General features: G+C 64.1%; 45 protein-coding genes, 2 tRNA genes and 1 pseudogene (1 of these 48 running past the window's edge). 24 read left to right on the forward strand and 24 right to left on the reverse strand.

The genetic code is table 11. The features are described from left to right. Positions 1-128 (forward strand): annotated as a pseudogene (locus tag MRBLMC3_RS23110) (IS5/IS1182 family transposase); the annotation flags it as partial. On the opposite strand, the gene MRBLMC3_RS17535 reads toward MRBLMC3_RS23110, so the two are convergent. Together MRBLMC3_RS17535 and MRBLMC3_RS17540 are read right to left on the reverse strand one after the other, a co-directional pair. Continuing rightward, a complete protein-coding gene (locus MRBLMC3_RS17535; RefSeq protein WP_363830881.1) occupies positions 115-300 on the reverse strand; it encodes a DUF6538 domain-containing protein in 186 nt (61 codons plus the stop codon). The pseudogene MRBLMC3_RS23110 and the gene MRBLMC3_RS17535 overlap by 14 nt on opposite strands. Before the next feature lie 14 nt (positions 301-314). Then, positions 315-390 (reverse strand) — tRNA-Thr (locus MRBLMC3_RS17540). A gap of 182 nt (positions 391-572) precedes the next feature. On the opposite strand from MRBLMC3_RS17540, the gene MRBLMC3_RS17545 reads away from it, so the two are divergent. Together MRBLMC3_RS17545 and MRBLMC3_RS17550 are read left to right on the forward strand one after the other, a co-directional pair. After that, positions 573-1,844: a PAS domain-containing protein gene (locus MRBLMC3_RS17545; RefSeq protein WP_363830882.1), complete on the forward strand. Its 1,272-nt coding sequence runs from the start codon at positions 573-575 to the stop codon at positions 1,842-1,844. A 395-nt stretch (positions 1,845-2,239) separates the two neighbouring features. Next, the gene (locus tag MRBLMC3_RS17550) at positions 2,240-6,907 is read left to right on the forward strand and encodes an NAD-glutamate dehydrogenase (protein WP_363830885.1); all 4,668 of its coding nucleotides are present in this window, start codon (positions 2,240-2,242) and stop codon (positions 6,905-6,907) included. 60 nt (positions 6,908-6,967) lie between these two features. On the opposite strand, the gene MRBLMC3_RS17555 is transcribed toward MRBLMC3_RS17550, so the two are convergent. Further along, the gene (locus MRBLMC3_RS17555) at positions 6,968-7,960 is read right to left on the reverse strand and encodes an MlaA family lipoprotein (protein ID WP_363830888.1); all 993 of its coding nucleotides are present in this window, start codon (positions 7,958-7,960) and stop codon (positions 6,968-6,970) included. A 252-nt stretch (positions 7,961-8,212) separates the two neighbouring features. Between MRBLMC3_RS17555 and MRBLMC3_RS17560 the strand changes: the two genes are divergently transcribed. From MRBLMC3_RS17560 to MRBLMC3_RS17575, 4 genes are all read left to right on the forward strand, one after another. Continuing rightward, positions 8,213-8,857: a PepSY-associated TM helix domain-containing protein gene (locus MRBLMC3_RS17560; protein WP_363830890.1), complete on the forward strand. Its 645-nt coding sequence runs from the start codon at positions 8,213-8,215 to the stop codon at positions 8,855-8,857. A gap of 19 nt (positions 8,858-8,876) precedes the next feature. After that, on the forward strand, positions 8,877-9,401 hold the full coding sequence (locus MRBLMC3_RS17565) for a DUF2271 domain-containing protein (RefSeq protein WP_363830892.1): 525 nt from the start codon (positions 8,877-8,879) through the stop codon (positions 9,399-9,401). A 12-nt stretch (positions 9,402-9,413) separates the two neighbouring features. Further along, entirely contained in the window at positions 9,414-10,319 is a 906-nt protein-coding gene (locus tag MRBLMC3_RS17570) for a DUF4198 domain-containing protein (protein WP_363830895.1), read from the forward strand. Positions 10,320-10,420: 101 nt separating this feature from the next. Next, positions 10,421-11,293, forward strand: coding sequence for an FAD:protein FMN transferase (locus MRBLMC3_RS17575; RefSeq protein ID WP_363830897.1), 873 nt, complete (start codon positions 10,421-10,423; stop codon positions 11,291-11,293). A gap of 51 nt (positions 11,294-11,344) precedes the next feature. Here the strand turns inward: MRBLMC3_RS17575 and MRBLMC3_RS17580 are convergent, their stop codons facing one another. From MRBLMC3_RS17580 to MRBLMC3_RS17595, 4 genes are all read right to left on the reverse strand, one after another. Then, positions 11,345-11,641, reverse strand: a complete 297-nt coding sequence (locus MRBLMC3_RS17580; RefSeq protein WP_363739506.1) for a hypothetical protein — start codon at positions 11,639-11,641, stop codon at positions 11,345-11,347. Positions 11,642-11,749: 108 nt separating this feature from the next. Then, positions 11,750-12,991: a cyclopropane-fatty-acyl-phospholipid synthase family protein gene (locus MRBLMC3_RS17585; protein ID WP_363739504.1), complete on the reverse strand. Its 1,242-nt coding sequence runs from the start codon at positions 12,989-12,991 to the stop codon at positions 11,750-11,752. Between the two features lie 31 nt (positions 12,992-13,022). Continuing rightward, on the reverse strand, positions 13,023-13,775 hold the full coding sequence (locus MRBLMC3_RS17590) for a molybdopterin-binding protein (protein WP_363830900.1): 753 nt from the start codon (positions 13,773-13,775) through the stop codon (positions 13,023-13,025). Next, a complete protein-coding gene (locus tag MRBLMC3_RS17595) occupies positions 13,772-14,503 on the reverse strand; it encodes a cytochrome b/b6 domain-containing protein (RefSeq protein ID WP_363739500.1) in 732 nt (243 codons plus the stop codon). Before MRBLMC3_RS17595 ends, MRBLMC3_RS17590 begins: the two co-directional genes overlap by 4 nt. Positions 14,504-14,793: 290 nt before the next feature. On the opposite strand from MRBLMC3_RS17595, the gene MRBLMC3_RS17600 reads away from it, so the two are divergent. Then, positions 14,794-15,300 carry a porin family protein gene (locus MRBLMC3_RS17600; RefSeq protein ID WP_363739498.1) on the forward strand — a complete coding sequence of 169 codons (507 nt, stop codon included), beginning with the start codon at positions 14,794-14,796 and terminating at the stop codon, positions 15,298-15,300. A gap of 364 nt (positions 15,301-15,664) precedes the next feature. Further along, complete coding sequence (locus MRBLMC3_RS17605) at positions 15,665-16,174, forward strand: outer membrane protein (protein WP_363739496.1); 510 nt, start codon at positions 15,665-15,667, stop codon at positions 16,172-16,174. 51 nt (positions 16,175-16,225) lie between these two features. Here the strand turns inward: MRBLMC3_RS17605 and MRBLMC3_RS17610 are convergent, their stop codons facing one another. The 3 genes from MRBLMC3_RS17610 to MRBLMC3_RS17620 form a co-directional block, all read right to left on the reverse strand. Beyond that, positions 16,226-16,651: a hypothetical protein gene (locus tag MRBLMC3_RS17610; protein WP_363831230.1), complete on the reverse strand. Its 426-nt coding sequence runs from the start codon at positions 16,649-16,651 to the stop codon at positions 16,226-16,228. A gap of 111 nt (positions 16,652-16,762) precedes the next feature. Then, positions 16,763-18,022: a 23S rRNA (adenine(2503)-C(2))-methyltransferase RlmN gene (gene rlmN / locus MRBLMC3_RS17615; protein ID WP_363830903.1), complete on the reverse strand. Its 1,260-nt coding sequence runs from the start codon at positions 18,020-18,022 to the stop codon at positions 16,763-16,765. Between the two features lie 72 nt (positions 18,023-18,094). Continuing rightward, complete coding sequence (locus tag MRBLMC3_RS17620) at positions 18,095-18,607, reverse strand: hypothetical protein (protein ID WP_133653353.1); 513 nt, start codon at positions 18,605-18,607, stop codon at positions 18,095-18,097. A gap of 151 nt (positions 18,608-18,758) precedes the next feature. Between MRBLMC3_RS17620 and dnaN the strand changes: the two genes are divergently transcribed. Further along, positions 18,759-19,871, forward strand: coding sequence for a DNA polymerase III subunit beta (dnaN, locus tag MRBLMC3_RS17625; RefSeq protein ID WP_133653354.1), 1,113 nt, complete (start codon positions 18,759-18,761; stop codon positions 19,869-19,871). A gap of 97 nt (positions 19,872-19,968) precedes the next feature. Beyond that, positions 19,969-21,189: an MBL fold metallo-hydrolase gene (locus MRBLMC3_RS17630; RefSeq protein ID WP_363830905.1), complete on the forward strand. Its 1,221-nt coding sequence runs from the start codon at positions 19,969-19,971 to the stop codon at positions 21,187-21,189. A 40-nt stretch (positions 21,190-21,229) separates the two neighbouring features. On the opposite strand, the gene MRBLMC3_RS17635 is transcribed toward MRBLMC3_RS17630, so the two are convergent. The 9 genes from MRBLMC3_RS17635 to MRBLMC3_RS17675 all read right to left on the reverse strand — a co-directional run bounded on the left by MRBLMC3_RS17635 (position 21,230) and on the right by MRBLMC3_RS17675 (position 31,154). Next, positions 21,230-21,913 carry a Fe2+-dependent dioxygenase gene (locus MRBLMC3_RS17635; RefSeq protein WP_363739488.1) on the reverse strand — a complete coding sequence of 228 codons (684 nt, stop codon included), beginning with the start codon at positions 21,911-21,913 and terminating at the stop codon, positions 21,230-21,232. A 43-nt stretch (positions 21,914-21,956) separates the two neighbouring features. Then, positions 21,957-22,718, reverse strand: coding sequence for an energy transducer TonB (locus MRBLMC3_RS17640; RefSeq protein WP_363830908.1), 762 nt, complete (start codon positions 22,716-22,718; stop codon positions 21,957-21,959). Positions 22,719-22,890: 172 nt separating this feature from the next. Further along, the gene (locus MRBLMC3_RS17645; RefSeq protein ID WP_363830910.1) at positions 22,891-25,452 is read right to left on the reverse strand and encodes a TonB-dependent receptor; all 2,562 of its coding nucleotides are present in this window, start codon (positions 25,450-25,452) and stop codon (positions 22,891-22,893) included. Between the two features lie 86 nt (positions 25,453-25,538). Continuing rightward, positions 25,539-25,814, reverse strand: coding sequence for a ribbon-helix-helix domain-containing protein (locus MRBLMC3_RS17650; protein ID WP_363739482.1), 276 nt, complete (start codon positions 25,812-25,814; stop codon positions 25,539-25,541). Next, a complete protein-coding gene (phbB, locus tag MRBLMC3_RS17655; protein ID WP_363739480.1) occupies positions 25,814-26,536 on the reverse strand; it encodes an acetoacetyl-CoA reductase in 723 nt (240 codons plus the stop codon). Before phbB ends, MRBLMC3_RS17650 begins: the two co-directional genes overlap by 1 nt. Positions 26,537-26,567: 31 nt before the next feature. Beyond that, positions 26,568-27,539 (reverse strand): ferrochelatase, encoded by a 972-nt coding sequence (gene hemH / locus MRBLMC3_RS17660; RefSeq protein WP_363830912.1) that lies wholly within the window; start codon positions 27,537-27,539, stop codon positions 26,568-26,570. 5 nt (positions 27,540-27,544) lie between these two features. Next, positions 27,545-29,812 (reverse strand): molybdopterin cofactor-binding domain-containing protein, encoded by a 2,268-nt coding sequence (locus MRBLMC3_RS17665; RefSeq protein WP_363830915.1) that lies wholly within the window; start codon positions 29,810-29,812, stop codon positions 27,545-27,547. A gap of 39 nt (positions 29,813-29,851) precedes the next feature. Further along, entirely contained in the window at positions 29,852-30,301 is a 450-nt protein-coding gene (locus tag MRBLMC3_RS17670) for a CoA-binding protein (protein WP_363739476.1), read from the reverse strand. 79 nt (positions 30,302-30,380) lie between these two features. Then, the gene (locus tag MRBLMC3_RS17675; RefSeq protein WP_414714667.1) at positions 30,381-31,154 is read right to left on the reverse strand and encodes an Mrp/NBP35 family ATP-binding protein; all 774 of its coding nucleotides are present in this window, start codon (positions 31,152-31,154) and stop codon (positions 30,381-30,383) included. A gap of 334 nt (positions 31,155-31,488) precedes the next feature. Here MRBLMC3_RS17675 and hflK point away from each other — a divergent pair, with 334 nt between their 5' ends. From hflK to MRBLMC3_RS17720, 9 genes are all read left to right on the forward strand, one after another. After that, positions 31,489-32,616, forward strand: coding sequence for an FtsH protease activity modulator HflK (gene hflK / locus MRBLMC3_RS17680; RefSeq protein ID WP_363830918.1), 1,128 nt, complete (start codon positions 31,489-31,491; stop codon positions 32,614-32,616). Next, positions 32,616-33,461, forward strand: coding sequence for a protease modulator HflC (gene hflC, locus MRBLMC3_RS17685; RefSeq protein WP_363739470.1), 846 nt, complete (start codon positions 32,616-32,618; stop codon positions 33,459-33,461). The genes hflK and hflC overlap by 1 nt, the downstream gene beginning before the upstream one ends. A 110-nt stretch (positions 33,462-33,571) precedes the next feature. Next, complete coding sequence (locus MRBLMC3_RS17690; RefSeq protein WP_363739468.1) at positions 33,572-35,080, forward strand: Do family serine endopeptidase; 1,509 nt, start codon at positions 33,572-33,574, stop codon at positions 35,078-35,080. A gap of 143 nt (positions 35,081-35,223) precedes the next feature. Continuing rightward, a complete protein-coding gene (locus MRBLMC3_RS17695; RefSeq protein ID WP_363830921.1) occupies positions 35,224-36,849 on the forward strand; it encodes a helicase HerA-like domain-containing protein in 1,626 nt (541 codons plus the stop codon). 16 nt (positions 36,850-36,865) lie between these two features. Then, entirely contained in the window at positions 36,866-37,294 is a 429-nt protein-coding gene (locus MRBLMC3_RS17700; protein WP_363830924.1) for a hypothetical protein, read from the forward strand. 329 nt (positions 37,295-37,623) lie between these two features. Continuing rightward, complete coding sequence (locus MRBLMC3_RS17705) at positions 37,624-38,145, forward strand: hypothetical protein (RefSeq protein WP_363739462.1); 522 nt, start codon at positions 37,624-37,626, stop codon at positions 38,143-38,145. Positions 38,146-38,319: 174 nt separating this feature from the next. Then, positions 38,320-39,624, forward strand: coding sequence for an MFS transporter (locus MRBLMC3_RS17710; protein ID WP_363830928.1), 1,305 nt, complete (start codon positions 38,320-38,322; stop codon positions 39,622-39,624). Then, positions 39,621-40,538, forward strand: coding sequence for a cysteine synthase A (gene cysK, locus MRBLMC3_RS17715; RefSeq protein ID WP_363739458.1), 918 nt, complete (start codon positions 39,621-39,623; stop codon positions 40,536-40,538). The genes MRBLMC3_RS17710 and cysK overlap by 4 nt, the downstream gene beginning before the upstream one ends. A gap of 30 nt (positions 40,539-40,568) precedes the next feature. Continuing rightward, positions 40,569-41,903, forward strand: coding sequence for a cell wall hydrolase (locus tag MRBLMC3_RS17720; protein WP_363830930.1), 1,335 nt, complete (start codon positions 40,569-40,571; stop codon positions 41,901-41,903). 19 nt (positions 41,904-41,922) lie between these two features. Here MRBLMC3_RS17720 and MRBLMC3_RS17725 read toward each other — a convergent pair whose 3' ends face one another. Further along, positions 41,923-43,020 carry a helix-turn-helix transcriptional regulator gene (locus MRBLMC3_RS17725; RefSeq protein WP_363753174.1) on the reverse strand — a complete coding sequence of 366 codons (1,098 nt, stop codon included), beginning with the start codon at positions 43,018-43,020 and terminating at the stop codon, positions 41,923-41,925. Between the two features lie 125 nt (positions 43,021-43,145). Here MRBLMC3_RS17725 and MRBLMC3_RS17730 point away from each other — a divergent pair, with 125 nt between their 5' ends. Further along, a complete protein-coding gene (locus tag MRBLMC3_RS17730) occupies positions 43,146-44,345 on the forward strand; it encodes an MFS transporter (RefSeq protein ID WP_363830933.1) in 1,200 nt (399 codons plus the stop codon). Here the strand turns inward: MRBLMC3_RS17730 and MRBLMC3_RS17735 are convergent. Continuing rightward, positions 44,325-46,658 carry a TonB-dependent receptor gene (locus MRBLMC3_RS17735; protein ID WP_363830936.1) on the reverse strand — a complete coding sequence of 778 codons (2,334 nt, stop codon included), beginning with the start codon at positions 46,656-46,658 and terminating at the stop codon, positions 44,325-44,327. The two genes, MRBLMC3_RS17730 and MRBLMC3_RS17735, sit on opposite strands and share 21 nt — an antisense overlap. A gap of 361 nt (positions 46,659-47,019) precedes the next feature. On the opposite strand from MRBLMC3_RS17735, the gene rpoB reads away from it, so the two are divergent. The 3 genes from rpoB (at position 47,020) to MRBLMC3_RS17750 (ending at position 55,832) form a co-directional block, all read left to right on the forward strand. Further along, positions 47,020-51,186: a DNA-directed RNA polymerase subunit beta gene (gene rpoB, locus MRBLMC3_RS17740; RefSeq protein ID WP_363739449.1), complete on the forward strand. Its 4,167-nt coding sequence runs from the start codon at positions 47,020-47,022 to the stop codon at positions 51,184-51,186. A gap of 81 nt (positions 51,187-51,267) precedes the next feature. Next, entirely contained in the window at positions 51,268-55,524 is a 4,257-nt protein-coding gene (rpoC, locus tag MRBLMC3_RS17745) for a DNA-directed RNA polymerase subunit beta' (protein WP_363739447.1), read from the forward strand. 234 nt (positions 55,525-55,758) lie between these two features. Further along, positions 55,759-55,832, forward strand: a tRNA-Gln gene (locus MRBLMC3_RS17750). Between the two features lie 70 nt (positions 55,833-55,902). Here the strand turns inward: MRBLMC3_RS17750 and MRBLMC3_RS17755 are convergent. The 3 genes from MRBLMC3_RS17755 to MRBLMC3_RS17765 form a co-directional block, all read right to left on the reverse strand. After that, the gene (locus MRBLMC3_RS17755) at positions 55,903-56,271 is read right to left on the reverse strand and encodes a thermonuclease family protein (protein ID WP_133653376.1); all 369 of its coding nucleotides are present in this window, start codon (positions 56,269-56,271) and stop codon (positions 55,903-55,905) included. A 432-nt stretch (positions 56,272-56,703) separates the two neighbouring features. Further along, positions 56,704-57,204, reverse strand: a complete 501-nt coding sequence (locus tag MRBLMC3_RS17760) for an energy transducer TonB family protein (protein WP_363739445.1) — start codon at positions 57,202-57,204, stop codon at positions 56,704-56,706. Positions 57,205-57,606: 402 nt separating this feature from the next. Beyond that, positions 57,607-57,671: the final stretch of an NAD(P)/FAD-dependent oxidoreductase gene (locus MRBLMC3_RS17765; RefSeq protein WP_363830938.1), read on the reverse strand. 1,558 nt of this gene lie beyond the right edge of the window; the window shows 65 of its 1,623 coding nt (coding positions 1,559-1,623); the start codon falls outside the window, past its right edge; its stop codon occupies positions 57,607-57,609.

Raw genomic sequence — 57,671 nt, forward strand, 5'->3', positions numbered from 1 at the left:
TGTTCGGGGTCATGAAAAACCAGCGACGCATCGCCACCCGCTATGACAAGACCGCGCTCTCCTTCGCCAGCTTCCTTAACCTCGCCGCCGTGCGCCTATGGCTGAAATCTTTTGTCAACATCGCCTAATCCATTTCCGCCTTCCACCGATGAAAGGACGGAGATTCGCAGGGATAGCGCGCCGGAAATAGTATGAGCCGCCGTCGCGCCTAAGGAGATATGTCGACAAGAATCGCCTGCTACGTTTGCAGCAGAAAGTCGTAACAAACCCTATTTTGCGGATTTTCTCTAACAAATTCAATGTGTTAGAGTTAGTGGTGCCGCTTACGTGACTCGAACACGTGACCCTCGCATTACGAATGCGATGCTCTACCAACTGAGCTAAAGCGGCATTGGGGCGGGCAGATAACAGCGCTTGACGGGAAGGACAAGGAGGCAAATGCGATTTGCCGGTCCTGTTCGTCATCAGACCGCTTCGGATCATCATTTTGTCCCGCCTTTACGTCATCTTTACCATCCCGTGGCACCGTCGATTCTCAAGGAAAAGCTTTACCTGAACCAAGGACCGATGGAATGGACACTCTGCGGGGGCATGAAATCGCCGATGACGAGGATGATTTCGGTCCTGCCGACGACGCGGCTATCGAAACGCCGCCGCTTGTCGGCGCGGATGAGCGCCGGATGCAGGTGCGCGCCTATAATTATTGGGCGTCGCTGCTCGGCGACCGCAGCCTGCCGTCCATTGAGGATCTCGCGCCTCAGGATCTGGAGGATTTCGGCCCTTACAGCGTCCTGCTGGATTTCAGCACCGGGCTGGAGAATCCCGCCATCGTCTATCTTGGCACCGCCTTGCGCGAGGAGTGCGAGATCGAGGGCTCCATCCAGTATATCAATGATGTGCCGGCCCGATCGTTGCTGTCACGGCTGACCGATCATTATCTGCAGATCATCGCCAATGCCGCACCCATCGGGTTCGAGGCCGGCTTCATCAACCAGCGCGGCGCTGAAATCCTCTATCGCGGCATTTTGATGCCCTTCTCCTCCGACGACGAGACGATCGACTTCGTCTTCGGCGTCATCAACTGGAAGGAAGCGGCAAGCCAGGCCGTCACGGCCGAAATCGATCGGGAGGTGGAGGCCGCCCTGCTATCCAGCCCCGCCGCGCCGCCCGTCGCACCGATCTGGGCGGACGGTCCGGCGGTCGACGGGTTCGACACGCTCGACCTGGGCGGCATGGAAAGCCCGAATGAGGACGCACCCCTTGCCGACTGGCTGGCCCTCGCCCGCGACAGTGCGGAGCAGGCACGCACCAGCGAAGCGCGCAGCCATGCGGCGCTCTATCGCGCCATCGGCCTCAGCTACGACTTTGCGCTGGTCACGCTTGCCCGGCCCGACGAATATGCCGAACTGCTGGAGGATAGCGGCCTCAAGGTCCAGGCGCGCGCGCCGATGACAGCTGTCGTCAAGCTGGTCTTCGGCTCCAGCTACGACAAGACGCGCATCACCGAATATGCCACGGCCCTGGAACATGCCCGTGCCAACGATGTCGCCTTGGGCAGCTTTGGCGATTATCTCGCCAATTATGATGGCGGGCTGAAAGCACTGGTCCGCAACGAACGCGCCCAGCGCCGCACCGACGGTCCGGCCCGACCCGATCGCCAGCAGACCGCCCGCGCGGCGATGAGGACGGCGGCCGCGCTTGATCCCTTCGCGATCGCCACCGACGGCGACGGGCTGGCCGTGGTAATCGCCCGGCGGGAAAGGGACGGATCGCTCGCCATCGTCGGCGCTCTGCCGGAAGGATCGGAAATCAGCCAGCGCGCCATTACCGCCGCTGCCGGTTGAACACGCGACCCGCGACGTCATCGATCCACCCGGTTCGTTCGAAACCCGTCGCCTCCCGACGGGTTTTTGCCAGCATGGCCTTCGGGCGATCTTCCCAAGCCGCAAATGGGTTCCCATCGCGGCTCAAGCCCTGTCCATCGGCAGAAACCGCCGCGGCAGATTGACAGAACGGGATCATGCCCCGATTTCCTGACTTATCCTCACGGGCCATCCGCCCCATGCTGCACCGCACATAATATTTCAATTTTATGTAACTTTATTTCTTATTCTGGGTTGAGCCTCCGGATGCAGTGGCGCATAGTGGACGGCATCGGTTTGAGAAGTCGCGCGGCGGTTCTCCGGCGTCTTCTCCGTTGACAGAAGCGGGACTGAACCCGCGGGCAAGAGGCAGGCGCATGACGGCATTGGCTGAATCGAAGCAAGTTGATCGGGGCATAAGCGACGCGCTGGAGGCAGCGCTGGCACGAGGCACATTGCCTGGCGAAAGCGAAGGCTTCGACCAGCACGCGATGCTGTCGGCAGCCGCCTTCATCGCCGGCACTGCAGCGACCCGCCGGCCAGGCAACGTCGCCATCGCCATGGAAACGCTGGGCGAAGGGGCGAATGGCCGCTACATGCGCATCGCCATCATCAATGACGACATGCCGTTTCTGGTCGATTCCATCGCAAATGCGCTGGCAGCAGCCGACATCATCATCCACCGCCTGCTGCATCCCGTGTTGTCGGTCGAGCGGGACGGCAACGGCCATTTGAAGGCGATCCTGGACAATGACGCCGCCGGCGCGCGTCGGGAATCAATGATCTATATCGAGGCGGACCGCGCCGATGCGAAGGCTCGCCGGGCGCTTGAGAAAGCGTTGGAGGAAACGCTGGCCGATGTTCGCGCCGCGGTTATCGACTGGCCGAAGATGCGGGAGGCGATGGCCGCCGACGCCGACGCAGCGCCAGACGAGGAAGGCGCGGCGCTGCTGCGCTGGTTCCTTGCCCGTCACTTCACCCAGATCGGCCATGAAGTGCGTCATCGCGACGGGAAGGCGGGCGCACGCATCGGCGTCTGCGGCCTGCGCGACCGGCCCATGCTGGCACCCGCCACGCTGGAGGCGGCGTTCAACTGGTTCGAGGAAGGCAGGCGCGCGCCCCTCATCATCAAGTCGAACCGCCTCTCTCGGGTCCATCGGCCCGTCCTGCTGGACATGATCATCGTGCCAGTGCGGGAGGGCAAGCAGGTGACGGCGCTGTCCATCCACGCTGGCATGTGGACCAGTGCCGGGCTGGCGACGACGCCTGACAAGGTGCCTCTGCTGCGGTCGGCCCTGTCGGCGCTGATGGACAAGTTCGATTTCGATCCGCACGGCCATGCGGGCAAGGTGCTGACCCATGCGCTGACTGCCCTGCCCCACGACATCCTCATCGGCTTCGACCGCGAGACCCTGGAACGGCTGGTGCTGACCTTCATGTCGCTGACCGACCGGCCGCGCCCGAAGCTGGTGCTGGGGACGAGCGCGCTCGCCCGCCATCTCTACGCCTTCGCCTGGTTGCCGCGTGAGGAACTGACCACGGCGCGACGCGTCGCGGTGCAGGACATGTTGAGCCAGGCCTGCAACGGCCCGGTGCTGAGTTGGTCGATCGCGCTGGAGGAAAGCGGCCTGGCGCTGCTGCGCATCACGCTCGATCTGCGCGACGGTGGCGTGGTGCCCGATGAACAGCCGCTCGACCGGCAATTGAAACAGATGGTGCGGGGCTGGCTGCCCGCCGTCGAGGAGGCATTGGCCGAAAGCGAGGAGGCGGGCCGCGCCGCAACGCTGGCGCAGCGTTACGCTCCCGGTTTCCCCATGGGCTATCGCAACGGCGCCGGCCCGGCGGAGGCAGCCATAGACATCCGTCTGCTGCACAGCCTTTCGGGGCCTGGCGACAAATCGATCCGTATCTATCGCAATGAAGAGGATGGGCCCGAGCGGCTGCGGCTGAAGCTCTACAGCCATGACGCCATCGCCCTGTCCGAAGTGGTCCCCGCCTTCGAGAATTTCGGTTTCCGCGTCATCGACGAGATGCTGACGGCCGTTGATGCCAAGGGGCAGGAAGGTGCGCTTGGCCATGTCCAGCGCTTCGTCCTGGAACTGCCGGCGGGGGGCGATGCCGAAGGCGTGATCGCCCGCGCTAACGTCGTTACGGAGGCGATCGCCCAAGTCACAGAGGGCGTGGCGGAAAATGACCGCTTCAACGAGTTGATCGTCACCGCCGGGCTTGACCAGCGATCGGTCGTGCTGCTGCGCGCCCTGTTCCGCTATCTGCGGCAGACCGGCATGGCCTATGGCATGGCGACATTTGCCGAAACGCTGCGGCGGGAGCAGGGCATCGCCCGCCAGCTCATCGAACTGTTCGAAGCGCTGCACAATCCCGAGGCGAAGGATGGCCCCGCCCGGGCCGCCGCCGCGCAACGGGAGATCGAGGCGGGACTGGAGAAGGTCACCGCCATCGATGAGGATCGCGTTCTGCGCCTGCTGCGCGCCGTGATCGCCGCAACCCTGCGCACCAATTTCTACAGCGCGGTCGCGCAGGAGGCGCTAGCGTTCAAGCTCGACAGCGCGCAGATCCCCGGCCTGCCCGCGCCGCTGCCATGGCGCGAAATCTGGGTCTATTCGCCACGGGTGGAGGGCATCCATCTGCGCGCTGGCCCCGTTGCGCGCGGCGGGCTACGCTGGTCCGACCGGCGGGACGATTTCCGCACGGAGATCCTGGGTCTCATGAAAGCGCAGCGGGTGAAGAACGCCGTCATCGTGCCGACCGGCGCGAAGGGGGGCTTCTATCCCAAGCAGCTTCCCAGTCCGCAGGTCGATCGCGACGCCTGGTTCGCCGAGGGCACGGAAAGCTATCGCATCTTCATCCGCGCGCTGCTGTCGGTCACCGACAATATCGTCAAGGGCAAGGTGAAGCACCCGGCGCAGGTCGTCATCCATGACCGCGACGACCCCTATTTCGTCGTCGCCGCCGACAAGGGCACCGCCACCTTTTCCGACGTCGCCAACGCCCTGGCGCTGGAGCGGGACTTCTGGCTGGGCGATGCCTTCGCCAGCGGCGGCTCCAATGGCTATGACCACAAGGCGATGGGCATTACCGCAAAGGGCGCGTGGATCAGCGTGAAGCGTCATTTCGCGGAAATGGGCGTCGATGTGCAGAGCGAACCGGTCCGCGTCGTCGGCTGCGGCGACATGTCGGGCGACGTGTTCGGAAATGGCATGCTGCTCAGCCAGGCGATCAGGCTGGTCGCCGCCTTCGATCATCGCCACATCTTCCTCGATCCCGATCCCGATCCGGCGAAAAGCTGGGAGGAACGCAACCGCCTGTTCCAACTGCCCCGCTCAAGCTGGGACGATTATGACAAGAAGCTGATCTCCAAGGGCGGCGGCGTCTTCCCGCGCAGCTTGAAGAGCATTCCCCTTACTGCGGAAGTGCAGGCGATATTGGGCGTCACCGACACGGAAATGGAGCCTGGTGCGCTCATCTCCGCGATCCTGAAAAGCCCCAACGACCTGCTCTGGTTCGGCGGCATCGGCACGTATGTGAAGGCCGCTGCGCAAAGCCATGGCGACGTGGGCGATCCGGCCAACGACCGCCTGCGCGTCAATGCCGAGCAGCTTCGCGTGAAAGTCGTGGGCGAAGGAGCCAATCTGGGCGTTACCCAGGCGGCGCGCATCGCCTTTTCGCTGCGCGGCGGTCGGATCAACACCGACTTCATCGACAATTCGGCGGGCGTAGACTGTTCGGACAATGAGGTGAATATCAAGATCGCGCTCAACAAGGAAATGGCGGAAGGCCGCCTGACCTTCGACGACCGCAACAAGCTGCTGGTCAGCATGACCGATGCCGTGGCCGACATCGTGCTGGAGGACAATCGCCTCCAGGCACTCGGCCTGTCCATCGCGGAGGCGGGCGGCGCGGCGGAGCTGGCGAGCTATGTGCGGCTGATCGAAACCTTCGAAGAGTCAGGCCGGCTCGATCGGCAGGTGGAGGGCCTGGCCGCCAACGACCAGTTGCTGCGGCGCGGGCAGGAGGGGCTTGGCCTCACCCGGCCAGAACTGGCGGTGCTGCTCTCGACCGCCAAGCTGGCCCTGCAGGACGCGATCGAGCATGGCAACCTGGCCACCGACCGCAGCATGGACGACGAACTCGCCCAGGCCTTCCCACCCGCCATGCGCAAGAAGGAAGCGGACGCCATCGTCGCCCATGCGCTGAGGAAGGAGATCATCGCCACCAAGGTCGCGAACCGGATCGTCAACCGGCTGGGCCTTATCCATCCTTTCGAACTGGCGGAGGAAGAAGGCTGTTCGCTGGCCGACCTTGCCAGCGCCTTCCTGATCGCGGAGCGGCTCTACGACATCCGCCAGCTATGGGAGGATATCGACGCGGCGGAGATGTCCGAAGCGGCGCGCCTCGCGCTGTTCGGCGACATCGCCAATGGCATGCGGGCGCAGATCGCAGACATTCTCCGCAGCCTCCCGTCCGGCGCCTTGCCGCAGGCAGGGCATGGCGCACTGGCCAAGGGCGTGGACAAGCTGGCGAAGCGGGTGGACGACCTGCTCACCAGCGAAGCGCTGCGCCGGGTCACGGCCGTCTCCGACCGCCTGCTGTCCCTGGGCGCGCCAGAGGCCCTGACCCGCCGCACCGCCGGGCTGTTCAAGCTGGATGGCGCGGTCGGCATCGCCGCGCTGGCCGGACGCCTGTCACTCGACGAGGTCGCCCTCACCCGCGCCTTCACCCATCTGGGCGAAGCGGTCGGCATCGACTGGGTCCAGTCCACCGCCGCGCGCATGGCCCCGTCCGATCCATGGGAACGTCTGCTGATTTCCGGGGTGGCGCGCGACATGCAGCAGGTGCGGCTCGACTTCCTCGCCCAGGGGTCAGGCAAGGATATCGCCCATCATGTCGAATCCTGGCTGAAGGCAAAGGGTGCGCGGATCCAGCAGTTCCGCGCCCTTGTCCAACGCGCCAAGGGGGCAGCGACGCCCAATGTCGCGATGCTGGCGGAAATTGCCGGCCAGGCGCGCGGATTGCTGGGGCGGTAAAGCGCTTTCCCTCGATTGCCGCCCTTCCGCAAAGACAGGAAGGGCGGCAATCGAAGAGACTTATTCGGCCGCGTCCGGCTCGGCCGTCACCGACCCTTTGCCCATTCCCGGCCCATAGACCGGCGTCAGCGGCTCCACCACGCGCCCGTGCAGCGCCTCGATCTCGGCCTTGCGCTGCTTCAGATATAGTTCGCGATAATAGGCGTAGGGATTTTCCTCGTCGCGGATCTGCTGGATCGTCTCGTCAAAGGCGGCGCGTTCGCCAAGCTGGTTCAGAATCGTCGCGGGGATGACATATTTGGGTTCGTTGAACGGCTTGCCGATGGCAAAGGGCACGATCATCTTGTCGACCGTGTCGCCGATGATGTCGCGCAGGGTCGTGGGGCCGACGATCGGCAGATACATGTAAGGCCCCGGACCTACCCCATAATAGCCGAGCACATTGGCAAGGCCGTTGGGCCGATAGGGCAGGAAGAAGGGCTTGCGCTTCGCCACGTCGAACAGTCCCGCCACCCCCAGCGTGGTGTTGATGGTGAAGCGGCCGGCCGTCTCCACCGCCTTGCCCGGCTTGAATTCGAGCAGATAGGCCAGGAAGACCACAGGCTCCTGCAGGTTGGAGAAGAAATTGCGCAGTCCCTTGCGCGCAGGCTTGGGCAGACCCTTGTTATAGGCCTTGGCAACCGGCTCCACCACGGCCTTGTCGACGGACTGCACCGCCTCGAAGCTCTTTTCGTTCAGCCGCTCCAGCGGATCGCCCGGCGGCGGCCGGGTGTGGCCAGTCACCACGATCTCGCCCGGCTGCGGCGCTGCCGCCGCGGGTGCGGTGCTGCCCGGCAGGTTCGGCATGACCGGCGGAGGCGGTACGACCAGCACCGGCGACGCACCATCCTGTGCCGCCTGCGGGTCCACGGAGGCTCCGGACGCCGGTGCAGCGATCGCAGGGGGGGCGACCGCTGGGGCGGTGGACACAGGGGAGGCCGGCGCCATCGTCCCTTCCGGTCCCGCTTGTACCCCCATCATCAGCATTCCAGCGGCTATGGCCGGCGTCAGCATATCGTCATTCCTTGCAGGCAGGCCTTTGCGACTGATGACATTTTCCGTGTCACGCTCGTCATCAAAGGCGGCTAGTTGCCAAGGGGTCACGCGTCAATAGCATGACGTCGCCCCCTGCGCCGGACCGCCGTTCATCGGCAATGATCCGGTCGCATACATTTTGATACAAATTTGCCGCGCCCCCTGTTTGCAATTGCGAGTCGTTCGCGTTATGGAGGCCACCTCTTCTCTACAGGACTCGTCCCGCTTCCGATGCACGCCCCCGTCCGCACTCAGCCGAACAAGAAGAAGAGCCCCAAGGCCTTCTGGCTGAAACAGCTTCATACCTGGCATTGGATGAGTTCAGCGATCAGCCTGCTCGGACTGCTGCTGTTCGCCTTCACCGGCATCACGCTGAACCACGCCGCCGATGTGGAGGGCACGCCGCAGACGGTGAGCAAATCCGCCATCCTGCCGCCTGCCCTGCGCGGGCAGGTCGCACCCGACGATGCGCCCGACGCCAGGAAGCCGCTGCCCGCTCCGATCGCCCAATGGGTGGAGAAGACGATCGGCCAAAGCGGTGCGGGCGAAGCGGAATGGTCAGCGGACGAAGTCTATCTTGCCTTGCCGCGCCCCGGCGGCGACGGCTGGATATCGATCGACCGGCATAGCGGCGAGGTCACCAGCGAGGCGACCAGCCGCGGCTGGATCAGCTATCTCAACGACCTGCACAAGGGCCGCAATGCCGGCGATGTCTGGAAGTGGTTCATCGACATCTTCGCCATTGCCTGCTTCCTCTTCGCCCTGACCGGCCTGCTGCTGCTCTGGCTCCACGCCAGGAAGCGCCCGACCACCTGGCCGCTGGTCGCCGCGGGCCTCGCCATTCCGGCCATATTGGCCGTCATCTTCATCCATTAAAGGGGGAGTTCCTCACCGCATGCAGATCAACCACAAGATCGTCCTGACTGGCGCAGCCATGGGCGCGAGTGCAATCGCCCTGCCTGCGGCCGCGCAGACGCTGGACGTCACGCTCACCCTGCCGCGCCTGTCGGTGGCGGAATATCACCGCCCCTATGTGGCGATCTGGCTGGAGAAGGAAGGTACGCCCGCCCGCACCCTGTCCGTGCTCTACGATGTCGACAAGCGCAACAATGGCGGCGTCAAATGGCTGCGCGACATTCGCATGTGGTGGCGCGCCTCCGGTCGTTCGCTGACCCTGCCTGCCGACGGCATATCCGGCGCCACCCGCGCACCCGGCACCCATAAGCTGAGCTTCCACGCTGGCAAGGGCGGCATGCCGGCATTGTCCCCCGGCAAATACACGCTGGTGGTGGAGGCCGCGCGCGAATCCGGAGGACGCGAGGTGGTTCGCGTCCCGCTCAACGTGACGGCGGCCGGCGCCAAGGGCAGCGGCAGTGGGCAGTTCGAGCTGGGCGCGGTCAACGCCGTGCTGTCGCGCTGAGGGGAGGAAGCCATGATGAAGTTCCGCAAACCGCTGTTCCTGCTCGCCGCGACGGTCGCCATGGCTCTGCCGCAAATGGCGGGCGCGGCGCGGCCCTGGATGCTGCCCTCCGAAACCATGTTCGCCGGCTCCGGCAATGAATGGGTAACGGTGGACGCCGCCATTTCGAGCGATCTTTATTATTTCGACCATCCGGGCCAGGACTGGCAGCCGGTGGTGACCGCACCCGACGGCAGTGCAGTCCAAGTGGAAAATCGTAGCGTCGGCAAGTTGCGCCAGACCTTCGACCTGGGCATCAAGACCAAGGGCACCTACAAGATCGCCATCGTCAACGAGATGCTGATGGGCAGCTACATGCTGGATGGCGAGCGCAAGATGCTGCCCCGCGGCACCACGGCCGCGACGCTGGCGACCGCCGTGCCGCAGGGCGCGACAGACGTGCAGACGGCGACGGCGCGCACCCGGATCGAAACCTTCGTGACAGCGGGCGAACCGGACCGAAAGGTCTTCGCAACGACCGGCACGGGGCTGGAGATGGTGCCCGTCACCCATCCCAATGACCTTGCGGTGGGTGAACCCGCCACCTTCCAGTTCCTGCTGAACGGCAAGCCGGCAGCCGGCATGGATGTCGTCGCCATTCCGGGCGGCATCCGGTATCGGTCGGACCTCGGGCAGATGGACGCGAAAACCGACGCCAACGGCAAGGTCAGCTTCACCTGGCCGGAAGCAGGCATGTATTGGGTCAGCATCAGTTCCGGCGGACGGCGCGGACCTGGTCCGGGTGCGGGCGGTACAGGCAATGCGCCCGGCGCGGGGCGGCCGCAGGGTCAGGCGCAGGGTGAAGGCGGCCCCCGCCCGCTCATGGGTCCGCCCCAAGACCGCGCCACCTATGCGATGACGGTAGAGGTGCAGGGCTGATCCCCGACGCGATCCGCATCGCCATCCCGCCCGGCCTCTCGCCCGCCCTGTTCGAATCGAGCAATCGGGCGGGCAGGATCAGCGCCCTTTGCGGTCCGACCATGGGCACAAGCTGGTCCGCCCGCATCGTGGACGCACCCCCCGACAGCAGAGCTGCGATAGAGGCAGTGCTGGGCCGGGTCATTGCGCAGATGAGCAATTGGGAGGAGCATTCCGCCATCAGCCGCTTCAACGCCGCGCCGGTCGGCGATTGGATGCCGCTTCCCCCTGACATGATGACCGTGCTGCGCGCCGGGCTGGACATGGCCCGGATATCGGGCGGCGCCTTCGATCCGGCGGTGGGCCGGCTGGTGGAGAAATGGGGCTTTGGTCCCAACGGGCCGACGGGCCTTTCCGTCGTGCCCCATCACCCCTCCCCCTGGAGCGTCATCGAGATCGAAGGCGGCAGCGCCCGGCGGATGGCTGATGTGACATTGGACTTTTCAGGCATCGCCAAGGGCTTTGCCGTGGACATGGTCGCCGATACGCTACGCGAGTTGGGCGCGGCACATTTCCTCGTCGAAATCGGCGGCGAATTGCGCGGACAAGGCGTCAGGCCTGATCTTCAGCCCTGGTGGGTGGATGTGGAGGCCCCTCCCGGTCTTTCGCTGCCAAGCCTCCGCATCGCTCTTTGCGGCCTGTCCGTCGCGACATCCGGCGATTATCGCCGCTTCCGCGAGGAAGGAGGCGCTCGCCTCTCCCACAGCATGGATCCCGCCCGCGGCGCGCCGATCGCCAACGATGTCGCCTCGGTGACGGTGCTCCACGACAGCGCGATGTGGGCCGATGCCTGGGCCACGGCGATCACCGTCCTTGGCCATGACGCCGGCATGACCCTCGCCACCCGCCACGGGATCGCTGCCTGCCTGATCCGAAGGCTGCAAGGAAGGGGGCAGGAATATATGACCCCTGCCCTTGCCGCCATGCTGGAGTGAATGGCGGATGGTCGGATCCTCCTCATCGCAAGACAAGGAGGATCGCCCGGCTCAGTTGCAGACCCGCACCTTCACGCGACGGTCGCGATAATGGTTGTAGCGCCACTCCGTCCAGCAACGCTGGCGATAATGCCCGCGCCAGTAGCGCCGGTCGCCGCGCCAGTGACGGCGGTCGTCATCGCGCCAGTCGCGCCTGCCGTCCCAACGGCGGTCATCCCAACGGTCGCCGTGATATCCGTCGCGATAACCGTAGCCGCCATAATATTGCGCCTGTGCAGGGCCTGCACCGACCCCCATGGCGGTGATCGCCAGGCCCAGAGCCGCCGCACCCTTCCACAAGATATTCATGTCCGTCTCTCCTCAACATGGACACCCGTCACCGGGCCATGGTGGGAAGATGCGCCGACCTTACTGAACCGTCCGGGAACGACGTCGTCAGCCCCCGTTCATGGATTCTCAGCGGCCGCGCAGGGCGCCTTCCGCCTCCAGCATATAGTCGCGCGTGATCGGCAGGCTGCGGCGGTCCCGGACATATTGGACCTGGTAATTCACCATGCTGCCATGCTCGAACACCGTGGCGGCACCCGCCAGATAGAAGGTCCAGAGGCGGAAGAACCGCTCGTCATAAAGCGCGATGATGTCGGCCTTGTGCGCCAGGGTCCGCTTGTACCATTCGCGGATGGTGAGGCCGTAATGCATCCGCAACACCTCCACATCCGTGACCATCAGCCGCGTGCCCTCGCTGCCCTGGATCATCTCCGACAGGGCGGGGATATAGCCGCCGGGGAAGATATATTTCTGGGTGAAGGCATCGGTGATCCCCGGCCCGTCGACCCGCCCGATGGTGTGGATCAGCATGACCCCGTCGGGCGTCAGCAGGTCGCGGCATTTGTTGTAGAAGGTGCGGTAATCCTTGGTCCCGACATGCTCGAACATGCCCACCGACACGATGCGGTCAAATGGCCCCTCTATGTCGCGATAGTCGATCAGTTCGAAACGCACATGGTCGGCCACGCCCAGGTCCTGCGCCCGCTGTCGCGCGACTTTCAACTGCTCTTCCGACAAGGTGATGCCGGTCACGTCGACGCCGCAGGTGCGATGCAGGTACAGCGCCATGCCACCCCAGCCGCAGCCTATGTCCAGCACCTTCATCCCCGGCTTCAGGTGCAGCTTGGCCGCGATATGGGCCTTCTTGTCCTCCTGTGCCTGTTCCAGGCTGATGCCCGCCTCATTGTCGGCATCGGGGAAATAGGCGCAGCTATATTGCCGGTCACGGTCAAGAAAGAGCGCGTAGAGCGCGCCCGACAGATCATAGTGATGCGCGACATTGGCCTTCGCACGGGAACGGTGATTGGCCGCCCACAGCTTCCGGCGGATCGCCTTGAAACCACGCTTGACGGAACCCAGGTCGCTGATCGACTTGCCCGTTTCCCACGCATTGTTCATGCGGATGAGCGAGATCAGTTCCATGATCCCGCCGCCCTCTATGGTGACCCGCCCGTCCATGAACGCCTCGGCCATGCCCAGGCGCGGATCCTTGATGATGTCGAACGGCACCCGCGCATCATGGAATTTCAGCGCCAGCGCAGGAAAGCCGGGTTCGGCGACCCCGACCGTGATCTTCCTGCCGTCATGATAGTAAATGTCGAGCTGGCCGCGCGTGACGAGCCGTTTGATGACGCGATCGAACAATTTCATGGGACCACCCTGTCAGGTCATTTCGTTCGCGTCAAATGCCTGCATACCAATCATAGCCGGCGCGGTCCTCCCAATAGCCGCCCTTCCCTCCTGCTATGCCGTGGAGACTTGCAACCGCTTCAATCTTCATCAGATATTTCGCCTGCTTGTAGCCCAGTTGCCGCTCCACCCTCAGCCGGAGCGGCGCGCCGTTCGCCACGCGCAGGGGCCGGTCGTTCAGCGCGAAGGCCAGGATGGTCTGCGGGTGAAAGGCGTCCACCAGATCGATGCTCTCATAATAGCCGCCTCCGCCGCCCATGTCGTCGGCGCAGTGAAAGACGATGTAGCGTGCCCCATCCCGCAGCCCCGCCGCGTCCAGAATCCGCTTCAACGGCACGCCCCGCCATTTGCCGATGGCACTCCACCCCTCGACGCAGTCATGGCGCGTGATCTGCTCGCGATGGGGCAAGGCCCGGATCTGCGCCAGCGAAAGGGACAGCGGCCGTGCCACGAGTCCGGCTACATCCAGCCGCCAGTCGGCAAAATCGCGGCGCCACAGCGCCTTATATTCGGGCGTGTTCGGATTGGCGGTGCCGTTGGGCCGGAAAAAGGGCGAAATCTGGTCGGGGCGGAACTCCCGGGCCAGCGCGTCGCGCGCCATCAGGCTGCGCTGCGCCCATTTGTGGAAATTCGCGGCGGAAAACAGCGTCTCGCGGACTGTCTCGTTCTTCGCAAGCCGATCGCATCCCACAAGCGTCGCAGCGGCGCCCAGCACCAGGCTGCGCCGGTTGAGGATCAGGCTCATCGCCGCACCTCGGGCAGGCGGTATCGACCGCTGATCATCGAGCGGATTTCGTTCAGGGGGCCGGCAAGCAGCACCATCAGCATATGCACCAGGAAGAAAGCCACCAGCGTGAAGGCCGCGATGAAATGGATCGAGCGCGCCGATTGCCGACCGCCGAACAGGTCGACCAGCCAGGGCCATGCCGCGTTCATCCCCGGCGCCATCGTCAGCCCGGTCAGTATCACGAGCGGCAGCAAGACGAAGATCACGCCGATATAGCTTCCCTTTTGCAATACATTGTACCGCAGCGCCGCTTCGCCGGTCGGGAAGCGCAGCCGGGCATGGTCCCGGATGTCCTGCCAGATGTGGCGGGGCGCCAGCTCCCCCCGCCGGAAGGCGAGGTCACGCCCCAGATGCCCGCCGAACAGGCTCCAGAGCATATAGAGGAGCAGCGCAAAGGCAAAGATCGGCGCGGCGGTCAGATGCCAGTGCCGCGACATCGCCAGATCATAATGGGCGGGCAGGGTCAGCCAGCGTCCGAACCGCCCAAGTTCCAGCCAGGGCCGGTCGAAATTCGCGCCATATTGCCCCCAATAGAGCCGGGGATGCGCGTTGAAGATGCCAAGCCCGCTGGCGAACAACGTGTAGAGCAGCAACGCATTCAGCCAATGCCACAAACGCGTCGGCCACCGGTGGCGCAGCACCAGCTTCGGTTCGGCCGATCCTGCCTGGGATGAGAGACGGTCCATGGGCAACTGTTACCCCTTTGCACCAGCAGCGTCAAAAAGGATGGGCTGCCCTGCCCCATGAATCATTTTTCATGCTTCCATTCATGTGGGAGCCAGATTTCGGGTCCATAAGCACCCTGCCGGGAACAAGTCAATTTCCCGGCTTTTGAAGCTTCTATGGATCGATGCCCTGTCAATTCAAGAGGGACGAAATGGAAAATATTTTACAACTCAGTCTCTTTTAAAAACCGATTGAGAACATAAATCGATCTCACCCGGTTCAGGGTATAGAACAAGTCAAGAGGAATACCATGAAAACTGCGATTTTCGCAGCGATTGCTGCTGCCACCGTTTCTGTTCCTGCCTTTGCTCAGGATGCTACACCCTTTACTGGGCCGCGCGCTGGCGTCACCATGGGTTATGACAAGGTCCATGGCGGCGACGGCTTCAGCTACGGTGTATCCACCGGCTATGACCTGGCCGTCACCCCCCGCGTAACTTTCGGTCCGGAAGTGTCGTTCAGCGATTCCACGGCCAAGTTCGGCGGCGTCGATGCGAGCCGCGATCTCGCCGCATCGGTGCGCCTGGGCTATGTCGTGACGCCGCAGGTGCTGGCGTTCGGCAAGGTGGGCTACGCCAACAGCCGCTTCGAAATTCCCGGCGACCACCAGACGCTGGAAGGCGTCCGCTATGGCGGTGGCCTCGAATATTCGGTAACGCCGCGCACCTATATCTCGGCCGAATATCAGCGGACCGAATATGAAAATAATTTTGGCGGTCGGGACGCGGGCGTAGTGGGCGTCGGCTTCCGCTTCTAGAGCGGGTTTCCCGCGATTTCCTAACCAGCGATCGATTCCGATCGCTTGGAAATCGCTCCAGGCGAGACGCGATTCAAAAATGGGGCGGCCCCAGCGGAGCCGCCCCATTTTCATGCAAAGTCAGACTGTTGCGAAAAAGCATCATACATTTGTAAAGTTCATATCCATGTTGCAACAATGACAATCTCGTTACATATGCGCGTCGTCAGCGATCAGTTTCGCTGCATGCAGGACGGGAGGATAGGCCGGTCAATATCGGCGTTCCAGATGACGATCAAATAATGACATGTAACGTCATCCCGTAAAAAGAACAAACGACAGTCCAAATTACAGGACTATTCGTTTCTGATGATATGAGGATTTTATGAAGACTGTGATTTTCGCAGCCCTTGCTGCTGCCGCCATTTCCGCTCCCGCTTTCGCTCAGGACGCCGCGCCCTTCACTGGCCCGCGCGCGGGCGTCATCGGCGGCTATGACAAGCTCGGCGGTAACGACGGCTTCGCTTATGGCGTGTCGACCGGCTACGACCTGGCCGTCACCCCGAACATCACCTTCGGCCCGGAAGTGTCGTTCAGCGACACCACTGTCGGCGGCAATGGCACGGAAGTCAGCCGTGACCTGGCTGCTTCGGTCCGTCTGGGCTACATCCTGACCCCGCGCGTTCTCGCCTTCGGCAAGGTCGGCTATGCCAACACCCGCCTCGAAGCGTCGAACAGCAACTTCGGTGGTTCGATCGAAGGCGTTCGCTACGGCGGTGGTATCGAATTCGCAGTGACCGGCAACACCTACATCTCGGCTGAATATCAGCGCAGCGAGTATGAGGACAATGTCAGCCGTGATGCCGGCATCGTCGGCGTCGGTTTCCGTTTCTAATCCCTCTCGGATGGAACAGGGAAAGGGCGGTCCTGACGGGCCGCCCTTTTTCTATGCCCAAGGCAGGGGTTTCAGATCCGGCGCCATCCAGGTCCGCCGCGCTTCCGCCGACATCAACCGCTCACGCGACCAATAGGCAAACGGCCAATCCTTGTCGGCCATGGGGGAGGCCATCAGCGCGGCAAAGGCTTGCCCTGGCGACACGCCTTCCGGCAATCCCGCCAGCACCGCCCGCGCCGCACCCAGCGACGCCTGTGTGATCGTCTCATGATAGCCGGACGTATCGCTGTTCACGCCGCCCACGCTTTCATTATAGGCCGCGATCATCCCCGGCATGTCGCGCTCCGGCACCAGATCAGGCCGCCGCAGCATCAGCCATAATGCCATCGCAAAATGGGCCCTGTGGGTCCACTCCTCCTTGGGGAGCGTTCGCGCGCAAAAGCCCGTCGCGATCCATTCAATCTCTTCGTCCGTCATTCCCATTCACCCTTCTTCATGCCGCCCGGACGAAGGGCCAAAGAAAAACCCCGCCGTTCCGGGCGGGGTTTCGTTTCTCGTGCCACTTGGGCGCGCACCATCAGCCCCGCTCTATCCGAGCGCGGCTTGCTTCTCCGCCGCCAGCCGGTCGAGTTCTGCGCGACTCTTCTTCTCGCTCGCGGACTTGAGCTGCCCGCAGGCCGCCATGATGTCCCGTCCGCGGGGCGTGCGCACCGGCGCGCTGATCCCGCCCTCGAACACGATGTCGGAAAAGCGCCTGATGCGTTCGGGCGTCGAACATTCATAATCCGTGCCCGGCCAGGGATTGAACGGGATCAGATTGACCTTCGCCGGCAGCTTGTACTGGCGGAGCAGGCGGACCAGTTCCCGCGCATCCTCGTCGCTGTCGTTCTTGTCCTTGATCATGACATATTCGAAAGTGATGCGCCGCGCATTGTTCGCGCCCGGATAGTCGGCGCAGGCCTGCAAAAGCTGATCGATGCCGAACTTCCTGTTGAGCGGCACCAGTTCGTCGCGCACATCCTTGGTAACGGCATGCAGCGACACGGCAAGGTTGACGCCGATCTCTTCGCCCGCCCGCGCCATCATCGGCACGACGCCGGAGGTGGAGAGGGTGATGCGCCGCTTCGACAGGGCGAGGCCATCGCCGTCCATCACGACCTTCAACGCGTCGCGCACATGGTCGAAATTGTAGAGCGGCTCGCCCATCCCCATCATCACGATGTTGGTCAGCATGCGACCGTCGGTCGTATATTGCGAGGCGTCGTCGGCCTCATCGTCATTGGCCGACGCCATGCTCCCCTTGGGCCATTCGCCAAGGGCATCGCGGGCCAGCATGACCTGACCCACAATCTCGCCCGGCGTCAGGTTGCGCACCAGCCGCATCGTGCCGGTATGGCAGAAACGGCAGTTGAGCGTGCAGCCCACCTGGCTCGACACGCAGAGCGTGCCCCGATCCGCGTCCGGGATGAACACCATCTCATAATCCTGGCCATCATCGGAGCGCAGCAGCCACTTGCGCGTGCCGTCGCTGGAGACCTGCGCCTCGACCACTTCCGGGCGCCCTACGACGAAACGCCCCGCCATCCAGCCGCGCATCGGCTTGGCGAGGTCGGTCATGGCGTCGAAATCGGTCTCGCCGCGATGATAGAGCCAGTGGAAAAGTTGCTTGGACCGCAGCTTCGCCTGCCTGGCGTCGAGCCCGGCCTCTTCCAGCGCATCCTTGATCTGCGGCCGCGACAGTCCCATCAGGTCGATCCGTCCATCCTCACGGGGCGTAACGGCGCGGGGCACGGGCACAGGGTCGATAGCGCCGGGAATCGGCATCAGGGGGTTGGCGGCTGTCTGCATGGCCGCGCCCATAGCGGATTTTGGGGGAATTTGGAAGGGCGACCGCATGAACCCCGCCCACTTCCACCCGGCTCACCGCAATCGCGCGCATCCCAGTGCCGCCGCATCGATCGCCGTGGCCGCGCCGCGCAACGCATAGGTGTCGGCAAAGCCGCGCCCGCGCCCGTCCCGCGTTTGCACGCTCATGCTGGTCGCGGAGCGCATCGCAGCGACGATCGCGGCATCCACCCGCGCATCGGGCGCCCAGGCATCGACCTGCCCCGCCACCAGTGAAAAGCGGCGATCCCCCACATTCAGGATCACCGCCGCATCGCTCGCCCGCATCCGGCTCAGGCGGAAATGCACCTGACCCCGCACCCGCTGGCGCGGCCAGCTTCCCACCGCGGCAAAGCCGTCACCGCCGGTCGCCACCGGCACGGACAGCGCATAGCAGCGCGGACCATTGGCATCAGGAAGGGCAGGATCGCGAAACGCGCCCCATGCTTCGAAAACGCCCAGCGAATCCCGCGCCTCGGCCGCGACGCCAGTCATCATGAAGGGCAGGACGAGGAGCCATGGAGCTTTCACATCACCGGCAAAGCGCATGCTGATCCCTTTTGCAACCCTTTGCCAAACGAAACGATCACCCAGCGCTTGCAGGGGCCGTCACAGCGGCTATGAAGGACCATCCATCATTGTCGCCCGGATTCGACCGAGTTCGGGCTTTGCGCAGAAAAGAAACGGACAGAACAGGGACATGAAGGCCACCATCGAACGCGCAACGCTGCTCAAGAGCCTCAGCCACGTCCAGTCGGTGGTGGAGCGGCGCAACACGATTCCGATCCTGTCCAACGTGCTGATCGAAGCATCGGCGGATGGCGCGATCAAGCTGATGGCGACCGATCTCGACCTCCAGATCGTCGAAAGCGTCGCCGCGCAGGTCGAACAGCCTGGCGCGACCACGATTTCCGCGCACACCCTGTTCGACATCGCTCGCAAGCTGCCCGAAGGATCGCAGGTCTCGCTCCAGGCGGCCGAGGGCAAGATGCTGATCCAGGCGGGGCGCGCCCGCTTCAACCTGTCCACCCTGCCGCGCGACGATTTCCCGGTGATCGCGGAAGGCGACCTGCCGACCAGCTTCGAACTGCCGGCCGAAACGCTGAAGCAGATCATCGACAAGACGCGCTTCGCCATCTCGACCGAAGAGACGCGCTATTATCTGAACGGCATTTATTTCCATGTTTCCGACGAGGGGCAACCCGTGCTGAAGGCGGCCGCGACCGACGGCCATCGCCTCGCCCGCGTCACCGTGCCGCGTCCGGATGGCGCCGACGGCATGCCGGGCATCATCGTGCCGCGGAAGTGCATCGGCGAACTGCGCAAGCTGCTCGACGAGGTCGAAGGTTCTGTGCAGATTTCGCTCTCCGCCAGCAAGATCCGCTTCGGCCTGGGCAACGCGATCCTGACCAGCAAGCTGATCGACGGCACTTTCCCGGATTACAGCCGGGTCATCCCGACCGCCAATGACAAGCTGCTCAAGATCGACCCGCGCAGCTTCGAGGAAGGTGTTGACCGCGTTGCCACTATCGCCACGGAAAAGACGCGCGCCGTCAAGATGACGCTGGACCGCGACAAGATCACCCTGTCCGTCACCAGCCCGGAAAACGGCACCGCGGCCGAAGAAGTGCCCGGCGCGTTCCAGGGCGAAGGCTTCGACATCGGTTTCAATGCTCGCTATCTGCTCGACATTCTCGGCCAGATCGACAGTGAGCTGGTGGAACTGCATCTCGCCGACGCCGCCGCGCCGACGCTGATCCGGGAAGACGACCGCAGCCCGGCGCTCTACGTACTGATGCCGATGCGCGTCTGAGGATCGGCCGCGCGCTTCGAAAGCGCGGCTATTCTCAGCGCTTGCCGATGTCCTGATCGACGCTATGTCCAAGCTGTTGATCGGAGCGGGAAATGGCATGGGCCCAGTTGTCGGGAAAATCATGAGGGGATTGGGCGCGGCGCTGCTGTTTCTGGCGGTGACGCTGTGTCTGGCGGTTACCATCGTTCCACCCTTTCTCGACCGCATCTATTATGAAGGGCCGGTCAGCCGCCATTATGACGGCGCGCGTTTCTTCAATCCCGATGGGGAAAGGCGCTATCCCGCGCCGCCGGGCCATAACCAGCGCGGCTTGGTGGCCCGCTGGCTGCTGCGGCAGGACGACCGACCCGCATGGCCCGACAGGGTGGCGGTAAAGCCCTCCCGCCCTCCGGCCTTCGCCGCGCCACGCGGCATGGTCGCCACCTGGGTGGGACATGCGACCGTGCTGGTTCAGGCGGCCGGCCTCAATATCCTGACGGATCCGATCTGGTCCGACTATGCCAGCCCCTTCCCGCCGCTGGGTCCGAAGCGGGTGACGCAGCCGGGCGTGCGCTTCGACGATCTGCCGAAGATCGACCTCATCCTTCTCAGCCACAATCATTATGATCATATGGACATTCCCACCCTGAAAAGATTGTGGGAGCGGGACAGGCCGAAGATCATCACCAGCCTGGGCAATGACATCATCCTGAAGGCGAACGGCATTCCTTCAACGGCGCTGGACTGGGGCCGTTCGACAAGCGGCGCTGCGCTGAACGGCCTGGGCGAGAATAGCGTGATCCAGTGCGAGAATTATGAGCATTGCCCGGATTATCGCGTCCATGTGGTGCGCAATCATCATTGGAGCAGCCGCTGGGGCACCGACCGAAACCGGGCGCTCTGGTCTGGCTTTTTCGTCAGCACGCGAGCGGGCAATATCTTCTTCGCGGGCGACACCGGCGCAGGCGACATGACATGGGCAGAGGAAGCGGCGCGGCTTGGGCCGATCAGGCTGGCGCTGATCCCTATCGGCGCTTTCCGCTTCTGGCCGGGACAGATGCAGTCGGACGCGCATATCGGACCGGAGCAGGCCGTGACGCTGTTCAAGACGCTGAATGCTTCAACCGCGATCCCCATCCACTGGGGGACCTTTCATCTCTCCTACGAGAAATGGGACACGCCGCCCAAATTGCTGGAACTGTATCTGCGCTGCGCCGGCATCGACCGTCAGCGTTTCGCGCCCTTGAAGGCGGGGCAGGCGATCCAGGTTCCGGCCTGGTCGTCCGCGCGGATCGGAAAGCGGCGCTGCGACGCGGACGCAGTTGCGCGGCTGGAATAGTCGGGCATGGCGTGCCGCCCTTCTCCCATTCCTGTCGCGATCAGGCGTCTGCCCACCGCCGCAACAGATTGTGATATACGCCAGTCAGCCGGATGACCTGCGCATCCTCATGCCCCAGCGTGCTGGCTAGCGCCTGAATGCTGCTGTCGAGATCGAACAGCATCTGGCGCGCCGCATCGTCCCGCACCATCGACTGGAGCCAGAAGAAGCTGGCCACCCGGCGTCCGCGGGTCACAGGCTCCACCCTGTGCAATGACGATGATGGATAGAGCACGGCATGGCCCGTCGGCAATTTCACCTGCTGCACGCCGAAATTCGTCTCGATCGTCAATTCCCCACCGTCATAGCCGCCGGGCTCTTCCAGAAAAACGGTGATCGACAGGTCGGATCGGACGCGAAAGCCGGTACCCGCCTGTATCCTGACGGCATTGTCCACATGGGTGCCGAAGGCCTGCCCGCCCGCATAGCTGTTGAACAGTGGAGGGAAGACCTTGAGCGGCAGCGCGGCGGCGATGAACAGGGGCGATCGACCAAGGGCGTCCAGCACGATCTGCCCGGCCTGCTTCGCTTCGGCGCTATCCTCCGGCAATTGCAGGTTGTGCTTGGCGAGCGCCGACTGATGTCCGGAAGTGACGTTGCCGTCGACCCATTGCGCCGCGTCGATCAATGCGCGGACGCGCGTGACGGCCTGGTCGTCCAGCAGGTCGGGGATGACGGTCAGCATGCCGATGAAGAGATCCGGGCACGAAGGATGCAGGCCATGTCTCTCACTCTACTCCGCTGCGCAGGACGAACGGGATTTCGACCACGCCCTTGACCCGCACGGGCTGGCCGTCGCGCATCACGGGCTTCCAGCGCCAGCCGCGTACCGCGTCGCGCGCGGCATTGTCCAGTCGGGCAAAACCACTGCTCTGCGCGATGGAGAGGCTTTCCACCGCGCCATCCAGACCCAGCGTCAACGCAAGAAGGACGGTCCCCTGCTCACGCTTGCGACGGCTCTCCACCGGATAGCGGGGCGGCTTGCCCGCAATCATCTGCGTGCCCAGGTCGCCGCCCTGAACGATGCTCGACCCCACGGAGATGGCGGGCGGCGAAGGTGGCGCGGGGACTGCCAGCGGCGGCGCGGGTGGTGCAGGAGGAACGATGGTCGGCGTGGTCGCCACGGTCGGCGCCGGCGCCGGAGGTACTTTCACCAGCGGCGGCGGCGTGACGATCCTGCTCTGCGGCGGGGGCGGCGGAGCCTTCACAGATGGAGGCGGCGGCGGCGGCATGAGATTCACGACCGACAGCCGGGCTTCCCGCATCCGATGCACATGATGGCGGGCATGGACCAGCGCGGCGATGATCACGGCATGAAGCAGGAGGATGACAAGGATGGCGGGGACGTTCACCCCGCTCCGGGCACCATAGCGGGCCGGAGCAGCGTCGAGTTGAGCCGGCACGCTGGAAAGGGATGGCCGCGCGGCAGACAGGGGGACAACCCCATTTTCCCCACCCTCTTCCACAAATCTATCTGCTACGCGAAGCATGCCAGATCCCCTTTGCCGCCGTGCAGGCGAAGGCCGTCCATAACGCGAATCCTAATGCTACTCAATCGCATCTTTATATGGGATCGGGCGGGTGGCGACCCGAGGAGGATAGGAGTGCATCGCCACCCGCCCGTGTCCCCCGGCAAGGGACGATTGCCGGGGGACAGGATCGTCAGAACATGTAGTTGAGGCTGAACACGGCCGATCGGGTCGGGGCCGGCTGCGCCCAGCTGTTGTTGATGTTGGTGCGAACGGTGGTCACATATTTCTCGTTGGTGAAGTTCTGCACGTTCACCTGCGCCTTCAGCTTTTCCGTGATCGGATAGGACGCCATGAAACGGTGAATGGTGTAGCTGGGCACCCGGTAGCCGACATAGCTGTTGGCGACGAGCTGGGCGAGACTAGGCTGGTTCATCAGGAAGCTGCCCTGATAGGTCAGGCCATAGCCCAGCTCCAGCCCAAAGCCGAAGCGGTAGGTGGTGAACAGGCTGCCCGAATGCTTCGGCGTGTTGGTCAGCGAATAGCCCGCAGTCGGATCGGGGAAGGCAGTGCTGTTCGCGCAGGTGCCGGCTGCCGGATCGGTCGCGCCGGGATGGGCAAGGCAATAGTCGGAGACGCCCTGCTTGATCTTGCTCTTGAGATACATGTAGTTGGCCGAAATGGTCCAGTTGCTGGTGATGTTGCCCGACGCGCCGAAGGACAGGCCCTGCACCCGCTGGAAACCGTCCGTCGCCTGATCAGGCAGAAGCGGATCGCCTGACACGACCTTGATCTGGTTGCGATCATTGCGGAACAGCGCCAGCGTCAGCAGCAACTGCTTGTCGAAGAGGTCCGCCTTCGCGCCGATCTCGTAATTCTTCGTGGTCTCGGGCCTGACATTGCAGGAGCCGCCACCGCCGGCCACATTGTCCGCCGTACAGCTGCCGTCGACCGACGATTTCGATGGCAGCTTGGAGTTGCCGAAAGCGACATACAGGCTGGTGTCCGGCGTCGGCTTCACGACAGCGCCCACGCGGAAGGAGAAGAGATTGTCATCGATCTCCAGCCGGTTGCCGACCGTGCTGATCTGGCCGAGCTGCGCCGACCCGCCGGTCGTGTTGTAGGTGAAGGTGCGGTTGAAGCCCCGGACCTTCTCATAACGGATACCGCCGTTGATCTCGAACCAGTCGGTGAACTTCATCGTGTCGAACAGATAGGCGGCATAGCTGGTCTGCTCGCCCACATTATGCGTGCCGAGGGTGAAGTTGACGGGGCCGACATAATTGTTGCTGCCATAGGCGCGCGCCAGGCCGGTGGTCGCGGCCGGGCCGACGATGCCCGACGACGGATCGGCTATGTTCACCAGCGGCAAGTAGAAGCCCAGGCTGGCGGCGGCATTATAGGCCGGGTTGGCCGCACCCGCGCCGGTTGCCGGGGCCGTAAAGGGCGCGGCATAGGGATCGAAGCCGTTTGCGGTGCGGCCCAGGCTGCCCTGCAACTGGTCGTAACGCTCCCACAAGGCAGAGCCGCCGATGACCAGCGTATGGCCGATGCCGCCAGTGTCGAAATCGGCGCTGAGGTCGATCTGGTTATAGGCGGTCTCATTGGTGATGAAACGCTGGTTCCCGCGACCGCCCGTCGGTACATAATAGCCCACCGGAATGGTCAACGTCTCGCCCGCCGCTGTTGTCCCGATGCGCTGGGTGCAGGCGCCGCCGGTGTCCGGATTGAAGCCGGCCGCCGTGCCGTTGTCGAGGCAGAAGACGCCGTTCGGCTGGCTGGTCACCGTATCCTGGCGGATATGTTCGTAGCGCGTCAGGTTGCGGACCTTGACGGTATCGCTGAAGGCATGGCTGAAGATCGCCTGCAACGACTTGGTCTTGCTGTCCTGCCGGTCCAGATTGGCGAAGCCGTAATAGCCGGAACGGTCGAACTGCTTGAGGATGCCGCCCAGCGCCGGGAAATAGCGGATGCCATATTGCGGCATCGCCTTGTCATCCAGATATTCCCCCTGCAGCGTCAGGCTGGTCGGGCTGTCGATACCGATCGTGATGGCGGGCGCGACGCCCCAGCGCTTGTAATCCTCGACATCGCGACCGGGCACGTCATTGGCGTGATAGACGGCATTGAGGCGCACCGCGATCAGGTCGTTGACACGCTTGTTCGCATCGATGGTCGCGCGATAATAGTTGTCGGTGCCGATCCCTGCATTGAGGATGATCTGGTCGTCGGCCAGCGGGCGCTTCGTAACCAGGTTGATCGTGCCGGCAACCGAACCGCCACCGTTCATGACCGAATTGGCGCCGTTGGTGACTTCAACCTGCTCGATATTATAGACTTCGTTGCGGTTCAGGAATGCCCCGGATCGCACGCCATCGACCGTCACGTCGTTCTTCGCGTCCTGCCCGCGCAGGATGATGCGATCGCCATAGCCGAAGCCGCCCTCGCCAGCGCCAAAGGTGATGCCTGGAACCGTGGACAGCACTTCGCGCAGCGTCAGCAGGTTCTGCTGCTGGATGGTTTCCTTGCCGATCACGGTGATGGTCTGAGGCGTATCGAGCAGCGGGCGAGTATATTTGGGCGATTCGGCCTTCTCTACCTTGACGGGGGATTCGTCGATCGCCGTATCGGTGACCGTCATCCCGCCGAGCCTGGGCCCCTGCGCATTATCCTGGGCTTGGGCGGACGATGCGAACGCCATGGCGCCGACGCAGCTCAGCGCCAGGAAGGAAGGCCGTGACAGTGCTTTGGACATGAAAACAGAACCCCTTTCTTGAAACTTGAGGGGCCTGCTATTGCGACTTGTTCGCAGAGTCAACGCTATTGCGAATAATTATTATTTTATGATCGTATAGTATCGTCGAAGAGCCAGCACCTTATGGCGCTGCCAAGGTTGGGTGGGTCGGCCGCCGCCATGCGGGCCACATCTATGCGCGCGATCAACGCGTTTACCGGCAAACCCTCTCGCGCAGCGGCCGTGCGAAGGGCTTGCCAGAATATCGGCTCAAGGCTGATCGCGGTCTGATGGCCCGCAATGGTCACGCTGCGCTTGACCGGCGGAGCGAAGGGCGATGTCGCCGACGCCGAAGCGCCTTGGGAACGCCCCTCCTCTTCCATCAGTACATGTGCTGGCCGCCATTGATCGACAGCGTGCTGCCGGTCACGAAACCGCCGTCCTCGCTGCAGAAAAAGGCGACCCCACGGGCTATTTCCTCGGCGCGGCCCAGGCGGCCGACGGGAATCTTGGCCACGATCTTCTCCAGCACCGGCGGCGGCACCGCGGCAACCATGTCCGTATCGATATAGCCCGGCGCGATCGCGTTGACGGTGACGCCATATTTTGCGCCTTCCTGCGCCAGCGCCTTGGTGAAGCCATGGATGCCCGACTTGGCGGCGGCATAGTTGACCTGACCATATTGGCCCGCCTGGCCGTTGATCGAACCAATATTGACGAAACGGCCCCAGCCGCGTTCCCGCATTCCCCCGAAGGTCGCCTTCGCCATGTTGAAGCAACCGCCCAGATTGATGCGCATCACCTCGTTCCAGTCGTCAAAGCTCATCTTCGCCAGCACGCCGTCGCGCGTGATGCCGGCATTGTTGACCACGACATCGATCGGTCCCAGCGCCTCTGTCACCTGCGCGCAGCCGTCCAGGCAGGCCTGGTGGTCGCCCACGTCCCATTTGAAGGAGGCTATGCCGGTCTTTTCCGAAAAGGCCTGCGCCTTGGCGTCATTGCCGGCATAGTTGGCCGCGACCGTGAACCCCATCTCCTTGAGGGCCAGGCTGATTGCCTCGCCAATTCCACGTGTTCCGCCCGTGACGACTGCAACTTTGCTCATGGTGGCTCTCCTTCAAAAAACGGGACGAAACTTATCTCTCCAACCAGCCAGCCAGTTCGCGACGGGCCAGATCTTCATACAGATTAATAGCGTCCGAAGACGCGTTCAAACAACTCAAATGGACAAAATTATTACCGCCGGAAGCGATAAAGTCCTCTTTACCGCGAATGGCGATTTCCTCTAGGGTTTCCAGGCAGTCCGCCGAAAATCCGGGGGTCAGGACAGCAACATTCCGGACATTTTCGGAAGGGAGCTGGCGCAGCACCTCATCCGTCGCCGGACCCAGCCATTTCGCAGAGCCAAAACGCGATTGAAAGGTGACGCGCACCTCCCGCCCCAATGCCTCGCCCAGCAGCCTTGCGCTATCGACGCATTGGTCGCGATAGGGATCGCCCAATTGCCTTGTGCGCTCCGGCATGCCGTGGAAGCTGGCGATCAGCAGGTCCGGCGCGAAATCCAGCGAGGCGAGTTGCGCCTGCGTCGATGCGCGCAGCGCCTCGATATAAGCCGGATCGACATGATAGGGCGGCAGCGTGCGGATCGCCGGTTGCGCCCGCATCTTTGCGAGCGCGGCATAGGCGGCGTCGAGCGCACTGGCCGTCGTCGCCGCGCAATATTGGGGATAAAGCGGTGCCAGAAGGATGCGATTGCACCCGGCGGCGACCATGGCTTCCAGCCGCGCGCCGACCGCCGGATTACCATAGCGCATCGCCCAATCCACCATCACGTCCGGACCCATCCGTTCCTGCATGGCGTGGGCGGTATCGCGCGTGTAAACCGCGAGCGGTCCCCCCTCCTTCATCCAGACCTGGCGATAGGCATGGGCGGATTTCCTGGGACGCGTCAGCAGGATCGGGCCGCGCAATATCGGCTGCCACAGCAATGGCGGGATTTCCACGACGCGGCGGTCGGACAGGAATTCGGCAAGATAGCGCCGCACCGACGCAGGGTCCGGGCCATCGGGCGTGCCGAGATTGATAAGGAGCAGGCCGATCTTGCCCACAGGCTTCACCCTTCCATCAGCAGGGGCACGGTGCGGAAACGCCGCCCGGCGGTGGTGAACAGTGCATTGGCGACAGCGGGCGCCACCAGCGGGGCGCCGAGATCGGTCAGCCCGGCGGGGGGCGCGGTGCTGCGCACCAGTTCAACGGTAACCTCTCCCACATCGCCGAGGCGGGGCAGGTCCATGCGGCCCAGAATCGCCCGCGTCGGCATGCCCTTCGCATAGGGGACGGACGCACCCATGGCGAAGGCCAGGCCGTGGATCAGGCCGCTTTCGACCTGCTGTCTGGCGACGTCGGGATTGATCTGCTCCCCCCCATCAACGGCAGCGATGATCCGCGACACCTGGAGCTTGCCCTCGGCTATGCCCGCCTCCACCATGACGGCGATGAAGGCGCCGTTCATCACATGCGCCGCCAGCCCCTGCCCGCTTCCCTCTATGCCGCCCTGCCAGCCGCCCATCGCGCCCACCGTGGTCAGGCAATGTGCGAGCCGGGGATTGCCGCCCAGCATCTGGATGCGGAAGGACATCGCCTCCATCTGCGCCTGATGGGCAAGTTCGTCCATGAAGCTTTCGGTGAAGAAAGCGCCGTGCAGATGCGCGTTGCCGCGCGCGAACCCCAGGGGCAGGCCGACATCGGCCGGAAAGTGATCCACCGCCCAATTGGGCACGGCATAGGGCAGTTCCATGCCCGCCACCGCCAGCCGGGTGGACGTGCCGGCGGCATCGGCGCTGGCTTCATATGCGGGTTTGCCATGGGCGATGCGCGCCCATGTCTGGGTCATGGCGCAGGGGGCGGCAACCTTCGCCGACCAGCCTTCGACCGCTCCGTTGCGACCCAGCTTGCCCGCCATGCGCGCATGGGCGGGGGCGCTGGGCCGGTCCTGGATCACATCCTCGAGCCGGGACCAGAGCAGTTGCACGGGACGCCCCATTTCGCGGGAAAGCAGCGCGGCTTGCACGCCCGCGTCGAAGTCCATACGGCGTCCATAGCCCCCGCCGGCATGCAGCGGGTATAGCGTTACCGCCTGCGCCGGCAGCCCCAGCGCGCGGGCGATGGCGGCGCGCGCCAGGCCGGGCGCCTGCGTCGCCATCCACACCTCCGCGCTGTCCTCGCTGATCCGGGCGGTGGCGCACATCGGCTCCGGCGCCAGGTGCAGCCCTGGAGCCACCCTATATTCACTGGCGAGGATGGTCGCATCCTCGAACAGCGGCCCCAGATCACCCTGCGCGTAGAGCCGTTCGCCGGAACCGGAAAAGGCCTGCTCCAGCGTTGCCTGGATCCCGGCACTGTCCACCGGCTTGCCGGACAGCGCGAAGAGGGGATCGGCCAGGTCCAGCGCCCTGTTTGCCGCCCACCAGTTGCTGGCCACCACCGCGACCCAGCGTTCCTGCCGCACCAGCTTCAGGAATCCGGTGACGGATTTCGCCGTCCGCTCATTGACGCTTTTCAGGACGGCGTCGCCGATGGGACCCTGGCGGATGGAGGCGAAGACCATGTCGGGCAGGCGGATGTCGGCCGCGAAATTATGGCTGCCGTCGATCTTGGACGGGGTGTCGAGCCGTGGCAGTTCCTGCCCCGCCAGCCGGTCCACCTCCGACTGGCGGAAGGGCAGGATCTCAGGCAGGTCGTAGGTGGCCGCATCCTCCACCACCTCGCCCAGCTTCAATCTGCGCTGTCCGCCGTCGGAAATGATGCCGTTCTGGATATCGCAGCTTTCCCAGGCGACGTCCCAGCGGGCCGCCGCCGCCTTGCACAGCAGAACCCGCGCCGCCGCCCCCGCCTCCCGATAGGCCTGGTGGAACATCGGGATCGACGTGCCCGCTCCGGTCAGCATCAGGGCGCGGCGGATCGCATATTGGTCGATGGTCCATTCGCCCGCTCCGCCCGCCAGCCGGCTCCAGTCACTGGCCAGCCATTCGCGCGCCAGCAGGACATTGGCATAGAGCGGGCCGATCGGCGCGCTCTGCACCCCGACGGTTCGCCAGTCCGCCCCCAGTTCGTCCGCCAGTATCTGCGGCAGCAGGGTGGTGACGCCCTGCCCCATCTCCGTCTGCGGCACGATCACGACCACCTGGCCGGTCCGGTCGATCTTCAGGAATGCGTTGAAGGCCGTCTCACCCGGCGCGGTGTTGAGATTGGGGCGATAGGATCGGGGCCATACCGCCCATGCCAGCAAAAGCCCCGCCGTCGCGCCCCCGCCGACAAGCAGGCTGCGCCGGTTCAAGCCCCTTTTCGTCTGCTGACCCTGCTTCCGCGGTGCGCGCCCCATGAAACCGCTGATAAAGAGGCTTGGAAGCTCTGCAAAGCCCTATTGCGCGCCTGCCGAACGGTTCGTGACCGGGTCGAGCCGGAGGCGGCGTATCTCGATCGCGGGACAGCGATCCATGACCACCTTGAGTCCCGCCGCCTCCGCCCTGGCGGCGGCCGCCTCATTGATCACGGCCAGTTGCATCCAGACGGCCTTGGCCCCGGCGGCTATGGCATCGTCCACCGCATCCCCCGCCGCCTCGCTGCGGCGGAAGATGTCGACCATGTCGATCGGCACGCCGATGTCCGACAGGCTGGCCCAGACGAATTCGCCATGGACATGCTCGCCGGCGATCTGCGGATTGACCGGCAGCACGCGATAACCGTGATCCTGCAGCGTCTTCATCACGCCATAGCTCGGCCGGTCGGGCCGGTCGGAAATCCCGACCAGCGCTATGGTGCGGGTTTCGTTCAACAGATCAGCTATGTCCTGCGCGTCGGTAAGCGGCATGCAGCGGTCCTCCATATTTACCATGACATGGGAAGGACGCGGGAGGGACGCAAGCCGTTCCCCCAACCACGGGCGAGGCTTAAGAGCCCGCCCTGCCCTCCAGCCAGGCCGCAACCTTCTCCGCAATGGCGCGGAAGGTGGCGCCGTACCCATCCGCGTCGGCCGCAGGAGGATCGCCCGCATCGGAGCGGCGACGAATGTCGATGGCCAGCGGAATGCGCCCCAGGAAGGGCATGCCCATCTCCCCGGCGGCGGCTTCCGCACCGCCCTGCCCGAAGGGATCGGACATTTCCCCGCAATGGGGACAGGCATAGCCGGCCATATTCTCGACCAGACCGATGATCGGCACCTGCGTCTGTTCGAACAGGCTCACCGCCCGGACCGCGTCGATCAGCGCGAGATCCTGGGGCGTGGAGACGATGACGGCGCCGACCGGCTTGTGCTTCTGCACCATCGAAAGCTGGACGTCGCCCGTGCCCGGCGGCATGTCGACGATCAACAGTTCCACATCGCCCCAATCCGCCTCGATCAGCTGGGCCAGGGCATTGCCCGCCATCGGCCCGCGCCAGGCCAGCGCCTTTCCGGGTTCGACCAGATGTCCCATGGACAGCATCGGAATGCCGAGGGGGCTTTGCACCGGGATAAGCTGCTTGTCCCGCGCCTGCGGTTTCCTGTCCTCGCTCGCCATCAGGCGCGCCTGCGAGGGGCCGTAAATGTCGGCGTCGACCAGTCCGACCTTCACCCCCAGCCGCCGCAGCGCGACCGCAAGATTGGCCGAGAGGGTCGATTTGCCGACCCCGCCCTTGCCCGATGCGACGGCAACGATCCTCAGCGGCTTGCGCTCGGCCGTCATGGCGATGCGCACATCATCGACGCCGGGCACGGCCAGCCCGCCCTCGCGGATCGCGGCGGCCACCGCATCACGCTGCTCGGGCGACAGGCCCGCCACGTCCAGCGCCAGCGACATCACCCCGTCCTTGAGGCGCGGCGCGCTGGCGCGGCCGTCGGTCAGCGTTTTCAGGCGGGCGGCGAAATCTTCAAGCTGAGTCATGGCAGGCCATCTAGGGAATTTCCTCATCGGACGAAACCGGCAGGCGGCCGTTTTTCTTCGCCACCGACATCATTCGAAACAATAATCGTTGCGATGGGCACTGTTTTTCGCCGGAGAGCCTACCTATAGAGAGGGCATGAAGAGATTTTTCGGGTGGATACCGGACATAGCGAACGCCATGGTCCAGGGTCCGTGGGGCGGCAAGGGCGACGGCCCGGACGGCAGTGACGGCCAGGGCAAGGGCGACGAAGGCAAGGGGCGCGATGGACCGCGCAACCCCTGGACCCAGCCGGGACGCCCCGGCGCCAAGGGCCCTTCGGCGATCGAGGAACTGCTCCGCCGCAGCAAGGAAAGCTTCGGCCAGGGCGGCGGCGGCTTCGGCAATCTGCCGCCACGCCCGTCCGGCAAGGCACTGTGGCCCGCCGCCATCGGCATATTGGTGGTGCTGTGGCTGGTCCTGACCTGTTTCCACCGCGTGGGTCCGCAGGAGCGCGGCGTCGTCACCCTGCTGGGCAAATACAGCCGTACCCTCTCCCCCGGCATCAGCCTGACGCTGCCCGCGCCGCTGGAGAATGTGACGACCGTGGATGTCGAGGAAATCCGCACCATAGACATCGGTTCGACCCGGGCAGAGAGCGAGAATCTGGTCCTGACCGGCGACCAGAACATCATCGACCTCGCCTATTCGGTGCGCTGGAACATCCGCAGCCCGGAACTTTACCTGTTCCAGCTTTCCGACCCGGACTCATCCGTGCGTGAAGTCGCCGAAAGCGCCATGCGCTCCGTCGTCGCCAGCGTCAGCCTGGAGGATGCGCTGGGCGCCGGTCGTACCGAGATCGAGCAGCAGGTCGAGCAGCGGATGCAGGAAATATTGGACGGCTACCGTTCCGGCATCCGGGTGCAGGGCGTCGCGATCAAGCAGGCCGATCCGCCGACCGCCGTCAACGACGCGTTCAAGGCGGTGTCCGCGGCGCAGCAGACGGCGCAGACCTATCTCAACGAAGCCCGCGCCGCCGCGCAGCAGGTGACCGCCAAGGCGCAGGGTGAAGCCGCCGCCTTCGACAAGGTCTATGAGCAGTACAGGCTCGCGCCCGACGTCACCCGCCGCCGCATGTATTATGAAACCATGGAGGGTGTTCTGTCGAACGTCGACAAGACCATCGTCGAAAGCGGCAATGTCACGCCCTATCTGCCCCTTCCCGAACTCAAGCGCCGGGCGCAGGGCACTGCCGCGCAGGGCAGCGCGACCGTGGAGGGCCAGTGATGCAGAACCTTGTCCGCCATCCCGTCGCGCTGGCGCTGCTCGCCATCGCCGCGCTGCTGCTGATCGGCAGCACCATCGCCATCGTGCCCGAAACCAAGCAGGGCGTGATCGTGCGTTTTGGCGATCCCAAGAAGATCATCAACCGTTATCGCCCGAACGAGGATTTCGGCAAGACCGGCGCGGGCATCATCCTGCGCTGGCCGTTCATCGACCAGGTCGTCTGGATCGACAAGCGCGTCCTGTCGGTGGAGATGGAGCGGCAGCAGGTGCTTTCCACCGACCAGTTGCGCCTCCAGGTCGACGCCTTCGCCCGGTACCGCATCGTCGATCCGCTGCGCATGTACATCGCGGCGGGCAGCGAAGACCGGGTGTCGGACGCGCTGCGCCCGATTCTGGGCTCCGCGCTGCGCAACGAACTGGGCAAGCGGCCTTTCGCGGCGCTGCTCTCCCCTGAACGGGGCCAGGTGATGGACAATATCGAGGCGGGCCTTAATCGCGTCGCCCGGCAATATGGCGCGCAGATCGTCGATGTGCGGATCAAGCGCGCCGACCTGCCCGACGGCGCGCCGCTGGAAAGCGCGTTCACCCGCATGCGCACGGCGCGGGAGCAGGAAGCGCTCACCATCCGCGCCCAGGGCGCGAAGCAGGCGCAGATCATCCGCGCCGAAGCGGATGCCAACGCCGCCCGCATCTATTCGGAAAGCTTCGGCAAGGACGCCCAATTCTATGATTTCTATCGCGCCATGCAGGCCTATCGCTATACTTTCGCTCCGGACCGGCAGGGGTCGACCACGATGGTCCTTTCCCGGGACAATGATTTCCTGAAGCAGTTCCAGGGACACTGATTTCATTACGGAACCAGCGTCATTCAATGAGGGTTAAGGCTAGGCGGCGCATCCCGCTCATCGCAGAGTCCCGCCTTTCCTTCGCCAAGTTCATGAGAGGACCGTCACGAGTGCGTTACGCTTATGCCATTACCGGCGCCCTGCTGCTCGGCGGCACCGCCATAGCCGTTACCTCCAGCCCGAATGTCGGCGCGCAGATCGCCCAGAATGAGGGCATGCAAGCCGCTGCGCCGGCCGGCGCCCCGGCGAGCCTGGCCGACATGGTCGAAAAGCTGCAACCGGCGGTGGTCAACATTTCCACCAAGCAGCGCGTCCAGGTGCAGAACCCCTTTGCCGGCACGCCCTTTGGCGACCTGTTCGGCGCTCCGGGCGGAAAGCCCCAGACCCGACAGGCGCAATCGCTGGGGTCGGGCTTCATCATTTCGGCTGACGGCTATATCGTCACCAACAACCATGTGGTGTCGGCCGGAGCGGAAGGCGCGAGCGTCGATTCCATCACCGTCACGCTGACCAACAGCGAGGAATATCCCGCCAAGCTGGTGGGCCGCGACCCCGCGACCGACATCGCCGTGCTCAAGATCGAGCCGAAGAAGGCCCTGCCCTTCGTCAAGTTCGGCGACAGCACCAAGGCGCGCGTCGGTGACTGGGTGATCGCCATCGGCAATCCCTTCGCCCTGTCGGGCACGGTGACGGCCGGCATCATCTCCGCCGTGCATCGCGGCACCGGGGGCACCTACGACAAGTTCATCCAGACCGACGCGTCGATCAACCAGGGCAATAGCGGCGGCCCGATGTTCGACATGCGCGGCAATGTGATCGGCATCAACAGCCAGATCCTCTCGCCCTCCGGCGGCAATGTCGGCATCGGCTTCGCCATTCCTTCGGAACAGGCGGCACCCATTGTGGACACCCTGCGCAAGGGCCAGGCCGTCAAGCGCGGCTATCTGGGTATCCAGATCAGCCCTCTGGGCGAGGATCTGGCCGATTCCCTGGGTCTCGCCAAGAATCGCGGTGAGTTCGTCCAGGGCGTGGAGCCGGGCAAGGGCGCCGACAAGGCCGGGATCAAGGCGGGCGACGTGATCGTCAGCGTCGCGGGCCAGGAAGTGACGCCGGACCAGAACCTGTCCTCCATCGTGGCTTCCCAGCCGATCGGCGCGCGCGTCCCCATCGTGCTGCTGCGTAACGGCCAGCGCCAGTCGGTGACGGCGGTCGTGGGCGAACGCCCGTCGGAAGACGAACTCAACGCCTTCGCCCAGAGCCAGGACGATGATTTCAGCCAGCAGCCGGACAACCCGTCCAGCAACGGGCAGGCCAGCCAGCAGTCGCTCGGCATTTCGGCCATTCCGCTGACCTCGACCATCATCCGCCAGCTCGGCATCGCGGCCGATACGCGGGGAATCGTGATCACCGCCGTCGACGGTTCGACCGATGCGGGCGCCAAGGGGCTGCGGCGCGGCGATGTCATCATCACCGCGAACAACCGCCCCGTCGCCACCCAGGCGGAACTCGACGCGCAGGTGAAGGCGGTGTCGGCGCAAGGCCGCAGCGCGATCCTGCTTCAGGTGCTGCGGCGCGGCCAGCCGGCCGTGTTCCTGCCGGTGCGGCTGCGCGACAAATAAGGCGCGCACCGCCCGTCGGGCAAAGAACTGAAAACCAGCCGATCGTTACGGGTCGCGCTTGCCGGAAGGGCTGCCTCGCCTCTACAAAGGGACGGCAGACTCCGGTGGGCGCGACCCGTCACCTTTTGGGAGAATGACGCGAAATGAGCGACGGCATCTTCATCGGCCTTGGCGCGCCGGACAAGGACGGCGGCATCCCCCAGACGCTGAACCTGCGCCGGGCCAACCGCCACGGGCTGATCGCCGGCGCGACCGGCACGGGCAAGACCGTGACGCTCCAGGGCATTGCCGAGGGCTTCTCCGCGCAGGGCGTCCCTGTTTTCCTCGCCGATGTGAAGGGCGACCTGGCGGGCATTTCCATGGCCGGTTCCCCCACCGCGAAAAATGCCGATAAGCTGGTCGCCCGCGCCCGGGAAATCGGCATCGACAATTACAGCTATGCCGACAACCCCGCCATCTTCTGGGATCTGTATGGCGAACAGGGACATCCCATCCGCACCACCGTCAGCGAAATGGGACCGCTGCTGCTTTCCCGCCTGATGGACCTCAACGAGACACAGGAGGGCGTGCTTTCCATCGCCTTCAAATATGCCGATGAGGAAGGGCTGCTGCTGCTCGACCTGGGCGACCTGCAGGCGATGCTGACCTATTGCGCCGAAAATGCCGACAGCCTCTCCGCCCGCTACGGCAATGTGACCAAGGCCAGCGTCGGCGCGATCCAGCGGCAATTGCTTCAGCTTGATGCGCAGGGCGGCGATCATTTCTTCGGCGAGCCGGCGCTCGACATTCACGACATGCTGAAGGTCGACGAGAAAGGGCGCGGCTATGTGAACATCCTGGCCGCCGACAAGCTGATGCAGAGCCCCAAGCTCTACGCCACCTTTCTGCTCTGGCTGCTTTCCGAACTGTTCGAGACGCTGCCCGAAGTGGGCGATCCGGACAAGCCGGTGCTCGTCTTCTTCTTCGACGAGGCCCATCTCCTCTTCGACGATGCGCCCAAGGCGCTGACCGACAAGATCGAGCAGGTCGTGCGCCTGATCCGCTCCAAGGGCGTGGGCGTCTATTTCGTGACGCAGAACCCGATCGACATTCCGGAGGATGTCGCGGGCCAGCTCGGCAACCGGGTGCAGCACGCCCTGCGCGCCTTCACCCCCCGCGACCAGAAGGCGATCAAGGCAGCGGCGGATACCTTCCGCGTCAATCCGGACCTGAACGTCGAAACCGCGATCACCGAACTCAAGGTAGGGGAGGCACTGGTGTCGCTGCTGCAGGAGGACGGATCGCCCGGCATCGTCCAGCGCACATTGATTGCGCCGCCCCGCTCGCGCCTTGGCCCGCTCGATGCGAAGGAACGGGCGATCATCCAATCCATATCCCCCTGCGCCGGCAAATATGACATGTCGGTCAACCGCGAATCCGCAGAGGAGATCCTTGCCGCGAAAGGTCAGGCCGCTGTCGCCGCGGCACAGGCCGCCAAGGCCCAGGCCGAAGCCGACAGGGCCGCCGCCGCGCAGGCCAAGGTCGAGGCCAAACAGCGCGAGGCTGAACTCAAGGAACAGGCCCGGCAGGACGCCGCCGCCGCGCGCGAAGCCGCCAGGCCATCATCCTTCGACAAAGCGATCCAGTCCGCCACCCGCTCGGCCGCCTCATCGGTCGGGCGTCAGGTCGCCAATGAACTGGGCCGCGCGGTCTTTGGCGGGTCGAGCCGCAGGTCGGGCGGAATTGCGGGGCAACTGGTGCGCGGCATCCTGGGCAGCCTGTTCAAATAAGCGGGGGAGAAACATCATGCGAGAGACGATCATCTTCACCATGCGCGCGAGTGCCGTGGCCATGAGCGCACTGGGCCTGGCACTGACCTTGCCCGTGCGCGCGCAGGATTATCGCGACCTCCACCGCGCTGCGGACGCCGCGATCGCCAGCGATATCGCCCGCGACCGCCAGGCCGAGCGCGACGCAAGGCGCCAACCCTATGTTTCGCCCGGCTACGGACCGATCCGGACAGCGACGGCAGCACGCAATGCCTGCGCCGCCAAGGCGCGGGAGGAAGCCGGGCCAGGCGCCAGGATCCTGGGACGGATCGCCGCCAGCACCATGTCGACCGGATGGGAAGTCGAAGGCGAGGTCCGCCCATCTGGCGACAGCGGCGCCGTGCCCTTCGTGTGCTCGGTCCGCAATGGTTCGGTGAGCGGCATCCTGCTGCAGCCGGATCGCTGAAGAACCCTTACCGGGCTGGCTGATTTGGGTGGAGAGCGAGCCGGCAGCTTTCATTGCGATAATGCCGCAAGGTAACATTCGTTAACCTCTCCTTTTTTTGGTTATAAGATAGAATTTCGTTAGAAATATTGTGGACGAAAGCCGGCATGGGAATACGATCTACATTTCACTATTCCATGCTCGCCTTTGCTTTTTTGTTGCCCCTGTCGGGATGCTCAATCGGAGAAACTCGATTCAGCTATAGAATAACAACAGAAATATACGTTAATGGCCATAAGTTTTCTGGATCAGCAGTTAGACGGGTTTCCTTGCGAGAGATGTCGGGTCCGATGGCAACCGCTCCTTATCGTGCAAGGATGCATGGCGAAGCTGTTGTCATAGACATGGGACGATTAGGTAAAGCATTTACGTTGCTCTACCGGGCTGAGCCTGATGAGGGGCTGACATATGGTGACGGATGTACCGGAGATGCTGTAACCAACTATATCATTGCGCGTATGAAGCGTAATGCAGGTTGTTCAAATGCGGCCGAACATATTGAACATTTCAAGAATAGCAAAATAGCCCTTGAATTTTATGGAGAAACCACCCCTACTACAGTCAAGTTCACCAATTTGGATCATCCGGAATCGATAGATTATTTGAACAAAACCTTCAAAATACGTTATTTTATTTCCACATCAGAAGCTGACGTGACACACAGAATATTCTCCGACATCCCTTGGCTTCATCGCTTATTTAAAAAGCGGTTGGACGGTGGGGTATTAGTGCCTGCAGGGTCAAATCCCCTTTCATCCATCATTGGAGGTGAGGAATTTAGCACCGAACCTCCTTCCAATCAGCAACCTTGAACGCGCTTTTGGGGCAGAGGCTTCCGCCGGTGGACGTCCACAAATGATCCAAACCTCCCGTCCCAACGCCCTCCACGCCGCCTAAAGCCAAGCCTTCACCGCCCCAAATATTGCTGCGCCTTTCCGTTGTCGCTGTGGTTGCGGGGATCATTGTGCAAGCGCTAAGGAGAGCGCATGCGAAGTCCCTCCATTCCCGTCCATCCCCTGCGCTTCGGCAATTTTCGGGCTTATCTGCTGGGTCGGCTGACGGCCGTGCTGGCGCAATATGGCATGATGATCGTGCTGGCCTGGCAAGCCTATAATGTCGCGCGCGAGACGATGAGCACGGGCGCGGCTTCCGCGCAGCTTGGCCTGATCGGGCTGGCCCAGTTCCTGCCGCTCTTCTTCCTGACTCCCGTGACGGGCTGGGTGGCCGACCATTTCGACCGCCGCATGATTACCCGCTGCACCCTGTTTCTGCTGGTGCTGGCGTCGGGAACCCTGGCCTTTGCGACTTATCAGGGCTGGGTCAGCCTGCCGCTGATCTTCGGCATCGCGGCGATCGTCGGTGTTGCCCGCGCCTTCAACGGCCCGGCCTACAGTGCGCTCGCCCCCAATCTGGTGCCCCGCGAGGTGCTGCCCAACGCCATCGCCATTTCAAGCGTCGTCTGGCAGACGGGGATGATCGCCGGTCCGGCGCTGGGCGGCTATGCCTATGCCATGCAGCCCTGGGGCGCCTATGCGATGGCGTCGGGCCTGTACGCTGTCGCCCTGCTCTGCATGCTGCTGATCGGTCCTGTTCCCCAGCCGCCCCGCGATGCCACCCGCCACCCGGTGCGCCAGATGATCGACGGCCTGACCTATGTCCGCACCAACCGGCTGGTGCTGGCGACCATCACGCTTGACCTGTTCGCCGTGCTGCTGGCCGGCGCGACCGCCTTGCTGCCGGTCTATGCCCGCGACATATTGCATGTCGGATCGGCGGGCCTGGGCCATCTTGCCGCCTCGCCCGGCATCGGCGCGGGCGTCACCGCGCTCTTCTTTTCCTTTCGCCCGATGAAGACGGAGGTCGGGCTCAAGATGCTGGGCGCGGTCATCCTGTTCGGCATCGCCACCATCATCTTCGGTTCCACCGCCTTCCTGCCGCGCGCCATTGCGCCGGAAGTCGGGATCGGTGCGCTGATCCTGCTGGGATCGGCTGACATGGTGTCGGTCTATGTCCGCCAATCGCTGATCCAGCTCCACACGCCCGACCAGATGCGCGGCCGCGTGTCCAGCCTGTCGCAACTCACCATTTCCGCCTCCAATGAACTGGGCGAGGCCGAGTCCGGCTTTCTTGCCGCGCTGGTCGGCCCGGTCGCGGCGGTGATCAGCGGCGGCATCGGCGCCATAATGATCACGCTTATCTGGGCGAAGCTCTTTCCAGAACTCCGCCTTGCCCGTACCTTCGACCCACCCGAAACAAGGGCGGCCGAGCCCACGCAGGAGAAAGTGCAATGAAGGCATCCAGTATCTTGGAAACCATCGGCAACACGCCGCATATCCGCGTCAACCGGCTGTTCGGCGACGCCGAAGTCTGGATCAAGTCCGAACGCTCCAACCCTGGCGGATCGATCAAGGACCGAATCGCCCTCGCCATGATCGAAGCGGCCGAGGCGTCGGGCGACCTGAAACCGGGCGGCACCATCATCGAGCCGACGTCCGGCAACACCGGTGTCGGACTGGCCATGGTGGCGGCGGTCAAGGGGTACAAGCTGATCCTCGTCATGCCAGAGAGCATGAGCCTGGAACGCCGCCGGCTGATGCTGGCCTATGGCGCCAGCTTCGACCTGACGCCGCGTGAGAAGGGCATGAAGGGCGCGATCGAGCGCGCGCTGGAGCTGGTCGACCAGACGCCCAATAGCTGGATGCCCCAGCAGTTCGAGAATCCGGCGAACATCGACGTGCATGTGCGCACCACCGCGCAGGAAATCGCCACGGATTTCGTCGACGCGCCGCTTGACGCGCTGATCACGGGCGTCGGCACCGGCGGCCATATCACGGGCGTCGCGCAGGTACTGAAACAGCTTTGGCCCCACCTCAAGGTCTATGCTGTCGAGCCGACCCTGTCCCATGTCATCAGCGGCGGGCAGCCCGGCCCGCACCCGATCCAGGGCATCGGCGCGGGCTTCATCCCGGCGAACCTCCATACCCAGTTGCTGGATGGCGTGATCCAGGTCGATCCCGCCGACGCCAAGGAGTTCGCCCGCCGCGCCGCGCGGGAGGAAGGCGTGCTGGTCGGCATTTCGTCCGGCGCGACACTGGCCGCCATTCACCAGAAGCTGCCGGAACTGCCGGCGGGCAGCCGCGTTCTGGGCTTCAATTATGACACCGGCGAACGCTATCTGTCGGTGCCCGACTTCCTGCCCGAATAAAGCCGGAAGCAGGCGAGAGCCGGACCGGGCATGACCGACGCACATCTCACCAGCCAGCCGCATCGCCTGATGTGGCTGCTCTGGCTCATGCTGTTCGTCGGCCTTCCGGCTTTCGTCGCCATGTGGGAGACGCGCATACCCCTGAACAAGCCGCGGCGGGAAGCGGCCGCAGCGGTGCGGCCCGCGCACGCGCCAAGCCCGCCACCCCTGGTGGCGCCGACGGAAATCTATGCGCTGGGCCGTGATCAGGCGCGGGCGTTCAACGCCACCATCCCCTTTTCCCGCCTTCCCAACCCCGCGGCGCGGCCCTTCCTTTTCTCCGGCTCGCCCATCGATTTCGCCCGCGCCACGGACTGTCTGGCCGCCGCGCAACTCTATGAGGCTGGCGATGATGCCGTGGGCGAGCGTGCCGTCGCGCAGGTCGTGCTGAACCGCGTACGGCATCCCGCCTTTCCCAAGACGGTCTGCGGCGTGGTCTTCCAGGGACAGGAACGCGCTACGGGGTGTCAGTTCACCTTCACCTGCGACGGCGCGCTTGCCCGATCGCCAACGCAGGCGGCCTGGGAAAGGGCGCGGGACATTGCGCGGTCGGCACTGGCGGGCAAGGTGTACAAGCCAGTCGGCTATGCCACCCATTACCACACCGATTGGGTCGTGCCCTATTGGAGCGGCAGTCTGGACAAGATCACGGCGGTAGGCTCGCATCTTTTCTTCCGCTGGCGTGGCTGGTGGGGGACGCCCCCCGCCTTCCGTCGGGCAGGCGAGGACGGCGAACCGCTGGTGCAGCGCATTGCGCGCCTTTCAGCCGCGCATCAGGGGGATCCGGATGCGCCTGCCGGCCCGTCGCCGCTCGTCCTGGCTGGCGGAACTGTGGCCGATCTCGCCGCCCGGCCCCAGCAGATGATCGGGACGGATTCGCTGGGCCGGACAATGGCCGGCGTGCGGCTGATCGCCATCGCGCCGGGGGCCAGGAGCTTCCTGGTCGAGCTGGGACGTGCCACCTCCCCCGACAATTGGCCCGCCATGGCGCAGACCTTCTGCGCCGGACGCCCGGAATGCCGGATCATGGCGTGGCGGATGGGAACCGCGCCGGGCGGCCTGCCCTTGTCGGGCGACCAGATGGAAAGCATGGCCTTCGCCTATATCCACAACAGCGCCACGGGATTGCAGCGCGCGCTCTGGAATTGTCTTCAGACGCCGCGCGGCAAGAAGGATGAATGCATGCTTCAGCGGAACCCGAAGGCGGCGGCTCCACCCCCGCCCGCCACTGCGCCGGAACTGGCGGGCGTGCGCCGGAAGGAGCGGTTTGAAGTGGTGAAGATCACGCCGCCCCCGCCGGCCGTCACGCCTCCTGCCAAGCCCTGAAGCGGGACTGGGTCCTCTCCTATTCCGTTTCGTCGAATATCCCGAGGCGCGGCAGCGCGCCGATGCGGGCGACCAGTTCGGACTGGCGGCTGCAGTCCAGCTTCACATAGATGTTCTTGATCTGCGTCCGCACCGTGTTGAGCGCCACGCCGCGTTCCTGCGACAGTTCCTCCAGTCCCTGCCCGCGGCAGAGCGCCTCGGCCACATCCGCCTCCGCTTTGGTGAGGCCGTAGAGCGCGCGGATGCGGCTGGCGAGGCTCATGTCCCGGTCGGTGGGATCGGTGGCGATGACGACGATCTGCCGTTCCATGCCGACCCGCAGCGCGGCGATCGAGAGCACATAGGGCAGGCCCTGGTCGCGGTGGACGAAGATGGCGCTTGCCTGCCCGCCCTGCCGCGCCGCCGCCGCGCGGAACGCCGTCTGCAGCGCTTCATCGTCGCGCGGATCAAGCGCCTTCAGCTGTCGCTGGCGCAAGCTGAGCGCGTCGCCCCGGCGGAGAAGCAGGTCGGCCAGATGATTGCAGTCGATCAGCGCGCCATTGGGACGAAGGGTAAAGACGGCATGACCCACCATGTCGAGCGTCGCATGCAGGGACCGGCCATAATGGCGCGCGCGGTCCAGCTTGCTGCGGATCGCGAACATGCGGCCGATATGATCGATACTGTCTTGCACCGCACGCAGTTCCGCTTCGCTGAAGGGTTGTTGCGCGCGGCCGCGATGCAGGCCGATATGCCCCGTCGTCCCATCCTTCTGGATCACGCCGCCCAGGCAATGGAAGGTGTCGTCGCCCATTCCCCTGATCCACTCATTGTAGATCCGGCTGGCCTCATAGGTCGGGGCCGGAACAAGAGCCTCGACATTCCAGACGCGATTGACCGTCTCGGCCCGCTCCAGCGCGATACCCCATAGGTCGTCGCCCTGGAACTCTTCGTCATAAAGCGCCATCTGCGCTTCGGAAAAATAGCCGGAATAGGAAATTTCGGCGATATGCTGGGGGGTGCGTCCCCAATGCAGGACGCCCGAACGGGCACCGAGCGCATCGGCCAGCGTCAAAGCCAGCCGGCCGAACGCCGCATCATCGATCGCAGCGTCGTAGATATCCTCCGTGCGGATCACAGCCCTGCCCCAAAATTTACCAATTTCCCCCTCGACGCGGAATATACGCAACTCTGCTTTGCCGCATTGCACAGATCAGACATTCGGCCATTCAAATCGCTGAAAAATCAGATAATGCTGCCGCCGTGCCGCGCAATCCGCCCCCCCTCCCCGGCCGTTCAAAATACGGCGGCTGGCTTCCGGTCTTCGCATTGGCGGCCATCACCTTGCTGGTGCAAGGCTGCACACTGATGTCGCTGGGCGTGCTCCTGCCCGGCATGGCAGCCGATTTCGGAAGCGTCGGCGGCGGCATCACCCTGTTCCTGCTGGCGATGAGCCTTGCCAGCCTGGCGGCCGGTTGGGCCCTGGAAAGGCTGGGCATCCGGCCGTTGCTGCTGACCGGCATCCTGTTCAGCGCATCCGGTTTCGCGCTGGCGGCCATGGCGCAACAGCGGCCTGCCCTGATGGCCGGCATGGCGTTGTCGGGCCTTGGCGTCGGTGCATCGACCATCGTGCCGGGCATCGCCGTCATCACCCGGCATCATGCGCGACGGCGCGGCCTGGCCCTCGCGGTCTTCCTGGGCGCCGCCGTCATCGCGGGCGCGATCGTGCCGCCATTCGTCGGTGCCGCCATGGCGCATTGGGACTGGCGCATCGCCATGCTGCTATGCGTCGGGACGATCCTGCTGGCCTGCCCGCTGCTGGTCCTGCTCGTCCCGGGCCAGCGGACGGACGCGGAGGGCAAACCGGCGGATAGGAACCCGATCCGCCCCGCCCTGCTGAACGCGAACTTCCTCCGGCTGCTGCTGGCGCTGACCCTGTTGCAGCTTGCCATCAACGGAGTGCTGTTCGCGGCGGTGGACAGGCTGATGGAACAGGGCTTCGGCCAGTCCAGTGCCGTGCTGGCCTATAGCAGCGCCAATCTGCTCGGCCTGCCGGCGCTGCTGACGGGTGGCATGCTGGCGGACCGGCTTGGCGCACGGCGGAGCCTGCTCGCAACGGCGCTGCTGCTGGCGATGGGAACCGCGACACTGCTGGGCGCCGGCATGAGGGACGGGGCGGGCGTCTGGCTGTTCGTCCTGCTCTGGGGGGTCGGGAGCGCGCTGCCGGGCCAGTCGGGATCGATGCTGCTGGCCGAATTGACAGAAGCCGAAGCGTTCCCGCGACTGCTTGGCCTCAACACCGCGGTCGTCAGCCTGCTGGGCGCGCTCGCGCCGCTCTGGACGGACCAGATGCGCGCGGCGGGCGGCGGCTATGCCCTGCCCATAACGGTTTACGCCGCGCTGGCGCTGGCGGCGGCGCCTCTGATCGCATCGGTGCGCCCATCAAAGGCCGATGCTGGCTGACAGGCCAAGGGTGCGCGGCCGTTGCGCCATTTCGCGCAGCGGTGATCCGGTCACCGGCACCAGATCCGCATTGCGATAGAGCGGCGTCCTGCTGTCGAGCAGATTGTCGGCAAAAACCGACAATTGCCAGCCGTCGCGGCCCAGCCCGACGCGCAGGAACAGAAGGTCGCTTGCCTCGCCGGCATAGACCCGCGGATCATAGGCGATCGACCGGGTCGAGGGCGCGCGGCGGATGCGCCCCGCATGCCGCCATTCGGTCCGGACGAATCCTTCCAGACGCCCCGGCAGGGTCAGGCCATATTCCGCCGCCATTGTCGCGGACCAGCGCGGCACATAGGGAATGCGGTCCCCCACGGCGACGATCGCCGCGCCGGGAAGGCCGACATTGCGGCGGAAGCGCGCATCGACGAAGCCAAGGGAGAAATCCAGCGCCAGCCGCCGCAACGGCTCGGCCTGCAGGGCGAGCTCAACGCCGCGGTTCCGTGCCGCGCCCAGATTATCGACATAGGAAAAGCCGCAATGGGGCAAGGTAACGGACTGCTGTATCCGTCGCCAGTCGATCCGAAAGGCCGCCAGCGACAGGCGAAGCCGCTGATCGGCCAAGCCGGCCTTCACCCCCAGCTCATAGCTCCAGAGCGCATCCGAGCCATAGCTGTCCGGCGCGGCGGCACGGCCCAGAGCCGAAAGATCGGCGGCGCAACTGGTCGCCGGCACCGTTCCATTGGTCCCTCCGGCGCGAAAGCCCTTGCCCGCGCTCAGATAGATCAGGCTGTCTTTCCCCGGCCGCCAAGACAGGCTGGCATAGGGGATGAGGGGCGTGTCGCTTTGACGCCTTGGCCCGGTGACGTTGCGGCCGCCGGCAAAAGGCCCTTCCGACATCAGGCGAAAGCGCAATGGATCATGCGACAGACGCAGGCCGCCCGTCGCCTCCCAGCCGGGCGCGAATGTCCAGTTCGCCTGCGCGAAAGCCGCCAGCGTACGCTCACCGATCTGCTGGCGGCTATGATAGCTCTGTCCGCCGGGAAGAAGCGGCAGGCCGAAAATCTCCTCGACCGACAGGCCGAGCTGCGATTGCGCCAGATCGACGATCCCCGGTTCCACGACACGCTGTTCCATGACGATCCGCGACCGGCTGTAGAAACCGCCGATGAGCCAGCGAAGGGGCGCCTGCGGGTCAGCCGAAGCCATGCGCAGCTCCTGCGTGAAAACGGACTGGTCGACGGTCGTCCGGCTATAGCTGCCGCCCGGCGTGCGGATGCCGGGTATCATGCCGCCCAGGACGATCTCCCCGAAATATCCGGAATAGTCGACGATCTGGCGGTTGCGGCGATCCAGCCATGCGGTGACGCTGGTGAGCGTGGCGCCGTCCAGTTCCAGCCGCGCTGTCAGGCTGGGCAACAGGAAGCGGTCGCGACCCGGCTGACGCAGGCTGGCGGACTGACGGAAGGGGCCAAGGCCGCTTTCGTAAAAGGGCAGGTCGCCTCTTGCCGTCCGCTGGTAGAATAATGACGGCGTCAGCTCCAGCCGCTCGCCAAGAGCCATCTTGGCGGCAAAACGCAGGGCCATCGCCGCGTCATGATCGACATTCTTCTCGATCAGCGCGCCCGACGCGGGATCGAACCGATCGACGACACCCGCATCGCGGCGATAATAAGCGCTGACGCGCGCGCCGATCCGGCCAGGCAACAGGGCGCCGCCCAGCGCCGCCTGCGCCTCCCGGTTCAGCCCCCCTCCGGCGACGGACGCAAGTTCGCCGCTGGCGCGCAGTTCCCAACCCTCCAGCCGGGGTTGCCGGGTCAGGGCGCGGATCGTGCCGCCCATGGAATCGGCCCCGAACAGCGTGCCCTGCGGACCACGCATCACCTCCACCCGATCGAGGTCGAAGCGGCGCAGGTCGGGATTGCCCGCCACCTCCAGCGACCGGATCTGGACCGGGACATCATCCACATAGAGGCCGACCGTCGCGGCCCCGATGGGAGAGAAGACGCCGCGCATGATCGGCTCCTGCGCACCGAACGCGCCCAATGTCGGCGTGCTGAGCTGAGGCACGACGCCGCTCAGATCCGCCAGCCGGGCAATGCCGCGCCGTTCCAGTTCGACCGCATCAAGGCGAACGAGGCTGATCGGAACGCTTTGCTCCGCCTCGGCCACGCGGCGTGCGGTGACCAGGACCGTCCTTGAGTCAGCCACATGCCGCCCGGCTTCTTCCTCCTGCGCCATGACAGGTGCCGCCATGGCCAGCGCGAACGGGCAGCACATATGCACGAACAGGCGCGCCAGGAATGGAAGGGGTTGAAAGCGGGCGGGAATCACCCGATCTCTCTACAGCAACGACCTGATGCGGCAACCAGTCGGAATCAGGCGCTTACCCCCTTCACAAAGGACGGTGCCGGTCCTATATGGGCTGTTCAAATCCGGCCCCTGCAACGCCTTCGGGTGAAGTTGGGACCGTCCCCCGGATCGCCCGGGGACTGGTTTCGTTTTTAGCGCACGGAACCGGCGGGATTGGGCGAAAACGGCGGGTCACAAGACGCTGACAGTGCGGATCGGACAGTCCCGGCCCGCACTTTTTTGCGTGGCGATGAAGGGGCGAATCACCCCGGAAATCGACAGGCCAGGCTGAATTTTCGCTGCGATGCGAAAAAATGCGACGAACAACCAGGCAGGATACGCAATGGCGACCAAAGCTCTCCCCACGATCAGCAATACCGGCGCGAAGAAGCGCATCAGAAAGGTATTCGGCGACATCCACGAAGTGGTGCAGATGCCCAACCTGATCGAAGTCCAGCGGGAGAGCTATGAGCAGTTCCTCCGTTCCGACCCCTCGATCGGCTATGTCTCCGGCCTGGAAAAGACCCTGCGCTCGGTCTTCCCGATCCGCGACTTCGCCGGCACCGCCGAAATGGATTTCGTCCATTACGAGCTGGAAGACCCGAAATATGACGTCGAGGAATGCCGCCAGCGCGGCATCACCTATGCGGCGCCGATGCGCGTCACGCTGCGCCTCATCGTGTTCGAGGTGGACGCCGACACCGAAACCCGCTCCGTCCTGGATATCAAGGAGCAGGATGTGTACATGGGCGACATGCCGCTCATGACGCAGAACGGCACCTTCATCGTCAACGGCACCGAACGCGTCATCGTGTCGCAGATGCACCGTTCGCCGGGCGTTCTGTTCGACCATGACCGGGGCAAGACCCACTCTTCGGGCAAATATCTGTTCGCCGCCCGCGTCATTCCCTATCGCGGTTCGTGGCTCGACTTCGAATTCGACGCCAAGGACATCGTCAACGTCCGCATCGACCGCAAGCGCAAGCTGCCGGTGACGGCGCTGCTCTATGCGCTGGGCCTGACGCCCGAGGACATGCTGGGCTATTTCTACAACAAGGTGACCTTCGTCCGCGGCGAAGGCGGCTGGCAGATCCCGTTCACCGCCGAGGCGTGGCGCGGCCAGAAGCCGGCCTTCGACATCGTCGATGCCAAGTCGGGCGAGGTCGTGTTCGCCGCCGGTCACAAGATTTCGCCCCGCGCCGCCAACAAGGCGGAGAAGGACGGCCTGGAAACGCTGCTGATCCCGACCGAGGAAGTCTATGGCCGCTACAGCGCCTATGACCTGATCAACGAGTCGACCGGTGAAATCTACATCGAGGCGGGCGACGAAGTGTCGCCGGAGAATCTCGAGAAGCTGGACAAGGCGGGCATCGACCGTCTCGAACTGCTCGACATCGACCATGTCACCACCGGCCCCTGGATTCGCAACACGCTGAAGGCCGACAAGGCCGAGGAACGCGATCAGGCGCTGGCCGACATCTACCGCGTGATGCGCCCTGGCGAACCGCCGACGAAGGAAACCGCCGAAGCCCTCTTCGCCGGCCTGTTCTTCGATCCGGAGCGCTATGACCTCTCGGCCGTGGGCCGCGTGAAGCTCAACATGCGCCTCGACCTCGACGCCGAGGATACCGTCACCACGCTCCGCACCGAGGATATCCTCGCCGTGGTCAAGGAACTGGTGAACCTGAAGGACGGCAAGGGCGAGATCGACGATATCGACAATCTCGGCAACCGCCGCGTGCGTTCGGTGGGCGAGCTGCTGGAAAACCAGTATCGCGTCGGCCTGCTGCGCATGGAACGCGCCGTCAAGGAGCGCATGTCGAGCGTCGACGTGTCGACGGTGATGCCGAACGACCTCATCAACGCGAAGCCCGCCGTGGCCGCGGTGCGCGAGTTCTTCGGTTCCTCGCAGCTTTCGCAGTTCATGGACCAGACCAACCCGCTGTCGGAAGTCACCCACAAGCGCCGCGTGTCGGCGCTTGGGCCGGGCGGTCTGACCCGCGAGCGCGCCGGCTTCGAAGTCCGCGACGTTCACCCGACCCATTATGGCCGTATCTGCCCGATCGAAACGCCCGAAGGCCCGAACATCGGCCTGATCAACTCGCTGGCCACGTTCAGCCGGGTAAACAAATATGGCTTCATCGAAACGCCCTACCGCAAGGTGATCGACGGCAAGGTGACGAACGACGTCGTCTATCTGTCGGCGATGGAGGAGGCCAAGCACACCATCGCGCAGGCGAACGCCGAACTGAACCCCGACGGCACGCTGGCCGAAGACCTGATCTCGGCGCGTGAAGCGGGCGAGTTCCTGATGGCGCCCAAGGACCACATCACCCTGATGGACGTCAGCCCCAAGCAGCTGGTGTCGGTTGCGGCCTCGCTCATTCCGTTCCTGGAAAACGATGACGCCAACCGCGCGCTCATGGGATCGAACATGCAGCGTCAGGCCGTGCCGCTGGTCCGGGCCGAGGCGCCGTTCGTCGGCACCGGCATGGAAGGCACGGTTGCGCGGGACTCCGGTGCCGCGATTGCCGCTCGCCGTGCGGGCATCATCGACCAGGTCGACGCGACCCGTATCGTGATCCGCGCCACCGGCGACATCGAACCCGGCCAGTCGGGCGTGGACATCTACACGCTGCAGAAGTTCCAGCGCTCCAACCAGGACACCTGCATCAACCAGCGTCCGCTGGTGAAGGTGGGCGACCTGATCGAGGCCGGCGACGTCATCGCCGACGGTCCGTCGACCGAGTTTGGCGAGCTGGCGCTGGGCCGCAACACGCTGGTCGCGTTCATGCCCTGGAACGGCTACAACTATGAAGACTCCATCCTGATCTCCGAGCGGATCGTGAAGGACGACGTCTTCACCTCGATCCATATCGAGGAGTTCGAGGTCATGGCCCGCGACACCAAGCTGGGTCCGGAAGACATCACCCGCGACATCCCGAACGTCGGCGAGGAAGCGCTGCGCAACCTCGACGAGGCGGGCATCGTCTATATCGGCGCCGAGGTGGAGCCGGGCGATATCCTGGTCGGTAAGATCACCCCCAAGGGTGAATCGCCGATGACCCCGGAAGAAAAGCTGCTCCGCGCGATCTTCGGTGAAAAGGCGAGCGACGTGCGCGACACCTCGCTGCGCCTGCCGCCGGGCGTTGCTGGCACCGTCGTCGAAGTCCGCGTCTTCAACCGCCACGGTATCGACAAGGACGAGCGCGCCATGGCGATCGAGCGGGAGGAAATCGACCGCCTCGCCAAGGACCGCGAGGACGAACGCGCCATCCTCAACCGCGCGACCTTCAACCGCCTGCAGGAAATGCTGCTGGGCCAGACGGCCACCGCCGCACCCAAGGGCGTGCGCAAGGGCATCGAGATCGACGAGGCCCTGCTGGGCGAAGTCGAGCGTCATGAATGGTGGAAGTTCGCGGTCGCTGACGATACCCGCCAGGCCGGCATCGAAGCCGTCAAGGCGCAGTATGACGAAGCGGTGAAGCTGATCGTCGAGAAGTTCGAGGATCGCGTCGACAAGCTGCAGCGTGGCGACGAACTGCCCCCGGGCGTCCTGAAGATGGTCAAGGTCTTCGTCGCGGTGAAGCGCAAGCTGCAGCCGGGCGACAAGATGGCCGGCCGTCACGGCAACAAGGGCGTCATCTCGCGCATCCTGCCGATCGAGGACATGCCGTTCCTGGAGGACGGCACCCATGTCGACATCGTGCTCAATCCGCTGGGCGTGCCGTCGCGCATGAACGTGGGGCAGATCTTCGAGACGCATCTCGGCTGGGCTGCCCGCGGCCTTGGCCAGCAGCTCAAGCATGCGCTGGAGGACTGGCGTGAAGCCAATCCGAACGCGCAGGGCGGCGAGATGCCGGATGCGGTCAAGACCCGTCTGCTTGAGACCTATGGTCCGCAATATGCCGACCAGATCGAAGGCCGCACGGCCGAGCAGATCGTCGATCTTGCCGAACATCTTGCCCGCGGCGTGCCGATGGCGACCCCGGTGTTCGACGGCGCCCGCGAAGCGGACGTGTCGGCGATGCTGGAGCTGGCCGGCCTGCACTCGTCGGGTCAGTCGGACCTGTTCGACGGGCGCACGGGCGACAAGTTCGACCGCAAGGTCACTGTCGGCATCATCTACATGCTGAAGCTGCACCACCTGGTCGACGACAAGATCCACGCACGCTCCATCGGCCCCTACAGCCTCGTCACCCAGCAGCCGCTGGGCGGTAAGGCGCAGTTCGGCGGCCAGCGCTTCGGTGAAATGGAGGTGTGGGCGCTCCAGGCCTATGGTGCCGCCTACACGCTGCAGGAAATGCTGACGGTGAAGTCGGACGACGTGGTCGGCCGTACGAAGGTCTACGAGGCGATCGTCAAGGGCGACGACACGTTCGAGGCCGGCATCCCCGAAAGCTTCAACGTGCTGGTCAAGGAAATGCGCTCGCTGGGCCTCAACGTCGAACTCGCCGCGATGGACGAGGTCGAGGAAGACGGCGACGGCTTCGCGCAGGCGGCGGAATAAGGGTGCCAGGCGCCGTCTCCCGAAGACAGTGCCCTCCCCTGTCCTCGCCACAGAATTTTACCCTCTAGAGGGACTTGAGATATGAACGAACTGACGAACTTCGCCAATCCGATCCAGAAGCCGGAAACCTTCGACCAGATCCAGATCGGCCTCGCCTCCCCGGAGCGCATCCGCAGCTGGTCCTTCGGCGAGATCAAGAAGCCGGAAACCATCAACTATCGTACGTTCAAGCCCGAACGTGACGGCCTGTTCTGCGCCCGCATCTTCGGTCCGATCAAGGACTATGAGTGCCTGTGCGGCAAGTACAAGCGCATGAAGTACAAGGGCATCGTGTGCGAAAAGTGCGGTGTCGAGGTCACGGTGTCGAAGGTCCGCCGCGAGCGGATGGGCCATATCGAACTGGCCGCGCCGGTCGCGCACATCTGGTTCCTGAAGTCGCTGCCCTCGCGCATCGGCCTGCTGCTCGACATGCAGTTGAAGCAGCTTGAGCGCGTCCTCTATTTCGAATCCTACATCGTCACCGAGCCGGGCCTGACCCCGCTGGAGAAGTTCCAGCTCCTGACCGAAGACGAGCTGCTCGACGCGCAGGACGAATATGGCGAGGACGCCTTCTCCGCCGGCATCGGCGCGGAAGCGGTCAAGCAGATGCTGATGGACCTCGACCTTGAGGGCGAGAAGCAGGCACTGCTGGACGAGCTGGCCGTCACCAAGTCGGAACTGAAGCCCAAGAAGATCATCAAGCGCCTGAAGGTGGTTGAGAGCTTCCTGGAATCGGGCAACCGTCCCGAATGGATGATCCTGGACGTCGTGCCGGTCATCCCGCCGGAACTGCGCCCGCTGGTGCCGCTGGACGGCGGCCGTTTCGCGACGTCGGACTTGAACGACCTCTACCGTCGCGTCATCAACCGCAACAACCGCCTGAAGCGCCTGATGGAACTGCGTGCGCCGGACATCATCGTCCGCAACGAAAAGCGCATGTTGCAGGAGGCCGTCGACGCCCTGTTCGACAATGGCCGTCGCGGCCGCGTCATCACCGGCGCGAACAAGCGTCCGCTGAAGTCGCTGTCCGACATGCTCAAGGGCAAGCAGGGCCGCTTCCGTCAGAACCTGCTCGGCAAGCGCGTCGACTATTCGGGCCGTTCGGTCATCGTGACCGGTCCGGAACTCAAGCTGCATCAGTGCGGCCTGCCGAAGAAGATGGCGCTCGAACTGTTCAAGCCCTTCATCTACGCCCGCCTCGACGCCAAGGGTCTGTCCATGACCCTGAAGCAGGCCAAGAAGTGGGTCGAGAAGGAGCGCAAGGAAGTCTGGGACATCCTGGACGAGGTGATCCGCGAGCACCCGGTGATGCTGAACCGCGCGCCGACGCTCCACCGCCTCGGCATCCAGGCGTTCGAACCCGTGCTGATCGAGGGCAAGGCGATCCAGCTTCACCCGCTCGTCTGCTCGGCCTTCAACGCCGACTTCGACGGTGACCAGATGGCCGTCCACGTGCCGCTGAGCCTTGAGGCGCAGCTGGAAGCGCGCGTGCTGATGATGTCGACCAACAACATCCTCAGCCCCGCCAACGGCAAGCCGATCATCGTGCCGTCGCAGGACATGGTCCTGGGTATCTATTACCTGTCCATGGAGCGCGAAGGCGAGCCGGGCGAAGGTATGCTGCTGGCCGACATGCAGGAGGTCCACCAGGCCCTCTATGCCAAGGCGGTCACCCTGCACTCGAAGATCATCAGCCGCGTCCCGCAGACCGACGAAGCCGGCAACCAGTATATGAAGCGGTTCGAAACGACGCCGGGCCGCATGCTGCTGGGCGAATGCCTGCCCAAGAGCCACAAGGTGCCCTTCGACGTGGTCAACCGCCTTCTCACCAAGAAGGAAATCGGTGACGTCATCGACCAGGTCTATCGTCACACTGGCCAGAAGGACACGGTGCTGTTCGCCGACGCCATCATGGCGCTGGGCTTCCGACACGCGTTCCAGGCCGGCATCAGCTTCGGCAAGGACGACATGGTGATCCCGGATTCGAAGACTGCAATGGTTGACGAAACCAAGGCGCTGGTGGCCGATTATGAGCAGCAATATCAGGACGGCCTGATCACCCAGCAGGAAAAGTACAACAAGGTGATCGACGCCTGGAGCCGTTGCGGCGACCAGGTTGCGAACGCCATGATGGACGAGATCCGCGCCCAGCCCAAGGATCCGCAAACCGGCCGCATGGCACCGATCAACTCCATCTACATGATGGCGCATTCGGGTGCCCGTGGTTCGCAGGCGCAGATGAAGCAGCTTGCCGGCATGCGCGGCCTGATGGCCAAGCCGTCGGGCGAGATCATCGAAACGCCGATCATCTCGAACTTCAAGGAAGGCCTGACCGTCCTTGAATATTTCAACTCGACCCACGGCGCCCGCAAGGGTCTGGCCGACACCGCGCTCAAGACGGCGAACTCGGGTTATCTGACCCGCCGTCTGGTCGACGTGTCGCAGGACTGCACGATCGTCGAGGAAGATTGCGGCACCGAAAAGGCGCTGGAGATGAAGGCCATCGTTCAGGGTGGTTCGGTCATCGCCTCGCTCGGCGAGCGTATCCTGGGCCGCACCACGGCGCAGGACATTGTCGACACCAAAGATGGCAGCATCGTCATCCCCATCGGCACCCTGCTCGACGAAGCGATGATCACCCAGATCGAAGCGATCGGCACGCAGGCCGTGAAGATCCGCAGCCCGCTGATCTGCGAAAGCCGGATGGGCGTGTGCGGCAAGTGCTACGGCCGTGACCTCGCCCGTGGTACGCCGGTCAATATCGGTGAAGCGGTCGGCGTCATCGCGGCGCAGTCCATCGGTGAACCGGGCACGCAGCTGACCATGCGTACCTTCCACATCGGCGGCGCGGCGAACTTCAATGAAACGTCGAACCTTGAATCGATGGCCGACGGTACGATCGAACTGCGGGACATGCCGACCATCACCGACAAGAATGGCCGTCGCCTGTCGCTTGCCCGCAACGGCGAGATCGCGATCATCGACTCCGAAGGCCGCGAGCGCGAAACGCACCGCCTGCCTTACGGCGCCACCATCCTGTTTGCGGATGGCGATACCGTGAAGAAGGGCGAACGCTTTGCCGAGTGGGATCCGTTCACCATGCCGGTGATCACGGAAAAGCCGGGCATCGTTAAGTATGTCGACCTGATCGACAACAAGACGCTGACCGAGCAGACCGACGAAGCGACCGGCATTGCCCAGCGCGTCGTCATCGAGCATCGTGGTTCCGCCCGCACCAAGGAGGATCTGCGTCCCCGCCTCACCCTGCTCGACGATCAGTCGGGCGAAGCCGCGCGCTACATGCTCGCGGTCGGCGCAACCCTGTCGGTCGATGACGGCGCTCAGGTGCAGGCCGGTGACGTGCTGGCGCGTGTCTCTCGCGAAGCTGCGAAGACCCGCGACATCACCGGTGGTCTGCCGCGCGTCGCCGAACTGTTCGAAGCCCGCAAGCCCAAGGACAATGCGATCATTGCCAAGGTGTCGGGCCGCGTTCAGTTCCTCAAGGATTACAAGGCGAAGCGCAAGATCGCCATCAATCCCGAGGATGGCGGCGAGCCGGTCGAATATCTGATCCCCAAGAGCAAGGTGATCGACGTTCAGGAAGGCGACTTCGTGAAGCGCGGCGACAATCTGATCGGCGGTTCGCCCGATCCGCACGACATTCTGGAAGTTCTCGGCATCGAGCCGCTGGCCGAATATCTGGTCGCGGAAATCCAGGAAGTCTATCGCTTGCAGGGCGTGAAGATCAACGACAAGCACATCGAAACGATCGTTCGTCAGATGCTGCAGAAGGTCGAGATCATCGAGTCCGGCGACACCACGCTGCTGGTGGGCGAGCAGATCGACCGCGAGGAAATGGACGAGATCAACGCCAAGCTCCAGCCGGGCTTCGCGCCCGCCGCTGGCAAGCCGGTGCTGCTCGGCATCACCAAGGCCTCGCTCCAGACGCGTTCGTTCATCTCGGCGGCTTCCTTCCAGGAAACCACCCGCGTCCTCACGGAAGCGGCGGTCCAGGGCAAGAAGGACACGCTGGTGGGCCTCAAGGAAAACGTCATCGTCGGCCGCCTCATCCCGGCGGGTACGGGCGCTGGCATGAACCGCATGCGCGTCGCCGCATCGTCGCGCGACGCGGCAATGCGCGCCGCGCTGCGGGCTTCCAGCCAGGTCGACCTGATCGCACCGAAGACGGCCGCCGAAGAGCATGCCGCCGAACTGCGCCAGGGCCCGGAAGCCGCCATCGGCGACGATCCGCTGGCTGTCGTCCAGGGTGAGGATTTCACCACCGAGGACATGGAATAAGCGCGTTGAAATAGGGGCCCGCTTCCTGGTTCAGGTAGCGGGCCCCGTCCTTCCTAACCCGTCAGGGATTGATGAAGAGCCCGCCGGAAGCGACAGCCTGTCCGGCGGGTTTTCTTTTGCACATGCCGCATTGCAGGCTGTGCAATTGTCCGGGATGCCGGTCGCAAATCCTCTTGACCAATCCAGAATCGCCGCCTATTTGCGCCTCTCCGGTGAGCCGATGGCTCATCCTGATGCCCGATCCTCTAATGGTAAGAGAGCGGACTCTGACTCCGTCAATCAAGGTTCGAATCCTTGTCGGGCATCCAGACTTTCCTCCAAATCCTCGACTGACCGCAAAAGGTGCCCGGCTTTGGCCTCAAAGGACGCCCGAGCCGGTCAATGCCTTTTCAGGAACCGGCATTCCCTGGCCAGGCGGCGTCCCACGTCCCATGAGGATCTGTAGACCGCCATGCCCTTGCGGACCTGTTCGCAGGACATGTTGAGTCCTCCGGCATAGACGATGGCGATCGTGCGCCCATAGGCGTCGCGCGCGACAGGGACGATGGTGATGGGATCGCGCAATGCGCGCTTCAGGCTTTCCCTGCTTTGCCGGGAATTATCCTGCGGGCACGCTTTCCGCTTGCGACATCGGTTGATGATGTCGGGAGCCTCAATGGCAAGGAGCCTGATCGGTTCGCCGTTGACGCGCAGCGTGCCGCCATCCACCACCGTCAGGGCTGAGGCAAAGAACAGAGCAGCAATCATCGGCCAAACCACGCGCCGTCAGCGGCAATGCCCGGCTTACCGCTCATGCTCTCCCCGCTGCGGCTGCCAATAACAGGGCGATCCTGCTTCTGAAATCATCCGCCCGCCACATTTCGGTCAACAATCCCAAGCCCGAACCATCTCCCTGCTTATACTCGATATTCCATTCTATTTTATCATTTTAAATGAATATGTTCCGTTCCGATACAGAATATCGGAATTTCCGGTCGCGGACCATTCATGGTGGTACGGAATTTGCGCCAGGGAGCGGCATCGACGGCAGGCATTTAGCCCACAGCGAATCTGGATTCCAGGTGCACGGAGGAAACTGGAAGAGCGAAGAAGCATGTCTGCGGGCCGGCCGAACCACGCCACACCCAACCGCTCTTCCAGTCCGCGTCTTGCCACGCCATCCGGGGGAAAGGGCGGCGTTCAGCGCGACGCAATCAGGACGGGTCGGTCGCCGCCCGCCTGCGCCATCATCCGGGCGTGGTGATCGGTGCGGAGCCGGTTCAACATATCATCGCGTTGCCACATATCGTTGGCGACGATGATCCATGCTTCAAACCGCGAATTCCCTGCAATCTGCGGCGGCAAGGGCGTCAGCCGCCCCATCGCCCTGACGGCGCGCAGCGACAGGCGATCGACGGCCCGCGACGACGAAGGCTGCGCAAGCGAGACGGCTTGCGGCCGCCCCAGTTCATCCAGGCGGAACTCGACCCGGGCATAGCCAGTCGCGGAACGATCGAAACTCTGATCGGCGGCGCGGCGAATGCTGCCGGTCAGGCGGTTTGCGGTTCGGTCCTGCCATTTTTCATAGCTCATCTCCTTTTCCGGGGACGCAATGACGGTAAGTTGATCGCCCGGCTGCCTGGCACTCACCCCTGTCGACAGCAGCAAGGACGAGCAAAGGACCAAATATCTGGCACGCATAGGGGCCTCCTCTGCTGGTATAATGCTATGTTGGATTGCGACTGCGGTCGTATCTGATGACCGAAAGATGCGTGAAGCTATATATTACAAAATACGCAATTTGTGTAATGAAGATAAATCTTCATTCTCATCAGCATAGGAAATATTTCAACATTGGCCTTCATCAGGCCCGTCTGGAGATCGCTCCCGGCGCTGGCGGGGATTTCCGTCAACCCCCTGTCATTTATCGGTTTTGACGTGAGGGAAGAAGCGTTGGGCCAGCGACTCGACTCCTCCCGCGCCGCAGCGGCTCAGCCTTTTCAGGAGACAGAGCAGCTTCCAACGCCGCCGCAGCCGCCGGCACGGCCGTCCTGTTGGAAAAAATCAGCATGGCGGGCCCCTGTGCAGGCAGGAACATGCACATCAGTCGGAGGCGATGCTCATCCCCACCGCTTCCGCGACCTTGATGCCGTCAATGGCCGCTGAAA

The sequence above is a fragment of the Sphingobium sp. LMC3-1-1.1 genome, assembly GCF_040676285.1.
Taxonomy (GTDB): domain Bacteria; phylum Pseudomonadota; class Alphaproteobacteria; order Sphingomonadales; family Sphingomonadaceae; genus Sphingobium.

Excerpts from the sequence above, each read along its gene's own strand:
- rpoC (WP_363739447.1), top strand. The coding sequence starts at position 51,268 with ATGAACGAACTGACGAACTTCGCCAATCCGATCCAGAAGCCGGAAACC.
- MRBLMC3_RS17550 (WP_363830885.1), top strand. The coding sequence starts at position 2,240 with ATGACGGCATTGGCTGAATCGAAGCAAGTTGATCGGGGCATAAGCGAC.
- MRBLMC3_RS17720 (WP_363830930.1), top strand. The coding sequence starts at position 40,569 with ATGACCGACGCACATCTCACCAGCCAGCCGCATCGCCTGATGTGGCTG.
- MRBLMC3_RS17595 (WP_363739500.1), bottom strand. The coding sequence starts at position 14,503 with ATGGACCGTCTCTCATCCCAGGCAGGATCGGCCGAACCGAAGCTGGTG.
- MRBLMC3_RS17575 (WP_363830897.1), top strand. The coding sequence starts at position 10,421 with ATGGGCACAAGCTGGTCCGCCCGCATCGTGGACGCACCCCCCGACAGC.
- phbB (WP_363739480.1), bottom strand. The coding sequence starts at position 26,536 with ATGAGCAAAGTTGCAGTCGTCACGGGCGGAACACGTGGAATTGGCGAG.
- MRBLMC3_RS17600 (WP_363739498.1), top strand. The coding sequence starts at position 14,794 with ATGAAAACTGCGATTTTCGCAGCGATTGCTGCTGCCACCGTTTCTGTT.
- MRBLMC3_RS17755 (WP_133653376.1), bottom strand. The coding sequence starts at position 56,271 with ATGATTGCTGCTCTGTTCTTTGCCTCAGCCCTGACGGTGGTGGATGGC.
- MRBLMC3_RS17705 (WP_363739462.1), top strand. The coding sequence starts at position 37,624 with ATGGCAACCGCTCCTTATCGTGCAAGGATGCATGGCGAAGCTGTTGTC.
- MRBLMC3_RS17650 (WP_363739482.1), bottom strand. The coding sequence starts at position 25,814 with ATGGAAGAGGAGGGGCGTTCCCAAGGCGCTTCGGCGTCGGCGACATCG.
- MRBLMC3_RS17695 (WP_363830921.1), top strand. The coding sequence starts at position 35,224 with ATGAGCGACGGCATCTTCATCGGCCTTGGCGCGCCGGACAAGGACGGC.
- MRBLMC3_RS17605 (WP_363739496.1), top strand. The coding sequence starts at position 15,665 with ATGAAGACTGTGATTTTCGCAGCCCTTGCTGCTGCCGCCATTTCCGCT.
- MRBLMC3_RS17570 (WP_363830895.1), top strand. The coding sequence starts at position 9,414 with ATGATGAAGTTCCGCAAACCGCTGTTCCTGCTCGCCGCGACGGTCGCC.
- MRBLMC3_RS17560 (WP_363830890.1), top strand. The coding sequence starts at position 8,213 with ATGCACGCCCCCGTCCGCACTCAGCCGAACAAGAAGAAGAGCCCCAAG.
- dnaN (WP_133653354.1), top strand. The coding sequence starts at position 18,759 with ATGAAGGCCACCATCGAACGCGCAACGCTGCTCAAGAGCCTCAGCCAC.
- MRBLMC3_RS17665 (WP_363830915.1), bottom strand. The coding sequence starts at position 29,812 with ATGGGGCGCGCACCGCGGAAGCAGGGTCAGCAGACGAAAAGGGGCTTG.
- MRBLMC3_RS17640 (WP_363830908.1), bottom strand. The coding sequence starts at position 22,718 with ATGCTTCGCGTAGCAGATAGATTTGTGGAAGAGGGTGGGGAAAATGGG.
- cysK (WP_363739458.1), top strand. The coding sequence starts at position 39,621 with ATGAAGGCATCCAGTATCTTGGAAACCATCGGCAACACGCCGCATATC.
- MRBLMC3_RS17590 (WP_363830900.1), bottom strand. The coding sequence starts at position 13,775 with ATGAGCCTGATCCTCAACCGGCGCAGCCTGGTGCTGGGCGCCGCTGCG.
- MRBLMC3_RS17635 (WP_363739488.1), bottom strand. The coding sequence starts at position 21,913 with ATGCTGACCGTCATCCCCGACCTGCTGGACGACCAGGCCGTCACGCGC.
- MRBLMC3_RS17620 (WP_133653353.1), bottom strand. The coding sequence starts at position 18,607 with ATGCGCTTTGCCGGTGATGTGAAAGCTCCATGGCTCCTCGTCCTGCCC.
- rpoB (WP_363739449.1), top strand. The coding sequence starts at position 47,020 with ATGGCGACCAAAGCTCTCCCCACGATCAGCAATACCGGCGCGAAGAAG.
- MRBLMC3_RS17645 (WP_363830910.1), bottom strand. The coding sequence starts at position 25,452 with ATGTCCAAAGCACTGTCACGGCCTTCCTTCCTGGCGCTGAGCTGCGTC.
- MRBLMC3_RS17565 (WP_363830892.1), top strand. The coding sequence starts at position 8,877 with ATGCAGATCAACCACAAGATCGTCCTGACTGGCGCAGCCATGGGCGCG.
- hflK (WP_363830918.1), top strand. The coding sequence starts at position 31,489 with ATGAAGAGATTTTTCGGGTGGATACCGGACATAGCGAACGCCATGGTC.
- MRBLMC3_RS17580 (WP_363739506.1), bottom strand. The coding sequence starts at position 11,641 with ATGAATATCTTGTGGAAGGGTGCGGCGGCTCTGGGCCTGGCGATCACC.
- MRBLMC3_RS17710 (WP_363830928.1), top strand. The coding sequence starts at position 38,320 with ATGCGAAGTCCCTCCATTCCCGTCCATCCCCTGCGCTTCGGCAATTTT.
- rlmN (WP_363830903.1), bottom strand. The coding sequence starts at position 18,022 with ATGCAGACAGCCGCCAACCCCCTGATGCCGATTCCCGGCGCTATCGAC.
- MRBLMC3_RS17760 (WP_363739445.1), bottom strand. The coding sequence starts at position 57,204 with ATGCGTGCCAGATATTTGGTCCTTTGCTCGTCCTTGCTGCTGTCGACA.
- MRBLMC3_RS17700 (WP_363830924.1), top strand. The coding sequence starts at position 36,866 with ATGCGAGAGACGATCATCTTCACCATGCGCGCGAGTGCCGTGGCCATG.
- MRBLMC3_RS17555 (WP_363830888.1), bottom strand. The coding sequence starts at position 7,960 with ATGCTGACGCCGGCCATAGCCGCTGGAATGCTGATGATGGGGGTACAA.
- hflC (WP_363739470.1), top strand. The coding sequence starts at position 32,616 with ATGCAGAACCTTGTCCGCCATCCCGTCGCGCTGGCGCTGCTCGCCATC.
- MRBLMC3_RS17670 (WP_363739476.1), bottom strand. The coding sequence starts at position 30,301 with ATGCCGCTTACCGACGCGCAGGACATAGCTGATCTGTTGAACGAAACC.
- MRBLMC3_RS17630 (WP_363830905.1), top strand. The coding sequence starts at position 19,969 with ATGGGCCCAGTTGTCGGGAAAATCATGAGGGGATTGGGCGCGGCGCTG.
- MRBLMC3_RS17675 (WP_414714667.1), bottom strand. The coding sequence starts at position 31,154 with ATGACGGCCGAGCGCAAGCCGCTGAGGATCGTTGCCGTCGCATCGGGC.
- MRBLMC3_RS17610 (WP_363831230.1), bottom strand. The coding sequence starts at position 16,651 with ATGACGGACGAAGAGATTGAATGGATCGCGACGGGCTTTTGCGCGCGA.
- MRBLMC3_RS17545 (WP_363830882.1), top strand. The coding sequence starts at position 573 with ATGGACACTCTGCGGGGGCATGAAATCGCCGATGACGAGGATGATTTC.
- MRBLMC3_RS17585 (WP_363739504.1), bottom strand. The coding sequence starts at position 12,991 with ATGAAATTGTTCGATCGCGTCATCAAACGGCTCGTCACGCGCGGCCAG.